The following is a 52922-nucleotide window of genomic DNA, read 5'->3' on the forward strand; positions in this document are numbered from 1 at the left end:
TGATGTCCTCTTCGCCGATGTTCAGAAGACCGACCGACGGCCGTTCCTTGCGCTCGGAGACACCGGCCAGGGCCGCGCCCATGATGCCGAACTGGAGCAGGTGCTCGGCGCTGCAGTCGACGTTGGCACCCAGATCGAGCACGTACGAACGGCCGTGCTGGTTGGGCAACGTCGTGGCGATGGCGGGCCGGTCGATCCCGGGCAGGGTCTTGAGGACGAAGCGGGACACCGCCATCAAGGCGCCGGTATTGCCCGCCGACACCCCGGCGTCGGCCTCGCCGCGCTTGACCAGGTTCGCCACCACGCGCATGGACGAATCCTTTTTCACCCGCAGGGCGACCGACAACGGGTCGTCCATGGTGACCACCTCGGAAGCGTGGTGGATGCGCAGGCGGTTGTGGGTCTTGGCCTTGCGGGTCAGCAACTCGGCCAGCAGGAGGTCTTCCAAGCCCACCAGGATGATGTTGACGCCGTCGATCCGGGCAAGCACGTCGAGGGCGGCCTGAACGGTGACATGGGGGCCATGATCGCCGCCCATGGCATCGATTGCGATGGTGACTTCGCGCATGTATGCCATACCCGCCCCGCAGGGCGGGCATCGCCGCAATGTCGATTAGGAGTTGTCAGCCTTGGTGTTGACCACTTTGCGGCCGCGGTAGTAACCGCTCGGGCTGACGTGGTGGCGCAGGTGCACCTCGCCGGTGGTCGGTTCCACGGCGGTCGGCGGGTTGGTCAGGAAGTCGTGGGCACGATGCATACCGCGCTTGGACGGGGACTTCTTATTCTGTTGAACAGCCATTTGTTGCTCCTTGCAAAAATCGTCAAACCCGAGCCTGTCCACATTCGCCCTCGGCATGCCGGGGCGCCACGGGCAGGCTCAGCAATATCTCGTCTTCCACCAGCGTCAGCACATCCAGTACCGGATCCGCGACCAGGGCATCGAGCAGCGGGTCTTCCCGCTCCCAGAGCGCCAGTTGCGCCTCGTCGCGGGCAAGCGGAAACACCCGCTCGATCCGCAACTCCTGCCGATAGGGCTCCAGGCAACGCTGACAAAGCAGCATGACGGCCGTATCCACATCCAGCGTGAGCACCGGCCGACCGGCCCGCAGGCCGCCACGCAGTCGATAACGCGCCGAACCCTGGTCCGAAACCAGGACATCGGCCAGGCGATCGAGATCGGCGAGGCGAACCTCGCCCGACATCTCTTCACCGGCACGCGCGAAGCGCATGGAATCCAACGTCGGTCGTGCAGACATAAGCAGGCAATGATATGCTGTTGCGCTTTCCATGTCAAAGCCAACCCGGCGTCGGCAACGGGCCACGCGCCCCGCCACGGCGACAAGCGCGCCAACTCCGGATAGACTACGACGCTCGACGGAAGCCCCCCTGGGCGCAGGGGAGTCGGCATCCGGCCACCCACAACTCGTTTTGCCATGATCAAGAAGATACTTGTCGCCAATCGCGGTGAGATCGCGGTCCGGATCATTCGCGCCTGTCGCGAACTCGGTATTCGTTCCGTCGCCATCTACACCGACGCGGATCGTCACGCCTTGCACGTCAAGAAGGCGGATGAAGCCTACAACATCGGTTCCGATCCCGTGGTGGGCTATCTGAACGCCCACAACATCGTCAACCTGGCGGTTGCGTCCGGTTGCGACGCCCTCCATCCGGGCTACGGCTTCCTGTCGGAAAATCCGGTCCTGGCCGAGGTGTGCGGACGCCGGGGCATCAAGTTCATCGGCCCTTCCCCCGCCGTCATCCGCCAGATGGGCGACAAGATCCAGGCCCGCCAGGCCATGATCAAGGCCGGCATCCCGGTCACGCCCGGTTCCGACCACAACCTGGAGGACGTCGAGGAGGCGCGCGCCCTGGCCAACAAGATCGGCTACCCGGTCATGCTCAAGGCCACCAACGGCGGCGGCGGCCGCGGCATCCGCCGGTGCGATTCCGAGGACGACCTGCTGAAGAACTACGAACGCGTCGTGTCCGAGGCCAGCAAGGCCTTCGGCAAGCCCGAGGTGTTCATCGAGAAGTGCGTGGTCAACCCCAAGCACATCGAGGTGCAGGTGATCGGCGACAGCCACGGCAACTGCATCCACCTGTTCGAGCGCGACTGCTCGATCCAACGCCGCAACCAGAAGCTCATCGAGATCGCCCCCTCGCCGCAACTGAGCGAGGCCCAGCGCGAATACATCGGCAAGCTGGCCGTGCGCGCCGCCAAGGCGGTCGGCTACGTCAACGCCGGCACCGTGGAGTTCCTGCTCGACCACGACAACCAGTTCTACTTCATGGAGATGAACACCCGGTTGCAGGTCGAACACTGCGTCACCGAGACCATCACCGGCATCGACATCGTCCAGGAGCAGATCCGCATCGCCGACGGCCAGCCGCTGCAATACAAGCAGGACGAGATCCACCACCGCGGCTATGCCATGGAGTTCCGGATCAACGCCGAGGACCCCCAGAACGGCTTCCTGCCCAGCTTCGGCCGCATCACCCGCTACTACGCCCCGGGCGGCCCGGGCGTGCGCGTCGACGGCGCCATGTACACCGGCTACACCATCCCGCCCTACTACGACTCCATGTGCGCCAAGCTGATCGTCTGGGCGCTCGACTGGCACAGCGTCGTGGAGCGCGGTCTGCGCTCGCTCGACGATATGCTGGTGTACGGCGTCAAGACGACCATCCCCTATTACAAGGAGATCCTGCGCAACGACGAATTCCGCTCCGGTCGTTTCAACACCGGCTTCGTCGAGGCCCATCCGGAACTCATCAACTATCACGTGCGCCGGCCACCCGAGCTGACCGCGGCCGCCATCGCGGCCGCCCTGGCGGCGCACCTCGGCATGTAAATCAGGAAGTCCAGACAACATGGCTAAAGTACACGTCACCGATCTCGTCCTGCGCGACGGCCATCAATCCCTCATCGCCACCCGCATGCGGACAGACGACATGCTGCCGATCTGCGGCAAGCTCGACCAGGTCGGTTTCTGGTCGCTGGAGGCCTGGGGCGGCGCCACCTTCGACTCCTGCGTGCGCTTCCTCAAGGAAGACCCCTGGGAACGCCTGAAGCGCCTGCGCCGGGCCCTGCCGAACACGCGCATCCAGATGCTCCTGCGCGGCCAGAACCTGCTCGGCTACCGCCACTACGCGGACGACGTGGTGCGCGCCTTCGTGCACAAGGCGGCCGACAACGGCGTCGACGTGTTCCGCGTCTTCGACGCCATGAACGACATCCGCAACATGCAGGTCGCCATCGACGCCGTGAAGAAGTCCGGCAAGCACGCCCAGGGCGCGATCTCCTACACCGTCAGCCCGGTGCACGACATCGCCTACTTCGTCGAGATGGCCAAGCAACTGACCGACATGGGCGTCGACTCCATCGCCATCAAGGACATGGCCGGCCTGCTCACGCCCTACGCGGCCTATGAGCTGGTCAAGGCCATCAAGGCCGTCACCCGCCTGCCCGTGAACACCCACAGCCATGCCACGGCGGGTCTTTCGGCCATGGTGCACATGAAGGCCGTGGAAGCCGGTGCCGACATCGTCGACGGCTGCAACTCCGCCTTCTCCGAGGGCGCCAGCCACGCCACCACCGAGAGCCTGGTGGCCGCCCTGCAGGGCACCGAATACGACACCGGCCTCGACCTCGGCAGGCTGCAGGAGATCGCCGCCTACTTCCGCGAGGTGCGCAAGAAGTACTGGCAGTTCGAGATGGACTCCCACCTCGTCGACACCCGCATCCTGACCTCCCAGGTGCCCGGCGGCATGATTTCCAACCTGGCCAACCAGCTCAAGGAACAGGGCGCCCTCAACCGCATGGACGACGTGATGCTGGAGATCCCGCGCGTGCGCGAGGACCTCGGCTATCCCCCGCTGGTCACCCCCACGTCCCAGATCGTCGGCACCCAGGCGGTGCTCAACGTCCTCACCGGGGGCCGCTACAAGTCGGTCACCAACGAGGTCAAGGGCTACCTGCTCGGCCGCTACGGCAAGGCCCCCGGCCTGGTCAACGATGAGGTGCGCAAGCTCGCCGTGGGCAACCAGGAAGTCATCACCTGCCGGCCGGCCGACCTGATGAGCGACGAACTGGACAAGTTGCGCGGTGAGATCGAGGGCCTGGCCAAGAGCGACGAGGACGTCCTCACCTACGCCATGTTCCCGGACCTCGGCCGCACCTTCCTGCAGGAACGCGCCGCCGGCAGCCTCAGCCCGGAACCGCTGCTGCCGCCGGAGGCCAAGGAGGCCGCCGCCTGCCCGGCCGTGTTCGCGCCAAACGAGTTCAACATCACCCTGCACGGCGAGACCTACCACATCCGCGTCACCGGCACCGGCCGCGGCGACGACAGCGAGCGTCCCTTCTACGTCCACGTCGACGGCATCTCCGAGGAGGTGCTGGTCGAGACCCTGGACGAGATCGAGGTGACGGCCGGTGGCGCCAGCGCCGGCACCCGGAAGAACAGCGGCAAGGGTGCCGCCCCGGCCGCCGGCAAGCGGCCGCGGCCCAGCCACGCCGGCCACATCACCACCGCCATGCCGGGCACCATCGTCGACGTCAAGGTCAAGGTCGGCGACAAGGTCAAGGCCGGCGACGGCGTCCTCATCATCGAGGCCATGAAGATGGAGAACGAGGTCCAGTCGGCGGTCTCCGGGACGGTGGTCGCCGTGTTCGTGGCCAAGGGCGACGCCGTCACGCCGGATCAGGTCCTGGTCGAGATTCAGCCCGAGTGAAGCTGGTCCTCGCCTCCACCTCGCCCTACCGGCGCGAACTGCTGGGCCGGCTCGGGGTGCCCTTCGAGGTCGCCGCGCCGGATGTCGACGAGACCCCGCTGCCCGGCGAGTCGCCGGACGACACCGCCCAGCGCCTCTCCGTGCTGAAGGCGCGCGCCGTGGCGGAGCACTTCCCCGATGCCCTGGTGATCGGCTCGGATCAGGTCGCCCTCCTCGAGGGCCGCCAACTGGGCAAGCCGGGCAGCCACGACAAGGCGGTCGAACAGCTGCGCGCCATGCGCGGCAAGGCCCTGGAGTTCCACACCGCGCTGACCGTGCTGAACGCCCGTACCGGTTCCGTGCAGACCGCCAACGTGCCGGTGCGCCTGGTCATGCGCGACTACAGCGACGCCCAGATCGAGGCCTACCTGGACAAGGACCAGCCCTACAACTGCTGCGGCAGCGCCCGCAGCGAGAGCCTGGGCATCGCCCTGATCGCCCGCTACGAGACCGAGGACCCGAACGCCCTGGTCGGCCTGCCCCTGATCAAGCTGACCGAGATGCTGGCCAACGAAGGCCTGGACGTACTGACCTACGGCGGGGCCTGAGCGGTGGCCAGCACGGCCGCACCCGTCCCGGGCACCCTGTACCTGATCCCGACCCCGCTCGGCGATGCACCGCTCGCCGCCGTCCTGCCCGAGGAGACCCGACGCATCGCCGCCGGCTTGCGTCATTTCGTGGTCGAACAGGCGAAGACGGCACGCGCCTTCCTCAAGCAGGTCGGTACCGCCCTGCCCCTGCAACAACTGGAACTGGCCGAGCTGAACGAGCACACCCGCGCCAGTGGCCTGGACGCCCTGCTCGCCCCGCTGCTGGCCGGCCACGACGTCGGCCTGCTCTCGGAGGCCGGCTGTCCGGCGGTCGCCGATCCCGGCGCCGATCTGGTTCGCCTGGCGCACCGCCACGGCATCCGGGTCCGGCCCCTGGTCGGGCCGTCCGCCATCCTGCTCGCGCTCATGGCCTCCGGCCTGGTCGGCCAGCGCTTCGCCTTCCACGGCTACCTGCCGGCCAAGCCGGAGGAACGCCTCAAGGCCATCAAGGACCTGGAGCAGCGGGCCGGCCGCGAAGACGCCGCCCAGGTATTCATCGAGACGCCCTACCGCAACAACGCCATGGTCGAGGCGATCGGCCAGGCCTGTCGGCCCGACACCCTGGTCACGCTGGCCTGCGACCTCAGCCTGGCCAGCGAACTGGTGCAGACCCGGCCGGCGGCCGACTGGCGCCGGGCGCCCCCCGACCTGCACAAGCGCCCCTGCGTCTTCCTGATCTGGCGGAGCTGACCGGTGCGCATCGAGGAACTACGCCGACGCCTGCGCGCGCTCGGCGCCAAGCCGGGTCACGAGCATCGCTTCCTGTCCGCCTGGGCGCAGCGGCGTTCCCTGGACAAGCGCCACAGCCGGGCCGAGGACTACCTTCCCCTGGCTTTGCGCGATGCCCTGCCCGGCTTGCTCGGCGAACTGGCCGGGCTCGCCCGCCTGAAGTCCGAGCATCCCGGCGCCGACGGCTCGGCGCGCCTCTTGGTCGAACTCGCCGACGGCCAGATGGTGGAAAGCGTCCTACTGCCGCGCGACGGCCTGTGTGTCTCCAGCCAGGTCGGTTGCGCGGTCGCCTGCCGGTTCTGCATGACCGGCCAGGCAGGCCTGCTGCGCCAGCTCGGCAGCGCCGAGATCGTCGCCCAGGTGGTACTCGGCCGCGCCCTGCGGCCGGTCCGCAAGGTGGTGTTCATGGGCATGGGCGAACCGGCCCACAACCTCGACAACGTCCTCGAGGCAATCGACCTGCTCGGCAGCGAGGGCGGCCTGGCCCACAAGAACCTGGTCTTTTCGACGGTCGGCGACCGGCGCGTCTTCGAGCGCCTGCCGCTCGGCCGCGTGAAGCCGGCCCTGGCCCTGTCGCTGCATACCACCGACGCCGACCTGCGCGCCCGCCTGCTGCCCAAGGCACCACGGATCGAGCCGGCCGAACTGGTCGAACTGGCCGAGACCTATGCCCGCGCCACCGGCTATCCGATCCAGTACCAGTGGACCCTGCTGGAGGGGGTCAACGACAGCGACCGGGAAGTCGCCAACATCGCACGCCTGCTGAAGGGCAAGTACGCGATGATGAACTTCATCCCCTACAACAGCGTCGACGGCCTCGACTTCCGGCGCCCGAGCCCGGCCCGCGTCGAGGCCCTGGCGCGCGCCCTGCAGCGCCAGGGCGTCCTGACCAAGCTGCGCGACTCGGCCGGACAGGACGTCGAAGGCGGCTGCGGCCAGCTGCGCGCGCGCGCCGTCACGCTGCGCCGGCAGGCGGCGCCGTAACCACCCGGTTGCGGCCCCGTTCCTTGGCCAGATAGAGGGCCTGGTCGGCCCGGATGAGGACGCAGTCTGGGGTGTTGTCCGCCGCGGACATGAGCGAGATGCCGATGCTGACCGTCACCGGGACGATCTGGCCGCCGTGCTGCAGGGGCGTCGTCTCGATGGCCTGGCGCAGCCGCTCGGCCATGGTGCGGGCACCGGCGAGGTCGGTCCCCGGCAGGAGCACGGAAAATTCCTCGCCGCCGATGCGGCCGACCACGTCGATGTTGCGGCGACCTTCGCGCAACAGGCCGGCGATGTGGCGCAGCAGGAGATCGCCGACCGAATGGCCGTAGCTGTCGTTCACCCGCTTGAAGTGGTCGACATCGAGCATCAGCACCGATGTGGTCGTGGTGACGTTGCGTCGCAGCAGGGTCAGCTGTTCGCTCAGGCAGGCCATGTAGTGGCGCCGGTTGGCGAGGTTGGTCAGGTAGTCGGTGGTGGCGAGTTCGCGCAGCTCGGCCTCCATGCGCTTGAGCTCGGTGACGTCGCGTGCCGCGGCGAATACCCCTTCCACCTTGCCGCGCTGGTTGCGGTAGACCGAGGCGTTGTACAGCACCTCGGTGATCCCGCCGTCGACGTGCCGGATGGCCAGCGGATAGTCGGTCACACTGCCCTGCGAGAATACCCGCTGATAGCCGACCCGCGCCCGCTCCGGCTCGGTGAAGTAGTCGCAGAAGTCGCTGCCGATCAGTTCCGCCCGGCCGCGTCCGGTGACCGTCTCGGTAGCCTGGTTGACGTCGGTGATGCGGCCGCGCGAGTCGATGGTCACCAGGGGATCCAGGCTGGCCTCGATCAGGCTGCGCACGTACATCGACGCCCGGCGCAGGGTTTCCTCCTGGCTCTTGGCCTCCGTGATGTCGCTCTTGACCGCCACGTAGTGGCTGACCCGGCCGTCCGGCCGGCGTATCGGCCCGATGATCGCCCGCTCGACATAGTCGCTGCCGTCCTTGCGCCGGTTGCAGAACTCCCCGCTCCATACCTCGCCGCGGCCCAGGCTGCCCCAGAGGTCGATGAAGGTCTGGCGCGGCGTCCGGCCGGAATGCAGGATGCGCGGGTTGCGGCCGATGACCTCGCCGCGGCTGTAGCCGGTCACCGTGACGAACGCCTCGTTGACGTACTCGATGTCGCCCGCGAGGCTGGTGATGACGATGCTTTCCGGGCTCTGTTCCACCGCCGTGGCCAACTGGCGCAACTGGGTCCCGGCCTGCTCGCGCTCGGTGACGTCGATGCCCATGCAGGCGACCAGCGTACCGCTGTCGTCGCCGGGAATCGGAAAGGCGGTGGACTCGATCCAGCGTTGCCGGCCATGGCGATCCCGGGCCAGGCATTGCATCGGCCCGATCGCCTTGCCGGTCCGGGCCACCTCGCGCAACACCTCGGTAAAGCGGGCCGCCTCCTCCGCGGACAGGATCAACTGGTCCAGGGTCTTGTTCAGGACCTCGGCGGCCGCCCAGCCATAGGTGAGTTCGGAGGCGTGATTCCAATACTGGATCCGGCCGCCAGCGTCGAACCACTGCACGGCGACGGTCGGGGTGAGCTCCAGGGTGGCCTTCAGACGCGCCTCGGCCCGCCTGAGCTTGTCTTCCGCCAACTGCCGCGCCGCCACTTCCGCCTGGATGTCGGTACGTACGCGTTCCAGCAACCTGGACTGGCTGATGACGCCGGACACGGCGCCGCGGTCGTCGACCACCGGCAGGTAGCCGAGCCGGTTGACCGCAAGCTGGTCGATGACGGCCGCGACCTCGGCGCCCGGTGCGATCGGGGTCATGTCGCCCCGCATGGCATCGGCCAGCGTCAGGGTGCCCTCCCGTTCCTGGCGCGCCAACGCCAGGGGCGCCTGGTGATCGGTGAACAGCCCGACCGGCCGGCCGGCCTCGGCGGCGACGACGCAGCCGCGCTTCTCGCGGACCATGCGGTCGACGGCGTCCTTGATCGGTGTCGTCGGCGCCAGGGTCGGCACATCCGGCTCGACCAGGCCGTCGAGTCGGGTGACACCCTTGCGCAGCTCCGTGGCCAGCGGGGCGATGAAGTCGCATTCCGCCGCCACGCCGGCGACGCCGGCCGCCTCGTCCGTGACGATCAGATGGCGCAGACGGCTCAGGCAGAGCTGGACGTAGCCGGACTTGAGGCCGAGGCTGGCCGGAACGGTGATGGCCGGCGTGCTCATGCTGTCGCCGACCGGCCTGGACCGATCGGCGCCGTGGCGCAGGATACGGATGAGATCGCGTTCGGTGAACATCCCGACCGGGCGCTCGCCGCGCAGTACCACGACATGGGCGGCCTGCCGGTCCTTCAGGGTATCGATCATGCCCGCCAGGCTGGAATCGGCTTGCACGGAAATCACGTGACGGTCCATCACGTCCGACAAATGCAGCGCGTCTTGCGAATTCATAACCAACAGCCCCGGTCCCCTTGCTCGGGAGCAGTCCGGGCGGACACTTCCAGGCAAATATTGCTAGGTACTTCTACTTGTTCGCTTATGTTCTCACGATAGCCCAGGGCAAGCCCGCCGGTGACCCCGAATCGCCGCTCGCCGCGTACACAAACGTACCAAATGCGCCATAATCAAATGCAACCAACTTGCACATTCGAGAAATGGCTAGCCAGGCTGAACTGCTTATCCGCCCGCATGGGCGAGCCACCCCGGCGCGGCGGCGCGTCCTCGAGGTACTGCTCGGGGCCGCCCATGCCATGAGCCACGCTGAGATCGAAGCCGAACTGGAGACCGATGTCTGTCCGGACCGCGTCACCCTCTACCGGGTGCTCGACTGGCTGGTCTCGAAACGCCTAGCCCACAAGATCGCCGGCGACGACCGGGCCTGGCGCTTCAATGCCGTCGCCGCAGACGGTCACGGCCATGCCCATTTCCATTGCACCCGGTGCGGGCAGGTCTATTGCCTGAGCGAGCTGCAGCCCGCCTTCGCCTTCAGCCTGCCGCCGGGTTATCGTTTCGACAGCGCCGAGCTGACCATCCAGGGGCTCTGTCCGCGCTGTTCCGAGGCGGCATGAGCAAGCGCGTTGCGTCCGGTCCGGGCTTTGCCTAATATGCAACCCAGTTGCATTACACCGAATCCTAGATGACCCTGATCAACATCCTGCTCGCCACCCTGGCCGGGGGCGTGCTGTCGGTACTCGCGGCGGCGACGCTGTCCCTGACGCTGCTCAAGGACATCGCCCACAAGCTGGTCGGCTTCTCGGTCGGCATCCTGCTCGCCATCGCCTTCCTGGACCTCCTGCCGGAGGCCGCCGAGGCACTCGAGCCGCACCAGCTCGGCACCATGGTGCTGGCCGGCATCCTGGTCTTCTTCGCCCTGGAGAAGACCGCCCTGTGGCGCCATGACCACCATGAGGACAGCGACCACGTCTGCCATTCCAACCATGCCGCCGGCCCGCTGATCGTGCTCGGCGACGGCCTGCACAATTTCGTCGACGGCGTCCTCCTCGCCGCCGCCTTCCTGCAGGACCCGGCCCTGGGCTGGGCCACGACGATCGCGGTGATCTCCCATGAGGTGCCGCAGGAGGTCGGCGACTTCATGGTCCTGCTCGGCGCCGGCTACAGCCGCGCCAAGGCGCTCTGGCTCAACGTGCTGTCGAGCCTGACCTCGGTCCTCGGCGGCATCCTCGGCTGGCTGACCCTGAGCGGCACCACCGGCGCGATCCCGTACATCCTGGCCCTCGCCGCGGCGAGCTTCATCTACATCGCCGTCGCCGACCTGGTACCGGAGCTGCACAAGCACCGCAAGCCGTCCGACTTCGTCATCCAGTTCAGCCTGATGGCCGCCGGCATCGGCGTCGTGCTGTTGAACTCCCACGGCCACTGACGATCAACCGGACTCCGTCCCAGGCAACCGCCGCGCCATGACCGCCTACCGCCCGAGCCCGCTGTCCCGCCGCGCCACGCGCGCGCGGCCGGCCCTTGCCGTGCTGCGTCACCTGGCCTTGGCCCTGTTCTTGGTGCTCGGCCAGGTCGGCATCGTCGCCCATGCGGTCGGCCATCTCGCCGAACACCACGGCGACCATGGGCCGGGCGGCGAACCGCCCTGTGCGCAATGTCTGGCCTATGCCCACATGGGGGCCGCCCTGCCCTCGGCCAGCCCACCGCCACCGGCCGTCGTGCCCGAGGCCCGTCCCGACCCCGTGCTGCCGCGCCTGGCCGGTTCCCGCTGGCAACCCGTCTACCTCAGCCGCGCCCCGCCGACTCCCGCCCGATCCGTCTGATCCGCCCGGCGGCACACCCTGCCGCCCGCCGTCGCCGCACCCGGCCGCGACGGCCCAGCCATCATCGGGATGAGGAGTCACCCACATGCAACGCACCTTGCTCGCGGCCGCCGCCGTGGCCGCCCTGTCCGCGTCCGTGCCGGCCCATGCCGCCGACGATCCGGAGATCGCCCGCCTGCGGGCGGAATTCCAGGCCCAACTGGATGCCCTGCGCAACAACTACGAGGACCGCCTGAAGGCCTTGGAGGACAAGCTCGCCGCCACCTCCGGCAAGGCCGACTCGGCCATGGCGGCGGCCGAACAGGCGGGCCAGGCCGGCCAGGCCAGCGGCGGCCAGGCCGCCTTCAATCCGGAGATTTCCCTGATCCTGCAGGGCAAGTACGCCGCCCGCCAGGACGGCGACCGCCGCCCCACCGGCTTTCTCCAGGATGCCGACATCGAGCCGGCCGAGCGCGGCTTCAGCCTGGGCGAATCGGAACTGATCATGAGCGCCGACATCGACCCGTATTTCCGCGGCCTGGCCAACTTCGTGGTCGGCGACGGCGAGGTGGACGTCGAGGAGGCCTGGTTCCAGACCCTCGGCCTGGGCCACGGCCTGACCCTGAAGGGCGGCCGCTTCATCTCCGGCATCGGCTACCAGAACGAGCAGCACCCGCACGCCTGGGACTTCGCCGACAACAACCTGATGTACCAGGTCCTGTTCGGCGAGCACTACGTCCAGGATGGCCTGCAGCTTAAGTGGCTGGCGCCCACGGACACCTTCCTGGAACTCGGCATGGAGGCGGGCCGCGGCGCCAGTTTCCCGGGTTCCGGCGACGGCGGCGACCGGAATGGCGCCGGCGCCTGGGCGCTCTACGGGCACGTCGGCGGTGACGTCGGCGATTCCTCGTCCTGGCGCGCCGGCCTGTCCTGGCTGGGGGCCCGGCCGAAGAACCGCGACAGCGTGCTCCTGGACGCCAACGCGGTCGACGCGGAAACCGCCTTCAGCGGCACGTCGCGCACCTGGATCGCCGACTTCGTCTGGAAATGGGCGCCGGACGGCAACCCGCACGAACGCAACTTCAAGCTCCAGGCCGAGTATTTCCGGCGCACCGAGACGGGCCAGCTGGCCTGCGCCGACAACCTGGCCGATGGCGGGGCCTGCGACGGCAGCACGGGCGCCTATCGTGGCCGCCAGTCCGGCTGGTACGCCCAGGGCATCTACCAATTCATGCCGAGCTGGCGCGTCGGCCTGCGCTACGACCGCCTGAGCAACGACAGCCTGGACTACGGCGCCAATGCCGGGATGCTCCCGGAGCCCGGCTACAGCCCGTACAAGTGGAGCCTGATGGCGGACTACATGCCGAGCGAGTTCTCCCTGCTGCGTCTGCAGTTCGCCCGCAACCATGCCGCCGAGGACGACCCGGACAACCGCGAAATCACCCTGCAGTACGTCTACAGCCTGGGGCCGCACGGCGCCCACAAATTCTGATCCGCCAAATCCGAGGAGCCCGAAATGTTGCAACGCATCCTACTGCTGGCCTGCCTGCTGTGCGGCCAGACTGCCCATGCTGCGCTGAACGTCCTGGCATGCGAGCCGGAATGGGCCGCCCTGACCAGCGAACTGGCTGGCGACCACGCCAACGTCAGCAGCGCCACCACGGCCCGCCAGGACCCCCACCACATCCAGGCACGGCCGTCGCTGATCGCCAAGGCGCGCAATGCCGACCTGCTGGTCTGCACCGGCGCCGACCTGGAGATCGGCTGGCTGCCCCTGCTGCAACGGGAAGCCGGCAACCCGCGTATCCAGACTGGCCAGCCGGGCCTGTTCGAGGCGGCCCGCTACGTCGCGCTGCTGGAGAAGCCGACCAGCCTGAGCCGGGCCCAGGGCGACGTGCATGCCGACGGCAACCCGCATATCCAGACCGACCCGCGCAACCTGCTCAAGGTGGCCGACGCCCTCGCCGCGCGCCTGGCCGAGTTGGACCCCGGGCAGGCCGCCTATTACGCCGGCCGCAACCGCAGCTTCCAGACCCGGATGAATAAGGCGATCGCCGGCTGGGAGAAGGCCGCCGCCGGCCTACGCGGGCTGCCGGTGGTCGTGCACCACAAGAGCTGGAGCTACCTGGCCGCCTGGCTGGGCCTGAACGTGGTCGCCGACCTGGAACCCAAGCCGGGCATCGATCCGTCGGCCGCCTACCTCGCCCAGGTGCTCGAGCGCCTCAAGACGACGCCGGCCCGGATGATCCTGCGCACCGCCTACCAGTCCGACAAGCCGTCGGCGTGGCTCGCCGAACGGGCCGGCATCCCGGCCATCGAGCTGCCCTTCACCGTGGGTGGCTCGGCCGGGGCGACCGACCTGTTCAGCCTGTTCGACGACACCATCGCCAAGCTCGTGGCGGCCGCGCGATGAACTCCGCCGGACTCGACCCCGTCGTCCTGCTACCCGCGCTCGCCGCCGGCCTCCTGGTCCTGGCCAGCCACGTGCCGCTGGGCATGGCGGTGCTCGAGCGCGGCATCGTCTTCCTCGACCTGGCCATCGCCCAATTCGCCGGCCTCGGCGTCGTGCTGGTCAACGCCTACCTGGACGGCGCCCCGGCGACCTGGCAGATCCAGGCCGGGGCGGTGGCCGCCGCCGCCCTCGGCGCCCTTTTCCTGCGCACCATGGAAAAACGCCTGCCGCATCGCCAGGAGGCCGTCATCGGCGTTGCCTTCGTGGTCGCGGCCTGTGCCGCCCTGGTCCTGATGAGCCACGACCCGCACGGCGCCGAACACCTGCAGGACATGCTGGTCGGCCAGATACTCTGGAGCACCTGGTCGGGCCTGGTACCGCTCGCCCTGGTCACCGCCCTGGTCCTGGCAGCCTGGTTCGGGCTCCGCCTCGGCCGCACGGCGCTCGGCTTCTACCTCCTGTTCGCGCTCACCGTCACCGCGTCCGTGCAGGTGGTCGGCATCTACCTGGTGTTTGCCAGCCTGATCGTCCCGGCCCTGGCGGCCGGACGTCGGCTCTGGCTGGGCTACCTGCTCGGCGCCGTCGGCTATGCCGGCGGCCTCGCCGCCTCCGGTCTGTTCGACCTGCCCTCCGGAGCGGCCGTCGTCCTGGCCCTGGCCGCGACCAGCGGCGTGGTCGGACTGCTTCGCCAGCGCCGCCCGGACGTGGTTAATTGACAACCATTCTCATTTGAATAGAATAACGGCAAGCCCATGCCTGCGGAGTCACACCATGTATGTCTGCGTCTGCCACGCCGTTACCGAGCGACAGGTGCGCGATGCCATCGCCGACGGCGTGCATTCCATGCACGGCCTGCGCAAACGTCTCGGCATCGCGGCGACCTGCGGCAAGTGCGCCCGCTGCGCGCACGGCATGCTGAAGGAGCAGCGCGCCTGCCCGAATGCGGGCGCCGACGGCAAATGCCGTGTTTTCTGACCCGATGCGCGCCGGCGGCCTATAATCCCTCGCATCCGACAGTGCGGATTCGGCCGTTCCAATTAGCCAGTCAAACAAGCCAACGGCAGCCGATCTGAGCGACATCCGGTCGACCATCCCAAGACAGGAGAATCCAGCATGAAAGGCGACAAGAAGGTTATCCAGTTGCTCAACAAGGCCCTGGCGGTCGAGCTGACCGCCATCAACCAGTACTTCCTGCACGCGCGCATGTACAAGAACTGGGGCCTGGCCGCCCTCGGCAAGCACGAGTACGAGGAATCGATCGAGGAGATGCACCACGCCGACAAGCTGATCGAGCGCATCCTGTTCCTCGAGGGCCTGCCCAACCTGCAGACGCTGAACAAGCTGATGATCGGCGAGAACGTGCCCGAATGCCTGGCTGGCGACCTCAAGCTGGAACTGGGCGGGCGTGAGCTGTACGTCGAGGTCATCGCCTACTGCGAATCGGTCAAGGACTACGTCTCGCGCGACATCGTCACCGCCATCCAGACCGACACCGAGGAGCACATCGACTACCTGGAGACCCAGCTCGGCCTGATCGAGCAGGTCGGCCTGCCGAACTACCTGCAGACGGCCATGGGCGCCATCGCCGCCTGAGCCCCTGACGTTCAACCGGCCGCTCCGGGATCGGGCAACCGGACCGGCTTCCATTCCTGCCCGGACAGAAGGGAATCACACGCCATGGATATCGGTATCACCGACAAGGATCGCGCCAAGATCACGGATGCACTCTCGCACATGCTGGCGGACAGCTACATCCTTTACCTCAAGACCCACAACTTCCACTGGAACGTCACCGGCCCGATGTTCCAGACCCTGCACGTCATGTTCATGACCCAGTACACCGAGCTCTGGAACGCCCTCGACCTGATCGCCGAGCGCATCCGCGCCCTCGGCCACACCGCGCCGGGTTCCTACAAGCGCTACGTCGAGCTGTCGACCATCCAGGAGGAAGACGGCGTACCGTCCGCACACGACATGATCCGCCAGCTGGTGGCCGGCCAGGAGGCCGTCGCCCGCACCGCCCGCGCCGCCTTCAAGGTCGCCGACGCCGCCGACGACCAGCCCACCGCGGACCTGCTCACCCAACGCATGGAAATCCACGAGAAGAACGCCTGGATGCTGCGCGTCCTGCTCGAGGACGGCGCCGCCAGCCCGGCAAAACCGGCCAAGAAGGGCAAGAAGTAAGCCTGTTCCGGCCAGCCGCGCGACGGGCGACCCGATACGGTCGCCCGTTTTCTTTTCAGGCCGCCGGCGCGGAACTGCGGATCAGGTGGTCGAAGGCGGCCAGGCTGGCGGTGGCGCCCGCCCCCATGGCGATGATGATCTGCTTGTACGGTACCGTCGTGCAGTCGCCGGCGGCGAACACGCCGGGCACCGAGGTCTGGCCGCGGGCGTCGATGACGATCTCGCCGAAGCGCGAAAGTTCGATGGTGCCCTTCAGCCAGTCGGTATTGGGCAGCAGGCCGATCTGCACGAACACCCCCTCGAGGGCGATGTGCTGGCTCTGGCCGGTGGTCCGGTCGGTGTAGGCGAGGCCGTTCACCTTGCCGTCGGCCCCGGTGACCTCGGTGGTCTGGGCGCTCTTGATCACGGTGACGTTGGCCAGGCTGTGGAGCTTGTTCTGCAGCACCGCATCAGCACGCAGGGCATCGCCGAATTCCAGCAGGGTCACGTGGCCGACGATGCCGGCCAGGTCGATGGCCGCCTCGACGCCGGAGTTGCCGCCGCCCACCACGGCGACGTGCTTGCCCTTGAACAGCGGCCCGTCGCAGTGCGGGCAGTAGGCGACGCCCTTGCCGCGGTACTCCTGCTCGCCCGGCACGTTCAGTTCGCGCCAGCGCGCGCCGGTGGCCAGGATGACCGCCTTCGCCTTCAGGACGGCGCCGTTGCCCAGGCGCACGGCGTGGTAACCACCGGCGCCGCCCGGGACCAGGGCCTCGGCCTTCTGCAGGTTCATGATCTCCACGGCGTATTCCTTGACGTGTTCCTCGAGCGCGCGGCCCAGCTTGGGACCGTCGGTATGCGGCACGGAGATCAGGTTTTCGATGGCCAGGGTATCCATGACCTGGCCGCCGAAGCGTTCGGCCAGGACGCCGGTACGGATCCCCTTGCGTGCCGCGTACACCGCGGCCGCCGCGCCTGCCGGGCCGCCGCCCACCACCAGGACGTCGAACGGGGCCTGCTCGGCCAGGCGCGCGGCGTCGCGCTCGGCGGCACCCGTATCCAGGCGGGCGACGATCTCCGCCACCGTCATGCGGCCGTTCTCGAACGGTTCGCCGTTCAGGTAGACGCTGGGTACCGCCATGATCTGGCGCGCGTTGACCTCGTCCTGGAACAGGGCGCCGTCGATCATGACGTTCTCGACGGCCGGGTTGAGGGCCGCCATGGCGTTGAGCGCCTGCACCACGTCCGGGCAGTTGTGGCAGGACAGCGAGATGTAGGTTTCGAAGCGCAGCGGGCCCTTGAGCGAACGAATCGCCTCGACCACCGAGTCCTCGATCTTGGGCGCATAGCCGCTCGCCTGCAGGAGGGCCAGGATCAGGGAGGTGAACTCGTGCCCCATGGGCAGGCCGGCGAAGCGGATGCGTGCGCGCTCGCCCACCTTGCCGATGGTGAACGAAGGCCGCCGGGCGTCGACGCCGTTCTCCAACAGGCTGACCTTCTCGGACAGCCCGGCGATGTCCTCCAGGAGGCCGCGCATCTCGGCGGATTGCGGCCGGTCGTCCAGGGAGGCGACCAGTTCGATGGGATCGACCAGTTTTTCCAGATAGGCCTTGAGTTGTGCCTTGATGTTGGCGTCCAGCATTTCGGTTCTCCTGAAGCAGATGGCAGTAGCAAGGCCCCGCCGGGCAAGGCCTTGGTGCTGCCCCCTCCCCCTGTGCGGGGAGGGTCGGGGTGGCGGGTTCAGATCTTGCCGACCAGGTCCAGGGACGGGGTCAGGGTGGCGGCGCCTTCCTTCCACTTGGCCGGGCAGACCTGGTTCGGATGGGCGGCGACGTACTGGGCGGCCTTCAGCTTGCGCAGGGTCTCCTGGACATCGCGGGCGATGGCGTTGTCATGGATTTCCAGGGTCTTGATGACGCCATCGGGGTTGATGACGAAGGTGCCGCGCAGGGCCAGGCCCTCTTCCGGGATGTGCACGCCGAAGGCGTTGGTCAGGGTGTGGGTGGGATCGCCGACCAGCGGGAAACGGGCCTTGCCGACGGCGGCCGAGGTCTCGTGCCACACCTTGTGGGAGAAGTGGGTATCGGTGGTGACGATGTAAACCTCGGCGCCGCACTTCTGGAACTCGGCGTAGTTGTCGGCGGCATCCTCGATCTCGGTCGGGCAGTTGAAGGTGAAGGCGGCCGGCATGAAGATCATGACCGACCACTTGCCCTTCAGGTCGGCCTCGGTCACTTCGATGAAGGCACCGTTGTGGAAAGCCTGGGCCTTGAAGGGTTGCACTTCGGTGTTGATGAGGGATTGCATCGTTCTTTCTCCTTGGTTGGTTCGCACTGCGGTTTGGGTCGTGCGATGGGTCGAACTTTACCGGTCTTCCATAGCCGCTTCTAATTGAATTACCAAAATCGATTGATAGGAATCATCTATCGCCGCCCACAGCGATTTATATCGCCTGGCGAAGTCGACGGCTCCCGTCTGCCCGCGCGCGAACGCCGGGCCGCCCAGGGCCGGCCCGGCACGTACCGGCCGGTCGGCCAATGCGGCGGCCCACCCGCGCCGTCAGCGCTGCAGTTCCGAAATCCGGCGACGTGCCGGTCCTTCAATCCGGGGCGGGCCGTGCCCCTCGGCGACCACCTCGTCGCCGGCACGTTCCCTCTGGCCGATGCGTTGCCGCGCCGGGGCCGTCACGCCTGGCCGGCGCGGCAACGCTCGTCGCGGCACTGGTTGATCTCGACGGTGATGTGGTCGAGACCGGCGATTCCGGACAGCCGCGCGCGGTAGTAGTCCGCCGGCTTCGGACTGTGGGTCACCAACGAAAGGATGCAGGCCCGGCTGGCCGGGCCGACCCGCCACAGGTGCAGATCGGCGATCTCGTGGTCCGGCTCCGAAGCCATCAGATGATGTATCTCGGCGCTCGTTTCGCCGTGGTCCTCGGCATCCAGCAGCACCGCCGCGCTGTCGTGCGCCAATCCCCAGGCCCAGCGCGCCACGACCACCGCTCCGACGATGCCCATCAAGGGATCGAGGAACGTCCAACCGTACGCCATGCCGCCGGCGAGGGCGACGATGGCGGTCACCGAGGTCAGGGCGTCGGCGAGCACGTGGACGTAGGCGGCCTTGAGGTTATGGTCGACGTGTTCGCCGTGGTGGTGGTCGTGGTGGCCATGACGGTGATCGAGGTCGTGGTGGTCCCCTTCTTCGTGCTCCAGCAACCAGGCACTGAGCAGGTTGACCGCTAGGCCGAGGACGGCCACGGCCATCGCCTCGGCATAGCGGACCGGCACCGGATCGAGCAGCCGGTGGAACGACTCGAGCGCCATCCAGAAGGCCACCAGGCCGAGCAGCAGGGCGCTGCTGTAACCGGCCAGGGCGGACACCTTGCCGGTACCGAAGGTGAAACGGACGTCACCGGCATGGCGGCGCGCGAAACCGTACGCGAACGCGGCCAGGCCGAGGGCGCCGACATGGCTGGCCATGTGCCAGGCATCCGCCATCAAGGCCATGGAGCCGGTCAGCCAGCCGGCGGCCAGTTCCACCAGCATGGTGCCGAAGGTCAAGGCAACCACCCAGCGGGTGCGCCGTTCGGCGTGCCGATCGGCCGCGCGGCCGAAATCGTGGGCGTGTTGCCAGAGTTTCAGATCGTGGCTGTGCATGGTCGACTCCTGACTCCATGGGAATGAACGGGACGGAGCAATTCCCAGGCCCGCGCCGTTGGCGTTGGCGTTGGCGTTGACGTTGCCGGGCCGTGCCCGGCCCGCCCTACTCCCCTACCCACTCGTATAACTCCAGGGTCTTGGGATCGCACTTGCAGCACCCGTTGGCGCAGCCGGTGCCGGCCGCCAGCCGGCGTACCCGGCCCTTGCGCTCCAGGGTCGCCAGCATGCCCTTGAGGGCGTCCGGCGAGGCGTCCAGGCCGAGGGCCATGTCGATGACGCTGGCACGTTTGCGCTGCTTTAGCAGGATGGTGAGAAACCCCAAGCCCTTGTCTGAGCTTGGGTTTTTGTCACACTACGGCCTGATCTCGGCATTCTAATTTCCACTCCCGATCCATGCGTGGCCAAGAATCCCTCCAAGCGTCGATGTTCAGCTATGTCAGTCTGGACGCGCGCGTGCCGTCCGACCACCCGCTGCGCCGCCTGCGCGCCCTGGTCGATGCCGTCCTCGGCAATATGAGCGGCGTGTTCGATGGTTGCTATTCGCACACCGGCCGCCCCTCCATCCCCCCTGAGCACTTGCTGCGCGCATTGCTGTTGCAGGTGCTGTTCACGATCCGCAGCGAACGGCTGCTGATGGAGCAACTCGATTACAACCTGCTGTTCCGCTGGTTCGTGGGCCTCGGCATCGACGATGCAGTCTGGGACCGCACCGTGTTCAGCATCAACCGCGACCGCCTGCTGTCGACCGAGATGGCCCGGGAGTTCTTCGAGCGGGTGCTCCGCCTGGCCGAGTGGCAGGGGCTCGTCTCCGACGAGCACTTCAGCGTCGACGGCAGCCTGATCGAGGCCTGGGCCGGCCACAAGAGCTTCGTGCGCAAGGACGGCGACGGCCCGGACCGCCCGTCCGGACGCAATCCCGAAGTCGACTTCAAGGGCGAGGCGCGCAGCAACAAGACCCATGCCAGCACCACCGACCCCGAATCCCGGTTGTACAAGAAAGGCGAGTTCACCGAGGCGAAGTTGCGCTACATGACGCACGCACTGTCCGAGAACCGCAACGGCCTGATCGTTGACGTCGAGACCACCCAGGCCAACGGTCGGGCCGAATGGGAGGCGGCGAAGAAGATGATCCGGCGCAGCGTGAAGCAAGGCGCTACGGTGGGGGCCGATAAGGGCTATGACACCGAGGAATTCGTGAGCGGTATCGAGCGCCTGGGCATCCGCGCTCACGTGGCGCGCAAGACAGTGGGCAGCGCCGTCGACGGTCGCACCGCACGTGGCAAGGGGTACGCCCTGAGCCTCCGGCGGCGCAAGATGATCGAGGAGGCCTTCGGCTGGATCAAGACCGTGGGCGGGTTGCGCAAGACACGCCACAAAGGCCTGGCGAAGCTCTCTGGCCAAGCGCTTCTGGCCTTCGCCGCCTACAACCTGACCCGGATGCTCAACCTGATGTGGCCGAAGGCAGCGTAAGGATAAGTCCGCCTGCCGTACACCCAGCGGCGGGGGAACAGGGCAAAAACGCCTGGCAATACGGGCGGCGGCGCGCTTCCGGCGCCGAAAAAAACGAGCGGAAGACAAAAATCGGGGAGGATTCACGGGTTTCTCACCATCCTGTTAGGTAATCGCTGATGCGGGACAGGATCATATGACCTCCTCAAACCGTGTGCGGCGCCGGAACGGGCGCCGCGTCTTCACGCCGCCCCTGGCGGTGCAGGAACCAGACTGCAAGGACGAAACCGGCCAGCACGGCGGCTATCCAGAAACCGGCCTGACCGGGATTGCGGCCGAAACTGGCGGCCTGGTAGTACAGGGTGGCGAGGCCGTAGCCCAGGCCGGTGGTCCACAGCGCCACGAAGGCGGTCCAGCGCGCCCCGGATTCCTGATAGACGGCGGCAATGGCGGCCGTACATGGAAAGTAAAGCAGGATGAACAGCAGGTAGGCGAAGGCGCCGGCCGCACCGTCGAAGCGCGCGGCCATGGCGCCGAAGGTCCCGGTGGCGACATCCTGCTCCTCCGCCACGGCCGCCTGGTTGCTGACGTCGCCGATCCCGATGCCGATCGGATCGGCCCAGGAACCCAGGGCGTCGGCCAGGTTGGCCGGGATGGTCGCGAAAGCGCCGGCCACGGCGTCCGCCAGGCTGAACGACGCCTCCCCTGCCGCGCCGGCCCCGGCGCCGTCGCGCTCGGCCAGGGCCGAGTAGGCGGCGTTCAACGTGCCGACCACCGCCTCCTTGGCCAGGACGCCGGTGAATATGCCCACCGCGGCGGGCCAGTTCTCCTCGTCCAGGCCCATGGGCGAAAACGCCGGGGCGATGTTGCGGCCGATCTCGGCGAGGACCGACTTGTCGCTGTCCTCGTTGCCGAAGCTGCCATCGGTGCCGACCGCGTTGAGGAAGTTGAGCACCAGCACCATGGGCACGATGACCCGTCCCGCCCGGAACATGAAGCTGCGCAGGCGATCCCAGGTGTGCAGCAGGATGCCCTTGAGCGTCGGCAGGTGATAGGGCGGCAATTCCATGATGAACGGCGTCGCATCCCCCTTCAGAATCGAGTGCTTGAGCACCAGGCCGGTGAGCACGGCCACCGCGATGCCGATCAGATAGAGCCCGAAGACGACGTTCTGCGCCCCTTGGGGGAAGAAGGCGGCGGCAAACAGCACGTACACCGGCAGCCTGGCGCCGCAGGACATGAAGGGCGCCATGGCGATGGTCATGAGGCGGTCGCGCCGGTGTTCCAGGGTGCGGGTCGCCATGATCGCCGGGACGTTGCAGCCGAAGCCGACGATGAGGGGCACGAAGGACTTGCCCGGCAGGCCCACCCAGCGCATGAAGCGGTCCATGACGAAGGCGGCACGCGCCATATAGCCGGAATCCTCCAGTACCGACAGGAACAGATACAGGAAGCCGATCACCGGGATGAAGGTGGCCACGGTCTGCAGGCCACCGCCGATGCCCTTGGCCATGGTGACCGTGACCCATTCCGGGAGGCCCAGGCCGGCGAGTACCGAGGCGAATCCATCCACAAAGACAGCGCCGGCAAATTGATCAAAGAAATCAATGAATGCGCCGCCGATATTGATGGTAAACATGAACATCAGATACATCATGACCAGGAAGACCGGGATACCCAGGGCGCGGTTGAGCACCACCCGGTCGATGCGGTCGGTGAGATCGCGCCCTGCCTGGCCGGACACCGTCACAGCCTGGTGGGCGATGTGGTTGGCCAGGCCGTAGCGGGCGTCGGCCACCATGATGTCGATGTCGTCGCCCAGCGCCGTGGCGCGGCGGCCGGCCTCCTCGGCCAGTTCGCTGCCGGCGGCCCGGCGCGCCAGGTCGTCACCCTCCAGTAGGCGCAGCGCCAGCCAGCGCGGCGAGATCCCCAAGTTCCCGGCGGCGTCGGACAGGCGCGGTGCCAGGCCGGCGATGGCGTGATCCAGCACCGGCGCATATTCCAACAGCACGCTCGCGCGCGCCGGCTCCTGCGCGCTCCGTCGGATGGCGTCCTTGAGGGCGGCCACGCCTATGCCTTCCGAGGCCACCACCGGCAGCACCGGGCAGCCGAGCTGGCGCGCCAGGGTCTCGGCATCGACCCGCATGCCCTTGCCATCGGCGACGTCCACCATGTTCAGGACGACCAGGAGCGGCACCCGCATCTCGGCCAGCTGGCTGGTCAGGTACAGGTTGCGTTCCAGGTTGGCGGCGTCGACGATGTTGACGATCAGGTCGGCCTCGTTGGCGTGCACGTAGTCGCGCGCCACCTTCTCGTCGAGCGAGACGTCGCGATCCACCACGTCCAGCGAATAGGTACCCGGCAGGTCCACCACCTCGAAGCGCAGGTCGGCCAGCTTGTACTCGCCGCTCTTGCGCTCGACCGTGACGCCGGGCCAGTTCCCGACCCGTTGCTTGGAGCCGGTCAGGGCGTTGAACAGGGTGGTCTTGCCGCAGTTCGGATTGCCGACCAGGGCGATGGTGTAGTGGCTGGCGTTCATCAGATCTTCTCCACCGAGACCGCTTCCGCCTCGTCGCGGCGGACCGACAGCGCGAAGCCGCGCACGCGTATCTCGACCGGGTCGCCCATGGGCGCCACCCGCGTCACGCTGAACTCGGCCCCGGGCGTCAAACCCAGGGAAAGCAGCTTGCGGCGATAGGCGCCGCCGTTCTCGAGGAATCCGGCCACCTTGGCACGGTCGCCGACTTGCAGGTCCTTCAGGGTCATGATTCAACTCCGATACATGTGAATGAATTGCCGATCCCCGCCCGACGGGGAGAAAAATCGCCAGGGGGATCATTCCAACCGTTCCACCCATACCTTGTGTGCCATGCCGCCGCCGATGGCGTACCGGGTCTCGCCGCGCGCCACCACCATGCCGCCGCCCTGGCGCTGGCGCACGCTCAGCTCGCTGCCGACGTTGAGGCCCATCTCGGTCATCTTCTTGCTCAACCCGCTGCCGCCACGAAGGGCCACGACGCGCACGCGGGCGCCTTCGTCGGCCATGCTGAGCGGAAACGGTGCTGGCATCGTGGCGGCCTCAGAGCAGGACACCGATCAGCCGGGTCGCGGTGCGCTGGGCCAGGACGCCCATCAGCGCCTTGCCGAAAGTACCGGCCAGGCCATCGGTCGCGGCCGGCCGGACACCCGCGCCGGCCGGCGCGGCCACGGCGTTCAGGCAGCCGTATCGTTCCAGTACCGCGAGCAGCTCGGCCTGGCTCTGGCGGGCCGGGTCGTAGTGCACGGTCAGGCTGCCGGCGTGGTGGTTGAGCTTGACCAGCTCGACGCCGGCCAGGGCGCGCAGCCCGGCGACGGCCCGGGCGGCGGTGGCGCTGTCGCGGCGGAAATGGCAGCCTTTCAGACGCAGACGGCCGGGAACGTGGTGCATGTACTTGATGGCGGTCATGGTGCGTGACTCCTCTCGGTAAGAACGGCGAACGGGGAGGTTCCTGCCTTCCCTGCTGCAATTCGGCATGATTCGGAATAATTCGGACTCTCAACTAAGGGCTGCGCAGGGCCTCGGTTCATGTCACCTCCAGGCTCAGTGCAGGGTGGCGCCCGGGCCGTCCGCGCGCGGCCCGGCCAGGCCGGCGCCGGCCAGGGCGCGCAGCAGTACGGCGATGGTGGTGCCGTTGTGCAGTACGGCGCTCATCACCGGCGACAGCCAGCCCATGACCGCCCCGGCCAGGACGGCGGTGTTGACGCCGACGGCAATGTTGAAGTTGCTCTTGATCAGGGCCATGGTGCGGGCCGCGACCTCGCGCGCATCGACCACCGCGGTGAGGCGGTCGTCCATCAGGACGATGTCGGCGGTGGCGCGGGCGATGTCGGCACCGCGCGGCATGGCGATGCCCACCTCGGCCACCGCCAGGGCCGGCCCGTCGTTGATGCCGTCGCCGACGAAGGCCACCTTGCGGCCCTCGGCCTGCAGGGCCTTGATGATGGCGGCCTTGTCTTCCGGCGCCACCTCGGCATGCACGGCGTCCAGGCCGAGCTGGGCTGCCAGGGGCTTGGCCTTGGCCTGCTTGTCGCCGGTGATCATGACCATCCGGTCGATTCCGAGGGCGCGCAGGCGCTGCAAGGCGGGGGCCGCGTCAGCGCGCAGGGTGTCGCGCAGGGCCACCACGCCGATGGGGCCGCCCTTGGCGCGCCCCTGGGCGGCGGCGCCGACGTAGAGCAGGGTCTTGCCCTCCTCCAGCAGGCGGTCGATGGTGGCCTGGTGGCGGGCGAAGGCTATGCCGTGGTGCTCCTCCAGGAAGTGCCGGCTGCCGATGATCACGCGCTTGCCCTCCACGTCCGTGGCGAGGCCGTGGGCCACCAGGTAGTCCACCTCGCCATGGCTGATGTGCTTGAGGTCCCGTTCCTTGGCCGCCTCCACCACCGCCTGGGCGAGGGGGTGGCTGGCATGCTCCTCCACCGAGGCCACCAGGGCCAGCAGGGCGTCCTCGGACAGGTGCCGTCTGCCCAGGGCCACCACGTCGGTGACCACCAGTTCGCTGTGGGTCAGGGTGCCGGTCTTGTCGAACACCATGGTATCCACGCCGGCCAGGTGCTCGATAGCGTGGCCGCCGCGCATCAGGACGCTGTGGCAGGCGGCGCGGTACATGCCGGACTTGAAGGCCATGGGCGTGCCCAGCTTGAGGGCGCAGGAATAGTCCACCAGGAACACCGACTCCAGGCGGGTCAGGTCGCGGGTGACGGCATAGACCAGGCCGCCGGTGACCAGGGTGAGCCAGACCCGTCGGTCGGCCAGATCGTCGGCCATGCGCTGGGTCTCCGAGCGGTTTTCCAGGGAGGCCTGGATGAAGCTGGCCACCCGCGCCGTGGTGGTGTCGGAACCGACCCGCTGGGCCTCGACGCGGATGCGCCCTTCCTCCACCACGCTGCCCGCCACCACCCGCTGGCGCAGCTCGCGCCGCACCGGCAGGTCCTCGCCGGTGACCGCGGCCTGGTTGACCAGGGCCGTGCCCTCCACCACGCGGCCGTCCACCGGCACCGTCTCGCCGACGCCCACCAGGACGATCTCGCCCACCGCCACGGCGTCGCCGGCCACCAGTACCAGACCACCGTCCCGCTCCACCCAGGCCGCGGCCGGCTCCGGGTTGAGCAGCCTGCGCAGCAGCTTGTCGGACCTGCGCTGGGTCTGATGCTCCAGGAATTCGCCCAGGGCGAGCAGGAACGCGGTGATGTTGGCGGTGTATACCTCGCCCCTCAGGGTCGCCAGGCCGATCGCCAGGGCATCCAGCACTTCCATCTTGATGCCCTGCCTGACCAGCGTATCGGCCCCGTCCGCCAGGATGGGGGCGATGTTGGCCAGGGTCAGTATCCGGCCCTGGGTCTGGCTCAGGAAAGGCATCACCGCCATGGCCCCGGCGCTGGTCACCATGGGTGCGATCTCGCCGGCGATGCCAACGCCCCCCGCCGATGCCGGGGCCTGGTCGGCACGGAAGGCGGCCAGCCGCGCCAGGACCGCGCCGCGGTCGGTCCGGGCCGGGTCGAAACTCACCGCGACGCTGCGCGCCCGGCGGTTGATGCGCACGTCGCGCACGCCCGGCACGGCCTCCAGCCAGCTTTCCAGCCAGCCCGGCCGGAAACCCCGCTCGGCCAGGGCGGGCATGCGCACACGCAGGCGCAGGCCGGTTTCGTGCAGGACGACGAGACCGCTCATGCCGTCACTCCGCCTTGCTGCCGTTCGCGCCGGGTTTGCCCAGACCGAGCAGCTTGCCGGCGAGATAGACCAGGGCCGCTCCCGCCACGATGCCCACCAGCAAGCGGTCCGCCTTCAGCGGCAGCTGCCGGCGGGTCGACCGGGAGGGCAGGCCCGGCCGCATCATTCGCCGGCCTCCGCGCGGATCTCGGCCTCGGCGTCATGGAAGCGCTCCTTCAGCTCTTCCACGCCGCCCTGCAACAGGCTCCAGACCTTGACCGTGCCCTTGATCGCGTTGCGCTGGACGGTCTCGTTGGTGAGCAGATAAGCGGCCGCGGCACCGATCAGCAGGCCCTTGAGGAAGCGGTCGTTGAACATGGAGGCGCTTTGCTGCCGATAATAGGGCGCGTACATGGGATAGGCCATGTGCGGCTGAGTCATGGCCGGCTGGCCCATGCCGGCGCCCTGGCCTTGTCCGCCGGGCAGCGCGCCCGTGCCAGGTTGTACAAATTGCCGGGAAGCGTTCGTGTGATGATCCATTTGTCACTCCAGTCAGTAATCGATTCAAGTTTCGGGCGATTGGGATTCGGTGGCCGCTCTGGTCTTGCGCGGCTGGCGCCTGGCCGGCGTCTCATCGGTGTTCTTGGCTACCGGACGCCGGACCGCCGGCTTCGCCTCGCCGACCTCGGCCACCTTGTCCAGCGCGGCCATCTCGGCCGTCGCACCGGGCTTCCTGCCCTTGAATAGACTGGCCAGCAGCAGGACCACGGCCGCGCCGACGACAACGCCTCCTATGCCTTCCACGATGTTTTTCCTGACGCCGTGATGATGTTGGTGGCCCGGGCTAGTCATGGGCTTCCTCCTCGACCCAGCGGTTCATGCCGTACAACACGGCGGCCCCGACACCGAACATGAGGGACAGGCGCAGTACTCCCTCCTTGGCCACGGCGTTGGCCGCCGCCCCGGCGACAACGGTCGCCGCCGCGCTGGCGATGGCGGTACGGCCGGTGCGGCGCATGGCTTCGGCGAATTGGATCTCGTCGCGCTTCACGCGCAATGCGTTGTGCGCCGCGGCCGCCGACCCACCCACCACGGCACCGACCAGCGCCATGCTGACCAGGGACTCGCAGGCCAGCGCCTCGGTGGGGGGCGACGCCGGCAGGTAGGTGCCGGCGGCCACGTAAGAAACGGGATAGAGGTCACTCATCGCTCGTCTCCCGGGCGGCGCGGACCTTGTCCTTGGTCCGGCGGACACCGGTCTTAACCTTCTCGACGCCCTCCTCCACCGCATCGCGACCCTTGACCGCACCACGGAACAGGGCCTTCTGCACACTGTCGTTGGTCAGCAACAGGACCGCCGCCGCCCCCACCAGGGCACCCTTCCAGAAATCCTTGTCGTCCAGGTCCAGCATCCGGGTCAGGCTGGTCAGGCCGCTGCCGCCGTTGGCGATCTCATCCATGACCTGGCTCATGCCGGCGCCGTGGCCGTGCATCGCCCCCTCCCCCGGCATGGCCCCGGGGGGCGGATAGCCCATTCCCTGGGGCGGCACCGGGAAATAGCCGTAGCCCGGCCAGTAGGCCATGCCGGGCGGCAAGGGGGGGACCTGATGCATGCCCTGCCCGGCCGCGTCCGCCTGGCCACCCGAGTGCACGCCTTGGCGGCCAGCCTGGCCCTGACCCCCGTCCATGCCTTCCTGTCCCATTCCGGCACCGCCACCCTTGCCAGCCTGGCCTGTGTCGTGCCCGGACATGCCGTTACCTTGTTCGTTCATCGCTAAACTCCTTTTCTCGTTGCGTGTTGCCCAGCAGGTGGCCGTAGCGGGCCAGCCATCGATCCATCAATTCGCCGGCTGAGGCGGTGTCGCCGGACACCAGGGTCTCCCAGTCCCGTGGATCGATCTTTTCCGGGTCGTACCGGATCACAATCGATGCCACCGCTGCATTGAGGCGTACGTCCTGGATGCCCTCCAGGGCATCCAGCAGCCTCTGCAGGCTCGAACGGTCGACGCCGGCCGCCCGACCCCACAAGGCCGAACCGAAGCGCAGGCGAATACGGCCGGGGAGGTGATGGACGATGGTCAGATGGCGACGCAGTTCCGGCAGGGCCGACAGGTCCAGATCGGTCACGCCCGTCATGCCAGGCCAGCCAAGTAGCGGGACGCCGCCGACAAACAGGCGGACCCGACACGCCGGCCATGGCGGCGCCCACGGGGTGGGAGTGCAAGCAAAGTGGGATGAGACATCGAGCCATCCAGCGTAGTGGGTTGTATTACTGGCTGGCTCGCCTGACGGCTGGCTGGCTGATCGAAATAGCTATTCAGACCTGCGGGACTTCTTGCGCCTGCCGCCATCGTCAAACGGCAGCTCGGCATTAGCGCCAAAGAAATAATAACCATTCTCATTTCCATAAACAAGCCCCTGTCCGTATCCACTGGGGAACTGCTTACATGGGCGCCTCCCTAGTGGTCCTGGACACCTCCCGCCGGAGCAGCAATAGGCGCGCCGTTCAGTGGGCCGGCGTTTCCGCACGCTCCAATACTTCGACCAGGTCGCGAGCGTGCCGGCGCAAGTGGCCGTCCGCCTCGGGGTCGTTGGCGACCTTGTCGAACAACAAGATCGCCAGGCTGGCGGCACGCGGGCAGCCGGTCTCCATATGCCGGGCCAGGTGCGCCAAGGCGCCGGCGACGAGGCGTGCCGGCGGTTGCTCGTCGTTTGGGGATGGCGTCGCGTCGACCGGATCGACAAGGTTCATTTCCATGAGGTACTCCTGGTTGCTGGCGGCTTGGACACGGCGCATGCCGCGCAGCCGGTGGATGAGCAGTCGAATTCCGCGCACGTTCAGGCCGTGAGAATGAGTTTGTTGGCATTGGTGATGCGCAACTGGTACTCGCGCCCATCGTGCACGATGACCAATACCTTGGCGCCGGCGAACAATGCCTCGCTGCGATAGACCGGACAGGAGGGTTTGGACGGGATGCCGGTTTTTTTGGGATCGGACATGGCTCAGTTCGCCTGGATCTCGGTCCGGCCCTCGGCCAGCCGCGCCAGGGCGGCGGCAAAGCTGGCGACCCCGAACTCTTCACCAGCACACACGGCTTGCCGGCCTGCTTGCAGTGCTGCTTGAGCTGGTAATAGGCGAGATGGCCGACGCAGTCGGTCGGGCAGATCACCGCGTCGGAACTGGCCAACAGGGCGGGCAAGCGGGACAGGGCCTCCTCGCGGCCGCCGTCGTGGTGGATCAGGCGCACGCCCAGGCGTTCCGCCAGTTGCCGGTATTGCGGCAGCAACGTGGTACGGCCTCCGACGCACAACACGCAGCGGTCGCGCAGCCCGGTCGGGCAGGCCGCGCATTCGCCCGCACAGGCGGACGGCTGCGCCAGCCACAGGCGTTCCAGGGCATCCCGCTCGCGCGCCGCCAGGGCACCCTCCTCGGCCAGGCGCGTTACCTCGCCGGTCGCCTGGGCCAAGCGCCGGTCCAGTTCGGCGTTGCGGGCGGCGAGTCGAGCCACGTCGTCGGTCAACGCCAGCAGGCGACGCGCCATGCCGGTCATGGCGACGCCCGACTCCAGGGCATCCAGGCGGACACGCACGGCCGCGTCGACGCCATTGCGCCGGGCGGCCGAGGCGAGCTCGCCTTCCAGCTGGCGCAGGCGCGCGTCGCGCCGCGCCAACTCGCGGGCATGGCGGGTGTCGGCCTGGCCGGCCGCCTCGATCAGACGGATACGTTCGGCCTCCAGCCAGCCGAGGCGGCGCAGATCCGCGGCCTGGCCCGCGCCGATCTGGTGCGACAGCATGTGTACGTCGGCATAGACCGACTGGCGACTGGCGGCATCGCCCGCCTTGTGGGTCAGCGCGGCCCACATGGCACCCGCGATCTCGCCCCGTTCGCGGTGTTCACGCCACAGCGCCAGGAGCTGGTCCGTATCCTTGGCACCCTCGAAACGGCGTACCGCCGTTGCGTACTTGCGGTCCAGCCATCCGTGCATGGTTTCCGAGAGCGGATTTCGCGTACATGAGATCGACACCGCCTCGACATGCAAGCGGTAGGCATCGAAATTGCGCCCGGCGAAGCCGCCCTTGCGCGCCAGTTTGCCGATCTCGTCCAGGCTCAAGCAGGTGCCGACCACCGGACAGTGGTGTTTGTCCTCCAACTCCCACAGCTTGAGGCGAGATCGCCCCCGCCTGATCGTCTCGGTGACCGGGGGCGCCGTGTCGGGCGCACCGAACAGGTGCTGGATCGTGGCGCCGAGGCCGTGACGTTCACACATGGCCGGCCTTCCCGCCGCCAGCCCGCACAGGGCAGGCCGGCAACGCGCCGAAGGCCGGATCGATGTCGATAGCGTAACGCATGATGATTGCTCCTGATGGCCGCCGTCGGGCCAAGGTTCAGAAGGCCGCCTTGGCCCGCAGACCAAGTACGGTGACGTCGTCCAGACCACGGTCGCCGGCCGGGTTGGCGATGCGCTGGAAATCCGCCGTCAGCGCCAATTGTTCGTTGATCTGCCAGGCGTAATAGACCTCGAACGGCCGTTCGGCGCCGGACAGGCCGGACTCCGCGCTGCTTTCCAGCCAGCCGTAGGCCACTCCCAAACGGTCCGCGGCGCGGCCCCAAAGGGTGCCGCTCACCTGGACGCCGACGGTGACGGCGCGGTCAAACAACAGATTGCCTCGCGTGGAGTGGCCATAGCGGGCGAACACGGTGGCGTGCCCGCTGATCTGCTGGTCGGCCGACAGGCCCCAGCCACTGTGCCGTTCCGTCGTACCGGTGAAAGCGTCCTCGGCCTGGCCGTTGTTCCAGGCGTACAGGCGGTAAGTCCCTGGCAGACCGGCCAGGGGCCGACCAGCGTATTCCACCTGGCCGATGACGAACGGCTTGTGGAAGCTGTCGTGGTAATCGGCACCCCCGCCCGCCCCGAACACGGCGAGCGAAGCCGCAAGGTGTCGGCCGCCCTCGACCTCGCCGCCGTAGGCCAGGCGCAGGCCCGGACTGGCGCCATGTTCGCCGACCCCGATATCGCCGCCGGCGTCGAGCAGCGGGTTATGGATGAAGGCCAGGTTGAGGAACTGCTCCGACTCATCGTCGGCGACGTTGTTGGCGTCGAAGAACCCGAACGGGTCGATCTTGCCGAGGGTGAGTTCGACGCGGCCGGACTCGCCGCTGCCGGTACCGGTCGGCAGGTCGAGCTGATACCAGGCCTGCAGCAACACCGGTTGATTGAAGTTGAAGGCGGTCGCATTGGCCGTGGCGAAGGTGCCGACGTCTACGCCGTCGCCGTCGCCGGCACGCAGATGGGCGAACAACCGGCCCTCCGCGGTGCCCACGTTGCCGGCCGGCAGTTCCACCTCGAGGTCGGCGCGGCTGCTCAGCTGACTGGTGGCGCCGCTGCCGCCCCGGCTGTTCTGCGCCACCATGAGCAGCGACCCGCCGATGCTGGCGCCAGCCAGCGCCGCCACCGGTTCCGGCCGATCGCCCAGGACGGCCACCTTGCCTTCGATCGCCTCGACGCGATCCGCGAGCCTGGCGGCACGCCCGCTATGGTCTTGTTCAAGCGCGGCCTCGAGCTTCCGGTTGGCCGCCTCCAATTGGGCGACGCGATCGCTCAGCCGCTGCATCTCCCGCAGCACTTCTTCGTTGTCCTGCGCCTGGGCCGGCGCCGCAAACAGTCCGGCCAGGGCCAAGACCAGCGCTTTGCTCTTGTACATCCGCATTCCCTTCAGTAGCCAATAAGTGAATCTTTCCGGCTGGCTACTGGGGCATCGGCCCGTTGGCTTGCGTGTCTTTACTTGGTCAGGATGAGCTTGCCGCTGCGGGTCTGGCGCAGTTGGTAATGCTCGCCCCGGAACTCGATGATCAGGACCCGGCGCCCCTGGAACAGGGCTTCCGCCTGGATCACGCCGTCGTGCTGCAATGGCTCCGGCGGCACATCCGGCGTCGCGTCATGGGTCATCGTTTCCTTCGTCATGGGCCCATACTAAATGAGAATTATTATTCTTTGCAAGAGTAATGATAATAATTCTCGTTTGTTGTTTTCGATCCAAGGGCCACTTCCAAGCCGGGACCCGACAACTTGCCAGCCGCCCAGTGAACCGCGCCGTTTCCGGACACCACCACGCTCGGCCCGGCTGCCCTGGAACGCAGGCGGCCACCGGTCCTCGGCACCGGTCGGCTGGGCCTGTCGCGACCGGCATCTGCGCGACCGACTCCTGGCGGGTAGCCCTCCGGCACCCGGCGTCGCCACGCGGTCCGCCAGGGTTGACGGAACAATGGTCGGCGCATACAGTAGAACGATCGTTCTAATATTCGCGCCATGTCCGCCCCCATTCGCGATACGACCACGCAACTGGTCCTCGACGCCGCCCTCACGCTCTTCACGGAGAAGGGCTATTTCGCCACGTCGGTGCACGACATCAGTCGCCAAGCCGGCGTCAGCATCGGCTCGATCTACCATCACTTCGGCGACAAGGTCGGCATCGCCCGGGCACTGTACGTCCAGCTCGGCCGCCGCATGGAGGACGTGATCCTGGCGGTGATGCGGCGCCATGCGACGGCTCGGGAACGGGCGCGCGAGTTGATCGTGCGGTTGTTCGAGCTCACCGAGCGGGAACCGCGCGCCATGGCCTTCATGCTCTATGCCAGGCACCGCGAATTCCTACCCAACGAGCCCCCCGTGTGCTCGTCGCGCCCGTTCGTGCTCATGCGCGAGATCGTCCAGGACGGGATCGCCAACGGGGAAATCCGCGCGATGGACCTGAAGGTGGCCGCCACCTGCCTGTTCGGCGGCCCGATCCGCATGATCACCGCGCGCCTGGACGGGCTGCTCGATGGCCCGCTGGCCGGCTATCTGGATGAGGTCTGGACCTGCGCATGGCGCTCGGTGCAGGCCGGGTAATTTTTTTCCAACCACTAGAACGACCGTTCTACTCCCAAGGAGACTCTCTATGCCCCCGCTCCCCGAACAGCTCGCCGATTACTGTCCCGGCTGCGTCTACTACCCTCCCAACCTGCCGCGCCACGCCTATGCGGACTGCGATTGGACCATGCTGCAGGCGCTCAGCTGTGCGTTCGAGCATGTTCCCGGCGATCCGGACTGCCAGGCCACGCGCAAGACCAGCTGCAGTCTGCTCGACCTCGCCGCCATGCCCCTGGCCGCCGGGACAAGGAGCGCGAAATGAATTGGCTGCTCGCCCCCCTGCTCGCCCTCGGCCTGCTGTTTTCGCCCGCCATGGCAGCCGCAGAACCGTTCGACGATAGCGATGCGCTGCATGGTCTCAAGGAAGGCAAGGGCTTGTTTCTGATCGACTTCGCCGACCCGCGCAAGACCGCCTTCTATCTCGACATCATCAAGGGCACCTACCAGGGCATGCGGCGCCAGCGGGTGAAGCCGGACTTCGTGATCGTCTATATCGGACCAACGGTACGATTTCTCACCCGGCGCCCGGAAGCGGAACTGGAAATGGAACAGGGCGATACGCTCAAGGCGATCGCCGACAACGTCGAGGCGCTCAGGCAACTGGGGATCAGGCAGGAGATATGCTCGATCGCCACCCGGGTGTTCCACGTCGACAACGGGACCGTCCTACCCGGCCTCAAGCTGATCGGCGACGGCTTCATCTCGGTCATCGGCTACCAGAGCCAGGGCTACAAGCTCGTACCGCTTTATTGACGGGCGCCCTCCAGCGGCGGGCGGCGGCGCGACGGCAACGCGAAACGGCAGCCGGAACAGCGCGACCGCCCGGTGAGCGGATACAATTTATTTTTTTCGAATTCGACCCGCACCATGGCCCAGTACGTGATGTCCATGCTCCGCGTGAGCAAGATCGTTCCCCCGAAACGCCAGATCATCAAGGACATCTCGCTGTCCTTCTTCCCCGGCGCGAAGATCGGGCTGCTCGGCCTGAACGGCGCCGGCAAGTCCACCGTGTTGAAGATCATGGCCGGCGCGGACAAGGACTACGACGGCGAGGTCCAGTGGCTGTCCGGCATCTCCATTGGCTATCTGCCCCAGGAACCGGCCCTGGATCCGGACAAGACTGTGCGCGACGAGGTGGAGGCCGGCCTGGGCGAGGTGATGCAGGCCCAGCAGAAGTTGGAAGAGGTCTACGCCGCCTACGCCGAGCCGGATGCCGACTTCGACAAGCTGGCCGAGGAGCAGGCCCGTCTCGAAGCGATCATCGCCGCCTCAGGCAGCGACGCGGAACACCAGATGGAGATCGCCGCCGACGCCCTGCGCCTGCCGGCCTGGGACGCGGTGATCAGGAACCTGTCCGGCGGCGAGAAGCGCCGGGTCGCCCTGTGCAAGCTGTTGCTGCAGAAGCCCGACATGCTCCTGCTCGACGAGCCGACCAACCACCTCGACGCCGAGTCCGTGGACTGGCTGGAGCAGTTCCTGGTCCGCTTCCCGGGTACCGTGGTGGCGGTCACCCACGACCGCTATTTCCTGGACAACGCCGCCGAGTGGATCCTGGAACTGGACCGCGGCCAGGGCATCCCCTGGAAGGGTAACTACTCCTCCTGGCTGGAACAGAAGGAGGATCGCCTGGAGAAGGAATCGAAGCAGATCGACGCCCACATGAAGGCCATGAAGCAGGAACTGGAGTGGGTGCGCCAGAACCCGAAGGCGCGCCAAGCCAAATCCAAGGCCCGCCTGGCCCGCTTCGAGGAGATGAACAGCTTCGAATACCAGAAACGCAACGAGACCCAGGAAATCTTCATACCGCCGGGCGAGCGCCTGGGCGACAAAGTGATCGAGTTCGACGGCGTCTCCAAGTCGTTCGGCGACCGCCTCCTGATCGACGACCTGAGCTTCCAGATTCCGCCCGGCGCCATCGTCGGCATCATCGGCCCGAACGGCGCCGGCAAGTCGACCCTGTTCAAGATGATCCAGGGCAAGGAACAGCCGGACGCGGGCACCATCGCCATCGGCGAGACGGTGAAGATGTCCTCGGTCGACCAATCGCGCGAAGGTCTGGAGAACGACAAGAGCGTGTTCGATGCCGTCGCCCACGGTGCCGACATCCTCACCGTCGGCAAGTTCGAGATGCCCAGCCGGGCCTACCTGGGCCGCTTCAACTTCAAGGGCGCCGACCAGGGCAAGATCGTCGGCAACCTGTCCGGCGGCGAGCGCGGCCGCCTGCACCTGGCCAAGACCCTGATCCAGGGCGGCAACGTCCTGTTGCTCGACGAACCCTCCAACGACCTCGACGTCGAAACCCTGCGGGCGCTGGAAGATGCGTTGCTGGAATTCGCCGGCTGCGTCCTGGTGATCAGCCACGACCGCTGGTTCCTGGACCGCATCGCTACCCACATCCTGGCCTGCGAGGGGGATTCCCATTGGGAATTCTTCGCCGGCAACTACCAGGAATACGAGGCCGACAAGAAGCGCCGCCTGGGTGAGGAAGGTGCCAAACCGAAACGAATCCGCTACAAGCCGATCAGTCGCTGAAACGGCGCCGGCCCCTGTCGAAACCGACCCGAGGCCGGGTACAATGGCCGCCTGCATGCCGGGCCGGACGCCCGGCCCGGTTGGTATCGCCGAACAACAACAACCTTGCCGATACCGAGCACATCCGGCGCGCCGTAGCCGCCCGCGTGGCCCTGGCGTCGGTGTGCCCTCCTGTCACTACCCGGTTGCCCCGCGGCCCGATCGGCGCCTTGCCGCCGAGGTCCCCTGCGACCTTTGTATCGTTGAACCCACAACCTACCGTCAGCACGCCATGATTCGTTTCATCTTCTTATCGTTGCTCGCCATGCCGGTTTTCTCGGTCCCGGCCCAGGCGGGCGAATCCGAGGTGGTCGACGCCTGGTGCGACTACCTCGGCAACCGGCTGCGCAGCGTCTCCGCGGACGCCTGCCATGCCCAGAACTTCGTCGCCGCCGAGGTACGTACGCCGCAAGGGAATCCCCTGGTCACGCGTGACATCCCGGCGGCCGGGCAAGCGGGCACGGAGGCGAAGCGGATTCTCGTCATCGGCGGTATCCACGGCGACGAGTTGACCTCCATCTCGGTCGTGTTCCGCTGGCTCGACTGGCTCGGACAAGCCGACGCAGCTACCTATCAATGGCGGGTGATCCCGGTCGCCAACCCCGACGGCCTAATGGCCAAGCCGTCCACCCGGGTCAACGCCAACGGCGTCGATCTCAATCGCAACTTCCAGACTCCGGACTGGGACCGCGATGCGCAGGACTACTGGGTCAAGCGGACCCGGCGCGACCCGCGCCGCTACCCGGGCAAGAGCGCGGGTTCCGAGGCGGAGACACGCTGGCTGCAGGACCAGATCGCCGATTACCGGCCCGACCTGATCATCAGCGTACACGCCCCCTACAACCTGCTCGACTACGACGGCCCGGTACCCGAGCCGATGCGTTTCGGCCGCCTCTCGCTCAACCGCCTGGGCGTCTACCCGGGTTCCATGGGCAACTACGCCGGCGTCTTCAAGCAGATACCGGTCATCACCATCGAGCTGCCCAACGCCACCTCCATGCCCAGCCAACGCGACCAGCAGGCGATGTGGGAGGACATGCTCAAGTGGGTGCGCCACAACATCAAGGACCTCGCGGTCCCGGGGCCGACCGCAAAGCGCTGAGCGGCCCCGAGCGGCCGGCCGGTGCCTCAATCGAGTAGGTGCGAAGCCATGCCGTCGGCCAGCTTGGGCTCGAACCAGGTCGACTTGGGCGGCATGACCTGATTGGCATCGGCCACCGCCATCAAGTGTTCCATGTGAGTCGGATGCAGCGAGAAGGCAACCGCCATCTCGCCGGAGTCGACCCGCTTTTCCAACTCGGCCAGGCCCCGGATGCCGCCCACGAAATCGATGCGCTTGTCGCGGCGGGGATCGTCGATGCCCAGGATGGGCGAGATCAGGTGGTTCTGGAGCAGGCTGACGTCGAGGCGCGCGACGGGATCGGCCGGAACCAGGCTGGGATGGACGTGCAGTTTGCGCCAGCGGCCGTTCAGGTAGAGGCCGAATTCGCGCGGCTGGGCCGGGCTAACCGGGCCGTCGGCGGGCTCGATGGTGAAGCTCTCCGCCACGCGCTTGAGGAACTCGTCCTCGCTCAGGCCGTTCAGGTCCTTGATGACGCGGTTGTAGTCGAGGATCTTCATCTGGTGGTCGGGAAAGATCACGGCCAGGAAATAATTGTAGGACTCGTCCCCGGTATGGGCCGGGTTGGCGGCCTTGCGCGCCGCACACACCCGGCTCGCCGCCGCGGAACGGTGGTGGCCGTCGGCGATGTAGAGGGCCGGCATGGCGTCGAACAGCGCAGTCAGGCGCGCCACGCTGGCGGCCTCGGTGATCTGCCACAGGGTATGCCGCACGCCGGTCTCCGAGGTGGCGTCGGCATCGGCCGCGTTCTGGCTCGCGGCGGCCAGGATGGCGTCCACTTCCGGGGCGTGCGGATAGGCGAGCAGCACCGGACCGGTCTGGGCGTTCAGGGCCTCGACCTGGCGTACCCGGTCGTCTTCCTTGTCGGGGCGCGTGAATTCGTGCTTGCGGATGCGATTCGTATCGTAGTCGGCGACGCTGGCGGCGGCGACGATGCCGGTCTGGACGTGCTCGCCCATGATCAGCCGGTAGGCATAGTAGGCCGGCGCCGCGTCCTGCTTGAGGACGCCGGCATCGAGCATGCGGCGCAGGTTCTCGGCGGCCTTGGCATACACCTCCGGGGCATAGGGGTCGGTGCCGCGCGGCAGGTCGATTTCCGGCTTCGAGATGTGCAGGAAGGTCCACGGCCGGCCTTCCGCCAAGGCCCTCGCCTCCTCCGTGTTGAGCACGTCATAGGGCGGCGCGATCACTTCCTGGGCACGACCGGAGGCAGGGCGGAGAGCGGCGAACGGGCGGACGAGAGGCATCTGATGTTTCCTGCTGGTGACTGAATCCAGCCATTTTACTCGCCTTGCGCGACGCTCAGTTTTTCGGGACATAATCCGGCCATGCAAATCGATGCCGAACGCCGCAACCAGTTGGACTGGCTGATCCAGGTGGCCTACACCAGCTGGCGCATGTTCGTGAAGAACGAGCTACCCAACCATGCCGCCGCGACGGCCTTCTATTTCCTGCTCTCGACCGCGCCGCTGGTACTCCTGGTCACCTACGCCGCCCAGGCCCTGAGCCGGCTGGCCGAGACCTCCAACCTGGCGGCCATGCTCTTGGCCGCCTTCTACAGCCAGTTCCACCTCGACGAGCTGATGACCATGGGCTTCATCCCGAGCGGCGCCGGCGCCGCCGTCGGGGGCGCCAGCCTGGTCACCCTGGTGCTGTCCTCGCGTGGCATGGTCAATGCCGTCCAGTCGGCCTTCCGGGTCATCTTCCCGGACGACTCCAAGCGCAAGATGATCGTCTCCTGGTCCCTGCCGCTGATCATCATCCCCGCCGTCTTCCTGCTCGTCATCCTGGCCGTCCTGGCCCAGGGGGCGCTCAGCTTCCTGGCCGCCGGCGACCTGCTCGGCGCCGGCAGCGCACGGTTTCTGCAGATCACCAACACGCTGCTTGTCGTCGCGGCGGTCTGGGGCCTGATCTTCACCACCTATTGGCGCCTGCCGATGCAGCACCCCCGGGCCCGCCTGGCCATGGCGTTCGCCCTCTTTTCGGTCATCTCCCTGGCCATCTTCTCGTACGGCTTCAGCCTGTTCTTCTCGATCGAGAAATACCGCGCCGTCTACGGCGCCCTGGGCGGCGTGGTGTTCATCCTGATCGGGGCCTACTTCGCCTGCCTGACTTTCTATTTCTGGGCCCAGTGCCTGTATGCCATGACCAAGGTCGACGTCGCCGCCCTCGAGCGCCTGTTCCTGGGCGGAGCCGATCCGGCCGGCGGCAACCGCCTCGAGGGCTGGGTGTTCGGCCGCGCCAGCCGCCTGCTCGACAGCTACGGCCAGACCTTCGAACCCGGTGCCCACCTGATCGAGGAAGGCGATGCCAGCGACTGCGCCTACTACCTGTATTCCGGACGCGTCGGCCTGTACAAGCGGATCAACGACGAGGAACGCAAGCTGACCAGCCTCGACGCCGGCGAACTTTTCGGCGAAATGGCCTATCTATTGAAGGAAAAACGCACGGCCACGGTGCTCGCGGAGACGGAGGTCGTCGCGCTGGTCCTGCCCCCCGCCATGCTGGAGGAACTGATGCGCTATTCCGCGCCCTTGTCGCGCCGTGTCATCGGGGTCCTCTGCCAGCGCCTGCAACGCATGAACCAGCAAACCTGAACCGCGTTCGAGGACACGCAATATGAACCTGAAATCCGGCCTGCCCATTCTGCTCGCCGTCCTGATCGGCGTACCGGCCTGGGCCACCGACGGCATCATGCTCCGCGACGACACCCTGCGCGCCAGCGCCTCGGCGAGCGCGGCCAGCCTGGGCAAGGCGGCAAAGAACAGCAAGGTCGCCATCCTCGCCCGCCAGGGCGGCTGGACCCAGGTGCGGGCCGCTGCCAAGACCGGCTGGGTACGCCTGCTCTCGGTGCGCGCCGACGCGCCCGCGGCCAGCGCCAGCCTGGCCGACGTCGGCGCCCTGGCGCAGCGCCGGGACCCTAACAAGGTGGTGGCCACCGCCGGGCTGCGCGGCCTCAGCGAGGAGGAGCTGCGCAGTGCCCATTACGATGCCCAGGAGATGCAGCGCCTGGAAGGCCTCGCCGTGTCGGCCGACGCGGCCAGGAAGTTCGCCGCCGAAGGCAACCTGAGCCCCGTCAAGCTCGCCTACCTGCCGGCGGAAAAGAAGAAGACGAAGGCTAAGGAATCGAACAACGGACCTTGGGAGGGACTGGGATTTTGAAAAAGACCACGCTGGCCATGCTGCTGGCCCTGCTGTGCAGCGGCGCCCTGGCGGAGAGCCAGCCGGCGCAGACCGCCGAACGCCCGGCCGACCAGCTGCTGCGCGCCCTCCTGTCCGGCAAGATGTCGGTGGCCGAGGAACGCCGCGTCGGCGACAAGATCGCCGGCAATTTCCTGGGCGCCGTGAAGCTGGTCGCGGACCCGGCCCTGCAACGCTACGTCAACCTGGTCGGCGGCTGGGTCGCCCTGCAGAGCGATCGACCCGACCTGCCCTGGCGCTTCGGGGTGGTCGACAGCGAGGACATCAACGCCTTCTCCGCACCGGGCGGCTATGTCTTCGTCACCAAGGGACTGTACCGGCGCCTCGGCAACGAGGCCGAGCTGGCCGGCGTGCTCGGCCACGAGATCGGCCATGTCATCCGCAAGCACCAGCTCAAGGTCATGCAGAAGTCGCAATACATCTCCACGGTGGCGGTCTTCCTCGGCAAGCAGCTCAAGAACGAGGATCAGTTGATCCAGAACCTGGTCGGCAACGGCGCCGAGATCATGTCGCGCACCCTGGACAAGGACTCGGAATACGAAGCCGACCGGGTCGGCATGGTCCTGGCAGCGCGCGCCGGCTACGACGCCTATGCCCTGCCCAAGGTGCTCGAGGACATCGGCCACATTTCGGACAAGGACAGCCGCCTCGCCCTGCTCTACAAGACGCACCCGGCGCCGGCCGACCGCTTCGATCACCTGGCCCAGGCCGTGGGCGACCGCCTCGACAGCGTACCCGAGGGAAAAACCCTGGACCAGCGCTTCTACCGGCTGCCCTGAGCGGGGCCGAAAATCTTCCGCCGGCCCAGTTTACCTGCGCCCCCACGGCAAGCTAAACTGCCGGCTGTATCAAGCCGTTACTGGGGGAGTACGCGGCAATGTCCGTCAAGCATCCTATCGTTGCCGTGACCGGTTCGACCGGGGCCGGCCTGTCCTTCGTCCGCCATGCCTTCAAGGACATCTTCCGCCGCCTCGGCATCAAGCCGGCGCTGATCCATGGCGATTCGTTCCGGCGCTATACCGAGCGCCAGTTCCAGGCGCTGCTCCATGAGGCGCGGGAAAGTAGCCGCCACCTGTCCTGGTTCGGCCCGGAGTGCAACTACCTGGCCGAACTGGAGGCCTTGTTCCGCACCTACGGCACCACCGGCAACGGCATCAGCCGCGACTATGCCCACAACGATGACCATGCCGTCGAGTTAGGCGTGCCGGTCGGCGAATTCACCGCCTGGCACCCGCTCACCGAGGGCAGCGACATCCTGCTCTACGAAGGCCAGCACGGCGGCGTCAAGGCCGACACCTGGACCCGGCGCCGGGAAAGCTTCGACTTTCCGCCCGACATCGACCGGCGCAAGAACGCGGTCGGCATCGACGTCGCCAAGCACGTCGACCTGCTGATCGGCATCGTCCCGGCCATCAACCTGGAATGGATCCAGAAGATCCACCGCGACTGCGACAAGCACCGCTGCACGCCGGATGAAAGCGTCGAAACCATCCTGCGCCGCCTGGACGACTACATCCATTACATCGTGCCGCAGTTCGCCCTCACCGACATCAACATCCAGCGCATTCCGCTGGTCGACACCTCCAACCCGTTCGTCGCCCGCGACGTGCCGGCAGCCGACGAGTCGGCCCTGGTGATCCACTTCCGCGACCGCCAGCGGCACAACTTCCGCGACATCATGGACCGTATCCCCGGCGCCAGGATGACCCGGCCGTCCACCCTGCTGGTGCCGGGTGGCAAGCTGCGTCTGGCCCTGGCCGTGATCTGCGGACCGATCCTGGAGGAGATGATGGACAAGCGGGCCGCGGCCCTGGCGTCCTGACGCGTATCCGGCCCGGCTCCGGCCGGGCATCAATCCAGGTGACCGGGACGGCCCGACGGGAGACAATGACGGGCTGACCGCAATCGTTCCACGTCATGTCCGCTCTACCCTCCCTGCCGCCCGCCGGCCGGCGCCATACTTTTCCGAAACCGCCCGGCTCCGCCGACAGCCTGATCCTGGCCGGTCTGGCCGGCCAGGCGCGCCTGTGCATCCTGACCGAGACCGCATTCCAGGCCGCCCGCCTGGCCGAGGAGATCGCCTGGTTCGCGCCCGGCCTCAGCGTCAGCCTGTTCCCGGACTGGGAAACCCTGCCGTACGACCCTCTCTCGCCACACCCTGATCTGGTCTCCGAACGCCTGGCGGCCCTCTGGCTATCCAGCCAGGCGCGCACCCGGGTACTGGTCGCCCCGGCCGCGACCAGCCTGCAACGCCTGCCCCCGCCGGCTTTCCTGGCCGCCCATGCCTTCCTGTTCAAGCAGGGCGACAAGCTGGACATCGAGGCCTTCCGGAGCCGACTCAGCGACGCCGGCTACAGCCACGTCAGCCAGGTATTGAGCCCGGGCGAGTTCGCCGTGCGCGGTGGCCTCATCGACCTCTTCCCCATGGGCAGCGCGATGCCCTACCGCCTGGACCTGTTCGACGACGAGATCGAGTCGATCCGCAGCTTCGATCCGGACAGCCAGCGCACCCTGTACAAGGTCAACGACATCCGCCTGCTGCCGGCGCGCGAGTTCCCCCTCGACGAAGCCGGCATCACCCGCTTCCGGCAGAGTTTCCGCGACGCCTTCGAGGGCGACCCGAGCAAGAGCCAGCTCTACAAGGACGTCTCGCACAAGCTGGCGCCGGCCGGCATCGAGTATTACCTGCCGCTGTTCTTCGACGACACCGCGACCCTGTTCGACTATCTGCCCGGCGACACCGCCGTGGTGCTGCACGGGGACATCGAGGCCGCCGTGGCCGGCTTCTGGGCCGACACCCGCAACCGCCACCGCCTGCTCGCCGGCGACAAGGACCGGCCATTGCTGGCGCCGGAGGCCCTGTTCCTGCCGACCGACCAGTTCTTCGGTCGCCTGAAGGCCTACGCCAGGCTCGACCTGGCCGGCGCCGGCGATACCGGCTATGGCGCGCCGCCCGCCGTGGACACCGACCGCCGCGCCGAGCAGCCCTACGCCCGCCTGCAGGCGCACCTGGCGGCCAGCCCGGGCGCCACGTTGCTGGTGGCGGAAAGCCTGGGCCGGCGCGAGACGATCGCCAACGCGCTGGCCGAGCACGGCCTCAGGCCACAGCTCATGGAGGGTTGGCCGGACGCCCTGCCGGCCGGTGCCTTTGCCATGACCACGGGTCCGCTCGGGGCCGGCTTCGTCGACCACGAGCGCGGCGTCGGTGTCTTCACCGAGACCGAGTTGTACGCCCGCAGCCCGACCGCGCGCGCCGTGCGCGCCGGCAAGCCGTCCCAGGTCGAGGGCCTGCTGCGCGACCTCTCGGAGCTGAAGATCAACGACCCGGTCGTGCATGTCCAGCACGGCATCGGCCGCTACCTGGGCCTGACCGGCATGGACCTGGGCGAGGGCACGGAAGAGTTCCTGACCCTGGAGTTCGCCGGCGGCGACAAGCTGTACGTGCCGGTGGCCCACCTGCACCTGATCGCCCGCTACATGGGCGGCGACCCGGACACCGCCCCCTGCACAGGCTGGGCAGCGGCCAGTGGGAGAAGGCCAAGCGCCGGGCCATGGAGAAGGCCCGCGACACCGCGGCCGAACTGCTCAACCTGTACGCCCAGCGGGCCGCCCGCGAAGGCACCGCGTTCGCCGTCGACGGCCAGGGCCTGGACGCCTTCGCGGCCGGCTTCGAGTTCGACGAAACGCCCGACCAGCAGGCCGCGATCGATGCCGTGGTGGCCGACCTGCGCGCCGGCAAGCCCATGGACCGCCTGGTCTGCGGCGACGTCGGCTTCGGCAAGACCGAGGTCGCCCTGCGCGCCGCCTACGTGGCGGTGGCGGACGGCAAGCAGGTGGCGGTGCTCTGCCCCACCACCCTGCTGGCCGAGCAGCACATGGAGACCTTCGCCGACCGCTTCGCCGATCTGCCGGTGAAGATCGCCGAGCTGTCGCGTTTCCGTTCCGCCAAGGAGGTCGCCGCCGCCGTCGAGGGTCTGAAGGGCGGCAAGATCGACATCGTCATCGGCACCCACAAGCTGATCCAGCCGGACATCAAGTTCAGGAACCTGGGCCTGGTGATCATCGACGAGGAGCACCGCTTCGGCGTGCGCCAGAAGGAGCAGTTGAAGGCCCTGCGCGCCTCGGTGGACGTGCTCACCCTGACCGCGACGCCGATCCCGCGCACCCTGGCCATGTCCCTGGAGGGCATCCGTGACTTCTCGGTGATCGCCACCGCGCCGCAGAAGCGTCTGGCCATCAAGACCTTCGTGCAGCCGTGGTCGGAGGGGCTGATCCGGGAAGCCGCCCTGCGCGAGCTGAAGCGCGGCGGTCAGATCTACTTCCTGCACAACGAGGTGGAAACCATCCAGGCCATGGCCGAGAAGCTGGCCGAACTGCTGCCCGAGGCCCGCATCCAGGTCGCCCACGGCCAGATGCACGAGCGCGAACTGGAGCACGTCATGCGCGACTTCACCCACCAGCGCTTCAACCTGCTCCTGTGCACCACCATCATCGAGACCGGCATCAACGTGCCTTCGGCCAACACCATCATCATCAACCGTGCCGACAAGTTCGGCCTGGCCCAGCTGCACCAGCTGCGCGGCCGGGTCGGCCGCTCGCACCACCAGGCCTACGCCTACCTGCTGACGCCACCCGGCGAGCAGAAGATCACCGCCAACGCCGGCAAGCGCCTGGAGGCCATCCAGATGATGGAGGACCTCGGCTCGGGCTTCTACCTGGCCATGCACGACCTGGAGATCCGGGGTGCCGGCGAGGTACTGGGCGAATCGCAAAGCGGCGAGATGCAGGAAGTCGGCTTCAACCTGTTCAACGACATGCTGGCCGCCGCGGTAGGCTCGCTGAAGGACGGCCGCGAGCCGGACCTGGAGGCCCCACTGGCGGTCACCGCGGAGATCAACCTGCACGTCCCCGCCTTGCTGCCGGAGGACTATTGCGGCGACGTGCACGAGCGCCTGGTGCTCTACAAGCGCCTGGCCAATTGCGCCGACGCCGACGAACTCACCCGCCTGGAGGAGGAACTGATCGACCGTTTCGGCCTGCCTCCGGAACCGGCCCGTGCGCTCATCGAGGCCCACCGCCTGCGCCTGGCAACCGAGGCCCTGGGCATCATCAAGCTGGACGCCGCCGACAAGGCGGTCAGCATCCAGTTCAAGGCCAACCCGCCGATCGACCCGGCGCGCCTGATCTGGCTGATCCAGAACAAGCGCGAATACAGGCTGGCCGGCCAGGACCGCCTGCGCATCGAGCGGCCCTCGGACGGCCTGGAGGCGCGGCTGGCCCTGATACGGGCCAGCCTGGCCGAGATTACAGATAATCGAACAAGGACTGCTGGGAAGTCAGGCTGAAGGTGTTCTCGGCCGCCTGCAGGGTCACCTGGCGCTGCTGCAGCTCGACGATGGCAGCGGCGGAATCCAGTTCGGTGAGCTTGCTGAGGGCGTTCTGGTCGTTCTGCAACAGGCTGGTGGTGGATTCCTGCGTGCTGGTCAGCTCCACGTAACGACCTGACACGTCCGACTCGATCATGCGCAGGTTGCTCAGGGCGCTGCTGACCAGGTCGGTCGCACTGGTGAAATCGCTGGCGGTCGCCGTACCGTCGCGCAGCGCCGTGGCGATCTGGTCCAGGCTGCTCAGCAGGTCGTTCGTCGTGCCCGCCTGCATCACGGTGTCGAGCGTGTCGTTGGTCTGCAGATAGCGGCCCGCCTCGATCTCCGTCTTGCGCACGCCGGTGTCGCCGTAATAGGTCGTCGACTGCGGCGAGGCGGCGCCTTCGTAGACGGAGGCGTGCTCGTACGGCAGGGTGTCGGTCTGGAACCCCGAGAACAGGTAGTTGCCCGAGGAATCCTTGTAATTCGCCAGGCTCTTGATGTGCTGGTACAGGTTGCTCAGTTGCGCGGCAACCTGCTGGCGGGCCTCGGCATCCTCGGACCCGGTCGTGCTCATGACCAGGCTGCGCACGGACGAGAGGGCGTCGTCGAGTTCGTTCAGAACGGTCTGCTCCTCCTGGATGCCGATCTCGGCCTTGGTCTGGTTGGCTTGGTACTGGGTGCGCTGGGCGACCCGGTCGGCCAGGTACAGGGCGCGCGTGGCCTCGATCGGGGAATCCTTGGCGGCCAGGTACTTGGTTTCGGTCGCCACCTGCTGGCTCAGGCGGGCGATCTTGGCCTGCTGGTCGCGGATACCCGCCAGGGTGGCGCTGTAATAACTCAGGCTGCTGACTCGCATGGCTAGGCTCCTATTGCATTGCGCCCAGGACGGCATCGAATAGCGTCGAGGACACCTGGATGGCTTTGGCGGCGGCCTGGTAGGCCTGCTGGAGCTGGATCAGCTTGACCGCCTCCTCGTCCAGGTTCACCCCCGAGACCGATTGCAGGGAATCGTAGGACTGCTGGTACAGCGAGGTGAAGTTGCTCACGTTGGTATCGGCCGAATTGGCGTAGGTGGCATTGCGGCCGACCAGCGCCGTGTTGTACTCGGACAGCGTCGAACTGCCGATCACGGCCTCGTTCTGCAAGCCCGCCAGCAGCAGGGCGTTGCCGTTGTCGCCCGGCCCGGAATAGGCGCCGGAGTTGTCGATCGTGAAGGTATCGCCGTCGGCGATGCCGCCGCTGCCGTCGGTGATGGCCACGCTGATGCCGTCGAAGGTCATCGTCGCGCCGCTCGTGTAGGTGAAGGAGCCCACCACGTTGGCGCTGGCATCGGTGACCGTGACGGTGCCCGCGTTGTAGCTCAGCGTATAGGGGGCATCGGCCAGCGGCCGGGTGACCGTCTCGGACAGGGTCACGGCACCGATGCTGGCGTCGCCCGAGTTGCCGGCGTCGGCCGCCGCGCTCACCCCCTGGCTGGCCGCGGCCACCTGCGAGGCCTGCGAGATGACGACCGCCAGCGTGCCCGCGGGCGAGGTCGCCGAATAGCTGAAGAAGGCCGTCCCGGCGGCGCCGTTGAGGTCATAGCCGGCCTCGTGCTGGCTGTTGAAGGCGTCGGCCAGGCTCTGGGCGAGCTGGTCGAGGTCGGCGATCGACGGATTCAGCACCTCGTCCCGGAAGGCGAACAAGCCGCCCAGGCTGCCGGACGTGATGCTGCTCGGGTCGATGACCTCGGTCGCCGTACTGTTCGGGATCTCCATGGCCAGGATGGTCTGGGTCGGATCGGCGGAATCGCTGACCGCCACCACGTGGCGCACGGCGGTGCCGACCACCAGTGGCTGGCCGTTGCCGATCATGACCGCGACGGTGCCGTCGCTCTGCTGGATGGAACTGACGTTGACCAGTTTGCCGAGCTCGTTGACCAACTGGTCGCGCTGGTCGAGCAGGTCGTTGGGGGTCTGCCCGGAGCCCTGGGCGCGCGCGATTTCGGCGTTGAGGCTCTGGATCTGGTCGGCATAGCTGTTGATCTGGGTGGCGATGGTCGAGACCTCGCTGTTGATCTCGGTCTTGATCGACTGCAGGTTGTCCGCCAGCAGGTTGAAGCGGCTGGCCAGGCTGTTGGCCGTGGAGATCATCTGCTGGCGCGCCGTCAGCGAGGTCGGATCGTTGGCGACCTCGCTGACCGCGCTGAAGAAGGTCTGCAGGGGCGTGCTGAGCCCGGTGGAACTGCCGCCCAGCAGGGCGTCGACCTCGCTGGCATAGCTGGAGTAGGCCTCGGCCGCGCTCAGCTGGGTCTGGTAGTTCTGGGTCTGGCTGGTCAGGAACTGGTCGTAGATGCGCCGCACGGTATCGACCTGCACCCCGGTGCCCAGGTAGCCGCCGCCGGAATACTGCGGTGTCGAGGCGGACTGCACGACCTCCTGGCGGGTATAGCCCGCGGTGTTGGCGTTGGCGATGTTCTGCTGCACCGTGCGGATGCCCGCCATCGCGGCGTTCAGGCCGCTCAGGCTGATGTTCAGTAAACCCGTTCCCATGGTCCTTCCTTTCGGCTATCCCGGTTAACGACGCGCACCGGTCAAACTTGATTCAGCCAGGCGGTCACGCTCGTGATGGTCCGCTTGAGCTTGTCGGCGTAGGCCGGGTCGCTCGCGTAGCCACCCCCGGCCAGGCCGCTGACGAACGCCTCGGCATCCTCGCCGGCGGCGGCCGCATCGGCATAACGGTCCTGCAACAGACGGGCGTAGTCGGCGAAGCCTTCGCCATAGTCGGCGTAGGCCCGGAACCGCTGCGCCACCTTCATGGCCACGCCCTGGCGGTATTCGGTCGTCGTGGTCTGCGCGCTCGCGCCGCCCCAGCCGGTCGCCTTGATGCCGAACAGGTTGTGGCTGGCGGAACCGTCCTCGGCGACGATCTCGTGTTGGCCCCAGCCGGACTCCAGGGCGGCGTGGGCAATGATGAAACGCGCCGGCACCCCGGTCGCGGCCTCGGCCTGGCGGGCGTAGGGCAGCATGCCGTTGATGAAGTTGCCCTTGCGGTCGTTCGAGACCGGCCCGGGCCGCGCGGCACCCGGCTTCTCCAGGGGCACGGGCTGGAGCGGCTTCTCGAGCGGAATCGGCGCGCTCGGGCGCAGCAACGGCACCGCCGCGGTCTCGCCGCCGCCCTCCTCCGGCTCCTCGGCCAGCTGTTCCGCGATCTTCTTCGCCTTGGCCTCGACGTCGAGCCGGCGCACGATGGCATCGGCCAGGCCGAGGCTGCCGGTATTCACCATCTTCTGCGCCCATTGCTGGTCCAGCAGCTCCTGGTACAGCTTCAGGCTGGTGCTGTCGCCGAACGGATCGCCCTCGCTGGTCAGCTTGGTCTCGCGCATGGTCTTCAGCATGATCTGCACGAACATGGCCTCGAACTGCTTGGCCGCCGCCCGGATCGCCTCGGGATCGCCGGAGGCGGCACCGAAGCGGAGCGCCTGGGCGCCCTGGACGTCGACCGACAGGCGGTCTGCCAGGTTGGCGGCCGCCAGCATCAGATGACCTCCAGTTCGGCCTTCAGGGCGCCCGACGCCTTCATCGCCTGCAGGATGGCGAGCAGGTCCTGGGGTGTCGCGCCGACCGCGTTCAAGGCCTTGACCACGTCGCCCAGCGTCGCCGCGGCCGGCATGACGATCAACTCACCCTTGTCGCTCTTGACCTGCACGTCGGCGCTCTGGGTGACCACGGTCTGGCCGCCGGAGAGCGGATTGGGCTGGCTGACCTGGGATTCCCCTGTGATGGTGACCGACAGGTTGCCGTGCGCGATGGCGCACTTGTCCAGGGTCACCAGCTGGTTCATGACGATGGAGCCGGTGCGCGCGTTCAGGATCACCTTGGGTGTCGGCTGGCCCGGATTCAGGTTGACGTTCTCCAACTGGGCCAGGAAGGCGATGCGCTGGCCCGGGTCATGCGGCGCCTTGACCTGGATCAGGCGGCCGTCCAGGGGCAACGCGGTGCCGCGTCCGAAGGCGCGGTCGATCGCCTCGGTCGCGCGGCTGGCCGTGGTGAAATCGGATTCCTTGAGTTCCAGCTGGACGAAGTCGCCCTGGGCCAGGTTGCTGGCGACCGCCCGTTCGACGGTGGCCCCGGCCGGGATACGGCCGGCGGACAGGTGGTTGACCACCTGGCTGGAACCGCCCGCGGCGGCGCCGGCGCCGCCCACCAGGACGTTGCCCTGGGCGACCGCATAGACCTGGCCGTCGGCGCCCTTGAGGGTCGACATGAGCAGGGTGCCACCACGCAGGCTCTTGGCGTTGTCGAGCGCCGAGACGGTGACGTCGATGGTCTGGCCCGGCTTGGCGAAGGCCGGCAGGCTGGCGGTAAGCATGACCGCGGAGACGTTTTTCAACGAGATGGTGTCGGTGCTGGGCAGGTTGACGCCCATCTGGTTGAGCATGGAGATCAGGCTCTGCTGGGCGAACTTGCTGGTCGCGCCGGTGCCGTCCAGGCCGACCACCAGGCCGTAGCCGACCAGTTGGTTGTCGCGCACGCCGGCGATGTTGGCGATGTCCTTGATGCGGTCGGCCCGGGCCGCGACCGGCGCCAGGCCGATCAGGCAAGCCATCAGGAGGCAGGCGACGAGGGACGGGGAACGGGGCCGGGATGTCATCGCACCCTCCTCAATAGGGCAGCACGGTCAGGAAGAACCGGGCCAGCATGCTGGTGAGCTGGGCCGGGTCGATGGACTGCGAATTCTTGGACTCGATCTTGGCGTCGGCGACCTGGGTCGAGTTCACGGTACCCTCGCGCGTGATGTCGCGCGGGTTCACCACGCCGGCCAGACGGATGTACTCGGTATCGTTGTTGACGGCGACCTGCTTCTCGCCGGAAACGACCAAGTTGCCGTTGGGCAGGACCTCGATCACGGTCACCGTGATCGAGCCGGTGACGCTGTTGTTGTTCGTCTCGTCGTCCTTGTAATGCTGGTTCAAGCTGGAATCCGGGCTCCAGGTGGTGGCACCCACGGGCAGCTTGGCGCCCAGCACGCGCGGCGTCGGTACGCTGATGTCGGCGGTCGCGCTACGGTCTTCCTTGGTCTCGGACTTGCGCTTGACCTCGGTCTTCTCGACCAGCTTCACGGTCACGGTGTCGCCGACGTTGCGGGCGCGCCGGTCCTCGAACAGGGCCAGGCCCCGGTTGGCCTGGAAGATCGCGCCGTTGCTCGGCGGGACCTGGGCCGGCATGGGCGGGCGCGCCGACAGCGGCTGCTGGATGGCGGTCGAGGGGGCTGTCGAGCATCCCGCCAGCAGGGCCGGGACGAGGAGGAGCCGGAGCAGCGATTTGGACATGGCGGACAATCCAATACGTATCGACCAGCAATAGGCAAGCCGCGTGCCAATCCACAAGCCATTAAAAAACAGTGGGTTGCAAACCTCCGCCCGGCCAGCTCCGGACGGCGCGGCAATTCTTGCCGGGGCCACCGGCAAGCCCTTACCGCGGCTCAGATCTGGGTCAGGCGCTGAAGCATCTGGTCGGACGTGGTGATGGCGCGCGAATTCAGCTCGTAGGCCCGTTGCGCCACGATCATGTTGATCAGTTCTTCCGCCACGTTGACGTTGGAGGACTCGACGAAGCTCTGGTTGAGCACGCCGACGCCGTTGTCGCCGGGGTTGTTGAGCTGCGGGGTGCCGGACGAGGCCGTCTCGACGTAGAGATTTTCGCCCTGGCTCTGCAACCCGGTCGGGTTGATGAAGGTGGCCAGCTGAAGCTGGCCGAGCACGGTCGGGGTGGTGTTGTTGGCCTGGGTGATCGACACGGTGCCGTCGCGGGCGATGGCGACCGCCAGGGTGTCGGATGGAATGACCATGTTCGGGATCACCTGATAGCCGCTCGCGGTCACCAGGTTGCCGTTGCTGTCGACCTGGAAGGAGCCGTCGCGGGTATAGGCGGTGGTGCCGTCCGGCATCAGGATCTGGAAGAAGCCGCGCCCGTTGATCGCCACATCGAGCGAATTCCCGGTTTCCTGCAGGGTACCCTGGGTATGGATGCGCTCGGTGGCCACGGTGCGCGCACCGACGCCGAGCTGGAAGCCGCTCGGCAACTGGGTCTGCTGTGAGGATTGGGCGCCCGCCTGGCGGATGTTCTGGTAGAGCAGGTCCTCGAACACGGCGCGGGTCTTCTTGTAGCCGGTGGTGCTGACGTTGGCCAGGTTGTTCGAGATGACGTCCAACTGGGTCTGCTGGACGTCGAGGCCGGTGCGGGCAATGTACAGGGAGCGCAGCATGGCGTGTTTCCTCTAGTCTACTTGGCCAGGACCTTGTCGCCGGCCTTGTGGTTGTCCTCGGCGGTGCGCAGCACGCGCATCTGGGTCTCGAACTGGCGCGCCAGGCTGATCATGTTCACCAGGGCCTCGGCGGGATTGACGTTGCTGCCTTCCAGCGTGCCGACGGCGAGCCGGATGTTGGCGTCGGCCTGGGCCGGCTGGCCGCTCTTGAGGCGGAACAGGCCATCCTCGCCGCGCGTCAGATCCTGCTCGGAGGGATCGACCAGCTTGATGCGGCCGGCGATCTCCACCGAGTTGCGGGCGCGCCCGGTCGGCACCGTGGACACGGTACCGTCGGAGGCGATCAGGATTTCCTGGTCGGGCGCCACGGCGATCGGCCCGCCGTCGCCCATCACGTTCATGCCGGTCCCGGTCTGCAGGATGCCGTTGATCGAGGTCTGCAGGTCGCCCATCCGGGTGTAGGCCTCCTGGCCGCCGGCGTCCTGCACGGCGATCCAGCCGCTGCCGCGCACCGCGACGTCGAGGGCCCGGCCGGTGTGCTGCAAGGCGCCCGGCGTGAAATCGGTCGCCGGGGTCGTCTCCAACACGAAGGCGCGCGTGCGGGCACCGTCGCCGACCACCGGCAAGGCGCGGAAGACGTTGAGCTCGGCCTTGAAGCCGGTGGTCGCGATGTTGGCCAGGTTGTGGCTGACGGCGGCCTGCTGGCGGGTGATCTCCCGCGCCCCGGTCATGGCGACGTAAACGACCCGGTCCATCAGGCCCCCTCAGAACGATTCGGCGCGGCCATCGACT

The 52922-nt window shown here is 67.6% G+C and carries 56 protein-coding genes and 2 pseudogenes; 26 read left to right on the forward strand and 32 right to left on the reverse strand.

The genetic code is table 11. The annotated features are described in order from the left end of the window. The 3 genes from EZJ19_RS06535 to EZJ19_RS06545 form a co-directional block, all read right to left on the reverse strand. A partial coding sequence (locus EZJ19_RS06535) for a phosphate acyltransferase (protein ID WP_420813109.1) occupies window positions 1-568 on the reverse strand: 568 nt, incomplete at its 3' end. A gap of 45 nt (window positions 569-613) precedes the next feature. Beyond that, complete coding sequence (rpmF, locus tag EZJ19_RS06540) at window positions 614-799, reverse strand: 50S ribosomal protein L32 (protein ID WP_131445803.1); 186 nt, start codon at window positions 797-799, stop codon at window positions 614-616. Window positions 800-821: 22 nt separating this feature from the next. Beyond that, entirely contained in the window at window positions 822-1229 is a 408-nt protein-coding gene (locus tag EZJ19_RS06545) for a YceD family protein (RefSeq protein ID WP_165873494.1), read from the reverse strand. 204 nt (window positions 1230-1433) lie between these two features. Here EZJ19_RS06545 and EZJ19_RS06550 point away from each other — a divergent pair, with 204 nt between their 5' ends. The 5 genes from EZJ19_RS06550 to EZJ19_RS06570 are packed head-to-tail and all read left to right on the forward strand — an operon-like array spanning window position 1434 to window position 7073. Then, window positions 1434-2852: an acetyl-CoA carboxylase biotin carboxylase subunit gene (locus EZJ19_RS06550; protein WP_131445808.1), complete on the forward strand. Its 1419-nt coding sequence runs from the start codon at window positions 1434-1436 to the stop codon at window positions 2850-2852. 19 nt (window positions 2853-2871) lie between these two features. Then, window positions 2872-4731 carry a sodium-extruding oxaloacetate decarboxylase subunit alpha gene (gene oadA, locus EZJ19_RS06555; RefSeq protein ID WP_131445811.1) on the forward strand — a complete coding sequence of 620 codons (1860 nt, stop codon included), beginning with the start codon at window positions 2872-2874 and terminating at the stop codon, window positions 4729-4731. Next, on the forward strand, window positions 4728-5318 hold the full coding sequence (locus tag EZJ19_RS06560) for a Maf family nucleotide pyrophosphatase (protein WP_131445814.1): 591 nt from the start codon (window positions 4728-4730) through the stop codon (window positions 5316-5318). The genes oadA and EZJ19_RS06560 overlap by 4 nt, the downstream gene beginning before the upstream one ends. A gap of 3 nt (window positions 5319-5321) precedes the next feature. After that, a complete protein-coding gene (locus EZJ19_RS06565) occupies window positions 5322-6050 on the forward strand; it encodes an SAM-dependent methyltransferase (protein ID WP_131445817.1) in 729 nt (242 codons plus the stop codon). Between the two features lie 3 nt (window positions 6051-6053). After that, the gene (locus tag EZJ19_RS06570; protein ID WP_131445820.1) at window positions 6054-7073 is read left to right on the forward strand and encodes an RNA methyltransferase; all 1020 of its coding nucleotides are present in this window, start codon (window positions 6054-6056) and stop codon (window positions 7071-7073) included. Here EZJ19_RS06570 and EZJ19_RS06575 read toward each other — a convergent pair. Next, a complete protein-coding gene (locus EZJ19_RS06575; protein WP_131445823.1) occupies window positions 7045-9504 on the reverse strand; it encodes a PAS domain S-box protein in 2460 nt (819 codons plus the stop codon). The two genes, EZJ19_RS06570 and EZJ19_RS06575, sit on opposite strands and share 29 nt — an antisense overlap. Before the next feature lie 203 nt (window positions 9505-9707). Here EZJ19_RS06575 and EZJ19_RS06580 point away from each other — a divergent pair, with 203 nt between their 5' ends. The 9 genes from EZJ19_RS06580 (at window position 9708) to EZJ19_RS06620 (ending at window position 15945) form a co-directional block, all read left to right on the forward strand. Next, window positions 9708-10121 (forward strand): Fur family transcriptional regulator, encoded by a 414-nt coding sequence (locus EZJ19_RS06580; RefSeq protein ID WP_131445826.1) that lies wholly within the window; start codon window positions 9708-9710, stop codon window positions 10119-10121. 68 nt (window positions 10122-10189) lie between these two features. Then, a complete protein-coding gene (locus EZJ19_RS06585) occupies window positions 10190-10933 on the forward strand; it encodes a ZIP family metal transporter (protein ID WP_131445829.1) in 744 nt (247 codons plus the stop codon). Window positions 10934-10970: 37 nt separating this feature from the next. Next, a complete protein-coding gene (locus EZJ19_RS06590) occupies window positions 10971-11330 on the forward strand; it encodes a hypothetical protein (protein ID WP_131445832.1) in 360 nt (119 codons plus the stop codon). Between the two features lie 85 nt (window positions 11331-11415). Then, complete coding sequence (locus EZJ19_RS06595; protein ID WP_131445834.1) at window positions 11416-12801, forward strand: TonB-dependent receptor; 1386 nt, start codon at window positions 11416-11418, stop codon at window positions 12799-12801. 24 nt (window positions 12802-12825) lie between these two features. Continuing rightward, window positions 12826-13722, forward strand: a complete 897-nt coding sequence (locus EZJ19_RS06600; protein WP_131445837.1) for a metal ABC transporter substrate-binding protein — start codon at window positions 12826-12828, stop codon at window positions 13720-13722. Next, window positions 13719-14477 carry a metal ABC transporter permease gene (locus EZJ19_RS06605; RefSeq protein WP_131445840.1) on the forward strand — a complete coding sequence of 253 codons (759 nt, stop codon included), beginning with the start codon at window positions 13719-13721 and terminating at the stop codon, window positions 14475-14477. Before EZJ19_RS06600 ends, EZJ19_RS06605 begins: the two co-directional genes overlap by 4 nt. A 55-nt stretch (window positions 14478-14532) precedes the next feature. Then, entirely contained in the window at window positions 14533-14736 is a 204-nt protein-coding gene (locus EZJ19_RS06610; protein ID WP_131445843.1) for a (2Fe-2S)-binding protein, read from the forward strand. A 138-nt stretch (window positions 14737-14874) separates the two neighbouring features. Continuing rightward, window positions 14875-15354, forward strand: coding sequence for a bacterioferritin (gene bfr / locus EZJ19_RS06615; protein ID WP_131445846.1), 480 nt, complete (start codon window positions 14875-14877; stop codon window positions 15352-15354). Between the two features lie 84 nt (window positions 15355-15438). Beyond that, window positions 15439-15945 (forward strand): Dps family protein, encoded by a 507-nt coding sequence (locus tag EZJ19_RS06620; protein WP_131445849.1) that lies wholly within the window; start codon window positions 15439-15441, stop codon window positions 15943-15945. 55 nt (window positions 15946-16000) lie between these two features. On the opposite strand, the gene ahpF is transcribed toward EZJ19_RS06620, so the two are convergent. The 4 genes from ahpF to EZJ19_RS06640 form a co-directional block, all read right to left on the reverse strand. Continuing rightward, a complete protein-coding gene (gene ahpF / locus EZJ19_RS06625; protein ID WP_131445852.1) occupies window positions 16001-17566 on the reverse strand; it encodes an alkyl hydroperoxide reductase subunit F in 1566 nt (521 codons plus the stop codon). A 98-nt stretch (window positions 17567-17664) separates the two neighbouring features. Beyond that, on the reverse strand, window positions 17665-18231 hold the full coding sequence (ahpC, locus tag EZJ19_RS06630) for an alkyl hydroperoxide reductase subunit C (RefSeq protein ID WP_131445855.1): 567 nt from the start codon (window positions 18229-18231) through the stop codon (window positions 17665-17667). 377 nt (window positions 18232-18608) lie between these two features. Further along, window positions 18609-19577 carry a CDF family Co(II)/Ni(II) efflux transporter DmeF gene (gene dmeF / locus EZJ19_RS06635; RefSeq protein WP_131445858.1) on the reverse strand — a complete coding sequence of 323 codons (969 nt, stop codon included), beginning with the start codon at window positions 19575-19577 and terminating at the stop codon, window positions 18609-18611. A gap of 106 nt (window positions 19578-19683) precedes the next feature. Next, window positions 19684-19902 (reverse strand): FeoC-like transcriptional regulator, encoded by a 219-nt coding sequence (locus EZJ19_RS06640; protein ID WP_206199348.1) that lies wholly within the window; start codon window positions 19900-19902, stop codon window positions 19684-19686. 71 nt (window positions 19903-19973) lie between these two features. Here EZJ19_RS06640 and EZJ19_RS06645 point away from each other — a divergent pair, with 71 nt between their 5' ends. Continuing rightward, the gene (locus EZJ19_RS06645; protein ID WP_131445861.1) at window positions 19974-21050 is read left to right on the forward strand and encodes an IS5 family transposase; all 1077 of its coding nucleotides are present in this window, start codon (window positions 19974-19976) and stop codon (window positions 21048-21050) included. A 184-nt stretch (window positions 21051-21234) separates the two neighbouring features. On the opposite strand, the gene feoB is transcribed toward EZJ19_RS06645, so the two are convergent. The 10 genes from feoB to EZJ19_RS06690 form a co-directional block, all read right to left on the reverse strand. Next, window positions 21235-23568 (reverse strand): Fe(2+) transporter permease subunit FeoB, encoded by a 2334-nt coding sequence (feoB, locus tag EZJ19_RS06650; RefSeq protein WP_131445864.1) that lies wholly within the window; start codon window positions 23566-23568, stop codon window positions 21235-21237. Next, on the reverse strand, window positions 23568-23795 hold the full coding sequence (locus EZJ19_RS06655) for a FeoA family protein (protein WP_131445867.1): 228 nt from the start codon (window positions 23793-23795) through the stop codon (window positions 23568-23570). Before EZJ19_RS06655 ends, feoB begins: the two co-directional genes overlap by 1 nt. Before the next feature lie 69 nt (window positions 23796-23864). After that, window positions 23865-24098 (reverse strand): FeoA family protein, encoded by a 234-nt coding sequence (locus EZJ19_RS06660; protein ID WP_131445870.1) that lies wholly within the window; start codon window positions 24096-24098, stop codon window positions 23865-23867. 10 nt (window positions 24099-24108) lie between these two features. Further along, the gene (locus EZJ19_RS06665; protein WP_206199349.1) at window positions 24109-24474 is read right to left on the reverse strand and encodes a hypothetical protein; all 366 of its coding nucleotides are present in this window, start codon (window positions 24472-24474) and stop codon (window positions 24109-24111) included. A 135-nt stretch (window positions 24475-24609) separates the two neighbouring features. Then, the gene (locus EZJ19_RS06670) at window positions 24610-26736 is read right to left on the reverse strand and encodes a heavy metal translocating P-type ATPase (RefSeq protein ID WP_131445873.1); all 2127 of its coding nucleotides are present in this window, start codon (window positions 26734-26736) and stop codon (window positions 24610-24612) included. Window positions 26737-26740: 4 nt separating this feature from the next. After that, on the reverse strand, window positions 26741-26902 hold the full coding sequence (locus EZJ19_RS15835) for a hypothetical protein (RefSeq protein ID WP_165873496.1): 162 nt from the start codon (window positions 26900-26902) through the stop codon (window positions 26741-26743). Further along, window positions 26899-27156, reverse strand: a complete 258-nt coding sequence (locus tag EZJ19_RS06675) for a YtxH domain-containing protein (protein WP_206199350.1) — start codon at window positions 27154-27156, stop codon at window positions 26899-26901. Before EZJ19_RS06675 ends, EZJ19_RS15835 begins: the two co-directional genes overlap by 4 nt. A gap of 123 nt (window positions 27157-27279) precedes the next feature. Further along, complete coding sequence (locus tag EZJ19_RS16040; RefSeq protein ID WP_206199351.1) at window positions 27280-27519, reverse strand: hypothetical protein; 240 nt, start codon at window positions 27517-27519, stop codon at window positions 27280-27282. 40 nt (window positions 27520-27559) lie between these two features. Beyond that, window positions 27560-27922 (reverse strand): magnetosome protein MamC family protein, encoded by a 363-nt coding sequence (locus tag EZJ19_RS06685; RefSeq protein ID WP_131445876.1) that lies wholly within the window; start codon window positions 27920-27922, stop codon window positions 27560-27562. Beyond that, on the reverse strand, window positions 27915-28328 hold the full coding sequence (locus EZJ19_RS06690) for a YtxH domain-containing protein (protein ID WP_131445879.1): 414 nt from the start codon (window positions 28326-28328) through the stop codon (window positions 27915-27917). The genes EZJ19_RS06685 and EZJ19_RS06690 overlap by 8 nt, the downstream gene beginning before the upstream one ends. On the opposite strand from EZJ19_RS06690, the gene EZJ19_RS15840 reads away from it, so the two are divergent. Beyond that, on the forward strand, window positions 28323-28493 hold the full coding sequence (locus tag EZJ19_RS15840) for a hypothetical protein (RefSeq protein WP_165873497.1): 171 nt from the start codon (window positions 28323-28325) through the stop codon (window positions 28491-28493). The genes EZJ19_RS06690 and EZJ19_RS15840 overlap by 6 nt on opposite strands. Here the strand turns inward: EZJ19_RS15840 and EZJ19_RS06695 are convergent. The 6 genes and pseudogenes from EZJ19_RS06695 to hemP (EZJ19_RS06720) all read right to left on the reverse strand — a co-directional run bounded on the left by EZJ19_RS06695 (window position 28471) and on the right by hemP (EZJ19_RS06720) (window position 32678). Further along, window positions 28471-28842, reverse strand: a complete 372-nt coding sequence (locus EZJ19_RS06695) for an HMA2 domain-containing protein (protein ID WP_131445882.1) — start codon at window positions 28840-28842, stop codon at window positions 28471-28473. The genes EZJ19_RS15840 and EZJ19_RS06695 overlap by 23 nt on opposite strands. A 379-nt stretch (window positions 28843-29221) precedes the next feature. Beyond that, on the reverse strand, window positions 29222-29473 hold the full coding sequence (locus tag EZJ19_RS06700; protein ID WP_131445885.1) for a hypothetical protein: 252 nt from the start codon (window positions 29471-29473) through the stop codon (window positions 29222-29224). A gap of 80 nt (window positions 29474-29553) precedes the next feature. Further along, a complete protein-coding gene (hemP, locus tag EZJ19_RS06705; protein ID WP_131445888.1) occupies window positions 29554-29715 on the reverse strand; it encodes a hemin uptake protein HemP in 162 nt (53 codons plus the stop codon). Between the two features lie 116 nt (window positions 29716-29831). Beyond that, window positions 29832-30983: pseudogene (locus EZJ19_RS16785) on the reverse strand (DUF2325 domain-containing protein); the annotation flags it as partial. Between the two features lie 118 nt (window positions 30984-31101). Beyond that, the gene (locus EZJ19_RS06715; protein ID WP_165873498.1) at window positions 31102-32418 is read right to left on the reverse strand and encodes a carbohydrate porin; all 1317 of its coding nucleotides are present in this window, start codon (window positions 32416-32418) and stop codon (window positions 31102-31104) included. A 77-nt stretch (window positions 32419-32495) separates the two neighbouring features. After that, entirely contained in the window at window positions 32496-32678 is a 183-nt protein-coding gene (hemP, locus tag EZJ19_RS06720; RefSeq protein WP_240754686.1) for a hemin uptake protein HemP, read from the reverse strand. Window positions 32679-33023: 345 nt separating this feature from the next. On the opposite strand from hemP (EZJ19_RS06720), the gene EZJ19_RS06725 reads away from it, so the two are divergent. From EZJ19_RS06725 to EZJ19_RS06745, 5 genes are all read left to right on the forward strand, one after another. Further along, the gene (locus tag EZJ19_RS06725; RefSeq protein ID WP_131445893.1) at window positions 33024-33605 is read left to right on the forward strand and encodes a TetR/AcrR family transcriptional regulator; all 582 of its coding nucleotides are present in this window, start codon (window positions 33024-33026) and stop codon (window positions 33603-33605) included. Between the two features lie 49 nt (window positions 33606-33654). Next, window positions 33655-33888 (forward strand): hypothetical protein, encoded by a 234-nt coding sequence (locus EZJ19_RS06730; protein WP_131445896.1) that lies wholly within the window; start codon window positions 33655-33657, stop codon window positions 33886-33888. Then, window positions 33885-34379: a DsrE family protein gene (locus EZJ19_RS06735; protein ID WP_131445898.1), complete on the forward strand. Its 495-nt coding sequence runs from the start codon at window positions 33885-33887 to the stop codon at window positions 34377-34379. Before EZJ19_RS06730 ends, EZJ19_RS06735 begins: the two co-directional genes overlap by 4 nt. 114 nt (window positions 34380-34493) lie before the next feature. Beyond that, window positions 34494-36158 (forward strand): energy-dependent translational throttle protein EttA, encoded by a 1665-nt coding sequence (gene ettA, locus EZJ19_RS06740; protein ID WP_131445901.1) that lies wholly within the window; start codon window positions 34494-34496, stop codon window positions 36156-36158. Between the two features lie 304 nt (window positions 36159-36462). Then, window positions 36463-37299, forward strand: coding sequence for a M14 family zinc carboxypeptidase (locus EZJ19_RS06745; RefSeq protein ID WP_165873499.1), 837 nt, complete (start codon window positions 36463-36465; stop codon window positions 37297-37299). Between the two features lie 26 nt (window positions 37300-37325). Here EZJ19_RS06745 and EZJ19_RS06750 read toward each other — a convergent pair whose 3' ends face one another. Next, the gene (locus tag EZJ19_RS06750; RefSeq protein ID WP_131445907.1) at window positions 37326-38564 is read right to left on the reverse strand and encodes a DUF1015 domain-containing protein; all 1239 of its coding nucleotides are present in this window, start codon (window positions 38562-38564) and stop codon (window positions 37326-37328) included. A gap of 81 nt (window positions 38565-38645) precedes the next feature. Here EZJ19_RS06750 and EZJ19_RS06755 point away from each other — a divergent pair, with 81 nt between their 5' ends. From EZJ19_RS06755 to mfd, 5 genes and pseudogenes are all read left to right on the forward strand, one after another. Then, on the forward strand, window positions 38646-39914 hold the full coding sequence (locus tag EZJ19_RS06755) for a YhjD/YihY/BrkB family envelope integrity protein (protein ID WP_131445909.1): 1269 nt from the start codon (window positions 38646-38648) through the stop codon (window positions 39912-39914). A gap of 22 nt (window positions 39915-39936) precedes the next feature. Then, the gene (locus EZJ19_RS06760) at window positions 39937-40479 is read left to right on the forward strand and encodes an SH3 domain-containing protein (protein ID WP_131445912.1); all 543 of its coding nucleotides are present in this window, start codon (window positions 39937-39939) and stop codon (window positions 40477-40479) included. Beyond that, window positions 40476-41297 (forward strand): M48 family metalloprotease, encoded by an 822-nt coding sequence (locus tag EZJ19_RS06765; RefSeq protein WP_240754687.1) that lies wholly within the window; start codon window positions 40476-40478, stop codon window positions 41295-41297. The genes EZJ19_RS06760 and EZJ19_RS06765 overlap by 4 nt, the downstream gene beginning before the upstream one ends. A 98-nt stretch (window positions 41298-41395) precedes the next feature. Then, complete coding sequence (locus EZJ19_RS06770; protein WP_131445914.1) at window positions 41396-42340, forward strand: phosphoribulokinase; 945 nt, start codon at window positions 41396-41398, stop codon at window positions 42338-42340. A gap of 95 nt (window positions 42341-42435) precedes the next feature. Beyond that, window positions 42436-45863 (forward strand): annotated as a pseudogene (gene mfd, locus EZJ19_RS06775) (transcription-repair coupling factor). On the opposite strand, the gene EZJ19_RS06780 reads toward mfd, so the two are convergent. The 7 genes from EZJ19_RS06780 to flgF form a co-directional block, all read right to left on the reverse strand. Beyond that, window positions 45823-46740, reverse strand: a complete 918-nt coding sequence (locus EZJ19_RS06780) for a flagellin N-terminal helical domain-containing protein (protein WP_165873500.1) — start codon at window positions 46738-46740, stop codon at window positions 45823-45825. The pseudogene mfd and the gene EZJ19_RS06780 overlap by 41 nt on opposite strands. A gap of 10 nt (window positions 46741-46750) precedes the next feature. Next, window positions 46751-48415, reverse strand: a complete 1665-nt coding sequence (flgK, locus tag EZJ19_RS06785) for a flagellar hook-associated protein FlgK (protein WP_131445918.1) — start codon at window positions 48413-48415, stop codon at window positions 46751-46753. A gap of 41 nt (window positions 48416-48456) precedes the next feature. After that, window positions 48457-49401: a flagellar assembly peptidoglycan hydrolase FlgJ gene (gene flgJ / locus EZJ19_RS06790; protein ID WP_131445921.1), complete on the reverse strand. Its 945-nt coding sequence runs from the start codon at window positions 49399-49401 to the stop codon at window positions 48457-48459. Further along, window positions 49401-50516 (reverse strand): flagellar basal body P-ring protein FlgI, encoded by a 1116-nt coding sequence (locus EZJ19_RS06795; RefSeq protein WP_131445924.1) that lies wholly within the window; start codon window positions 50514-50516, stop codon window positions 49401-49403. Before EZJ19_RS06795 ends, flgJ begins: the two co-directional genes overlap by 1 nt. 10 nt (window positions 50517-50526) lie before the next feature. Beyond that, on the reverse strand, window positions 50527-51195 hold the full coding sequence (locus EZJ19_RS06800; RefSeq protein WP_131445927.1) for a flagellar basal body L-ring protein FlgH: 669 nt from the start codon (window positions 51193-51195) through the stop codon (window positions 50527-50529). 152 nt (window positions 51196-51347) lie between these two features. Beyond that, window positions 51348-52130 (reverse strand): flagellar basal-body rod protein FlgG, encoded by a 783-nt coding sequence (flgG, locus tag EZJ19_RS06805; RefSeq protein ID WP_131445930.1) that lies wholly within the window; start codon window positions 52128-52130, stop codon window positions 51348-51350. A gap of 17 nt (window positions 52131-52147) precedes the next feature. Next, complete coding sequence (flgF, locus tag EZJ19_RS06810; RefSeq protein WP_131445933.1) at window positions 52148-52885, reverse strand: flagellar basal-body rod protein FlgF; 738 nt, start codon at window positions 52883-52885, stop codon at window positions 52148-52150. Window positions 52886-52922 lie beyond the last annotated feature (37 nt).

The sequence above is a fragment of the Parasulfuritortus cantonensis genome (genome assembly GCF_004337445.1).
Classification (GTDB): Bacteria; Pseudomonadota; Gammaproteobacteria; order Burkholderiales; family Thiobacillaceae; genus Parasulfuritortus; species Parasulfuritortus cantonensis.

Coding starts and splice junctions, on each gene's coding strand:
- EZJ19_RS06760 (WP_131445912.1), top strand. CDS start 39,937: ATGAACCTGAAATCCGGCCTGCCCATTCTGCTCGCCGTCCTGATCGGC.
- EZJ19_RS06610 (WP_131445843.1), top strand. CDS start 14,533: ATGTATGTCTGCGTCTGCCACGCCGTTACCGAGCGACAGGTGCGCGAT.
- flgG (WP_131445930.1), bottom strand. CDS start 52,130: ATGCTGCGCTCCCTGTACATTGCCCGCACCGGCCTCGACGTCCAGCAG.
- oadA (WP_131445811.1), top strand. CDS start 2,872: ATGGCTAAAGTACACGTCACCGATCTCGTCCTGCGCGACGGCCATCAA.
- flgF (WP_131445933.1), bottom strand. CDS start 52,885: ATGGACCGGGTCGTTTACGTCGCCATGACCGGGGCGCGGGAGATCACC.
- EZJ19_RS06605 (WP_131445840.1), top strand. CDS start 13,719: ATGAACTCCGCCGGACTCGACCCCGTCGTCCTGCTACCCGCGCTCGCC.
- ettA (WP_131445901.1), top strand. CDS start 34,494: ATGGCCCAGTACGTGATGTCCATGCTCCGCGTGAGCAAGATCGTTCCC.
- EZJ19_RS06665 (WP_206199349.1), bottom strand. CDS start 24,474: ATGACCGCCATCAAGTACATGCACCACGTTCCCGGCCGTCTGCGTCTG.
- EZJ19_RS06655 (WP_131445867.1), bottom strand. CDS start 23,795: ATGACCCTGAAGGACCTGCAAGTCGGCGACCGTGCCAAGGTGGCCGGA.
- EZJ19_RS06795 (WP_131445924.1), bottom strand. CDS start 50,516: ATGACATCCCGGCCCCGTTCCCCGTCCCTCGTCGCCTGCCTCCTGATG.
- ahpF (WP_131445852.1), bottom strand. CDS start 17,566: ATGCTGGACGCCAACATCAAGGCACAACTCAAGGCCTATCTGGAAAAA.
- EZJ19_RS06685 (WP_131445876.1), bottom strand. CDS start 27,922: ATGAGTGACCTCTATCCCGTTTCTTACGTGGCCGCCGGCACCTACCTG.
- feoB (WP_131445864.1), bottom strand. CDS start 23,568: ATGAACGCCAGCCACTACACCATCGCCCTGGTCGGCAATCCGAACTGC.
- EZJ19_RS06645 (WP_131445861.1), top strand. CDS start 19,974: ATGCGTGGCCAAGAATCCCTCCAAGCGTCGATGTTCAGCTATGTCAGT.
- ahpC (WP_131445855.1), bottom strand. CDS start 18,231: ATGCAATCCCTCATCAACACCGAAGTGCAACCCTTCAAGGCCCAGGCT.
- EZJ19_RS06550 (WP_131445808.1), top strand. CDS start 1,434: ATGATCAAGAAGATACTTGTCGCCAATCGCGGTGAGATCGCGGTCCGG.
- EZJ19_RS06670 (WP_131445873.1), bottom strand. CDS start 26,736: ATGAGCGGTCTCGTCGTCCTGCACGAAACCGGCCTGCGCCTGCGTGTG.
- EZJ19_RS06600 (WP_131445837.1), top strand. CDS start 12,826: ATGTTGCAACGCATCCTACTGCTGGCCTGCCTGCTGTGCGGCCAGACT.
- flgJ (WP_131445921.1), bottom strand. CDS start 49,401: ATGCTGGCGGCCGCCAACCTGGCAGACCGCCTGTCGGTCGACGTCCAG.
- EZJ19_RS06575 (WP_131445823.1), bottom strand. CDS start 9,504: ATGAATTCGCAAGACGCGCTGCATTTGTCGGACGTGATGGACCGTCAC.
- EZJ19_RS06735 (WP_131445898.1), top strand. CDS start 33,885: ATGAATTGGCTGCTCGCCCCCCTGCTCGCCCTCGGCCTGCTGTTTTCG.
- EZJ19_RS06770 (WP_131445914.1), top strand. CDS start 41,396: ATGTCCGTCAAGCATCCTATCGTTGCCGTGACCGGTTCGACCGGGGCC.
- EZJ19_RS06660 (WP_131445870.1), bottom strand. CDS start 24,098: ATGCCAGCACCGTTTCCGCTCAGCATGGCCGACGAAGGCGCCCGCGTG.
- EZJ19_RS06590 (WP_131445832.1), top strand. CDS start 10,971: ATGACCGCCTACCGCCCGAGCCCGCTGTCCCGCCGCGCCACGCGCGCG.
- EZJ19_RS06675 (WP_206199350.1), bottom strand. CDS start 27,156: ATGACTCAGCCGCACATGGCCTATCCCATGTACGCGCCCTATTATCGG.
- EZJ19_RS06545 (WP_165873494.1), bottom strand. CDS start 1,229: ATGCGCTTCGCGCGTGCCGGTGAAGAGATGTCGGGCGAGGTTCGCCTC.
- EZJ19_RS06595 (WP_131445834.1), top strand. CDS start 11,416: ATGCAACGCACCTTGCTCGCGGCCGCCGCCGTGGCCGCCCTGTCCGCG.
- EZJ19_RS06715 (WP_165873498.1), bottom strand. CDS start 32,418: ATGTACAAGAGCAAAGCGCTGGTCTTGGCCCTGGCCGGACTGTTTGCG.
- rpmF (WP_131445803.1), bottom strand. CDS start 799: ATGGCTGTTCAACAGAATAAGAAGTCCCCGTCCAAGCGCGGTATGCAT.
- EZJ19_RS06580 (WP_131445826.1), top strand. CDS start 9,708: ATGGCTAGCCAGGCTGAACTGCTTATCCGCCCGCATGGGCGAGCCACC.
- EZJ19_RS15835 (WP_165873496.1), bottom strand. CDS start 26,902: ATGATGCGGCCGGGCCTGCCCTCCCGGTCGACCCGCCGGCAGCTGCCG.
- bfr (WP_131445846.1), top strand. CDS start 14,875: ATGAAAGGCGACAAGAAGGTTATCCAGTTGCTCAACAAGGCCCTGGCG.
- EZJ19_RS06780 (WP_165873500.1), bottom strand. CDS start 46,740: ATGCGAGTCAGCAGCCTGAGTTATTACAGCGCCACCCTGGCGGGTATC.
- EZJ19_RS06620 (WP_131445849.1), top strand. CDS start 15,439: ATGGATATCGGTATCACCGACAAGGATCGCGCCAAGATCACGGATGCA.
- EZJ19_RS06730 (WP_131445896.1), top strand. CDS start 33,655: ATGCCCCCGCTCCCCGAACAGCTCGCCGATTACTGTCCCGGCTGCGTC.
- EZJ19_RS06690 (WP_131445879.1), bottom strand. CDS start 28,328: ATGCATCAGGTCCCCCCCTTGCCGCCCGGCATGGCCTACTGGCCGGGC.
- dmeF (WP_131445858.1), bottom strand. CDS start 19,577: ATGCACAGCCACGATCTGAAACTCTGGCAACACGCCCACGATTTCGGC.
- EZJ19_RS06725 (WP_131445893.1), top strand. CDS start 33,024: ATGTCCGCCCCCATTCGCGATACGACCACGCAACTGGTCCTCGACGCC.
- flgK (WP_131445918.1), bottom strand. CDS start 48,415: ATGGGAACGGGTTTACTGAACATCAGCCTGAGCGGCCTGAACGCCGCG.
- EZJ19_RS06750 (WP_131445907.1), bottom strand. CDS start 38,564: ATGCCTCTCGTCCGCCCGTTCGCCGCTCTCCGCCCTGCCTCCGGTCGT.
- hemP (WP_240754686.1), bottom strand. CDS start 32,678: ATGACGAAGGAAACGATGACCCATGACGCGACGCCGGATGTGCCGCCG.
- EZJ19_RS06800 (WP_131445927.1), bottom strand. CDS start 51,195: ATGTCCAAATCGCTGCTCCGGCTCCTCCTCGTCCCGGCCCTGCTGGCG.
- hemP (WP_131445888.1), bottom strand. CDS start 29,715: ATGTCCGATCCCAAAAAAACCGGCATCCCGTCCAAACCCTCCTGTCCG.
- EZJ19_RS06745 (WP_165873499.1), top strand. CDS start 36,463: ATGCCGGTTTTCTCGGTCCCGGCCCAGGCGGGCGAATCCGAGGTGGTC.
- EZJ19_RS06585 (WP_131445829.1), top strand. CDS start 10,190: ATGACCCTGATCAACATCCTGCTCGCCACCCTGGCCGGGGGCGTGCTG.
- EZJ19_RS06700 (WP_131445885.1), bottom strand. CDS start 29,473: ATGGAAATGAACCTTGTCGATCCGGTCGACGCGACGCCATCCCCAAAC.
- EZJ19_RS15840 (WP_165873497.1), top strand. CDS start 28,323: ATGCATGCCCTGCCCGGCCGCGTCCGCCTGGCCACCCGAGTGCACGCC.
- EZJ19_RS06755 (WP_131445909.1), top strand. CDS start 38,646: ATGCAAATCGATGCCGAACGCCGCAACCAGTTGGACTGGCTGATCCAG.